50 protein-coding genes and 8 pseudogenes (2 of these 58 only partly in view) are annotated in these 56,181 nt (G+C 68.5%); 29 read left to right on the top strand and 29 right to left on the bottom strand.

Features of this window, described 5'->3' with window-relative positions; all coding sequences use genetic code 11:
* Together ACN28I_RS06200 and ACN28I_RS06195 are read right to left on the bottom strand one after the other, a co-directional pair.
* A protein-coding gene (locus ACN28I_RS06200) for a DUF3396 domain-containing protein (RefSeq protein ID WP_420941192.1) crosses the window boundary here: on the bottom strand, positions 1–236 show its beginning. Its footprint begins 676 nt before the window's first position; the window shows 236 of its 912 coding nt (coding positions 1–236); its start codon is at positions 234–236; the stop codon falls past the left edge of the window.
* 73 nt (positions 237–309) lie between these two features.
* Positions 310–609 carry a hypothetical protein gene (locus ACN28I_RS06195; protein WP_420941191.1) on the bottom strand — a complete coding sequence of 100 codons (300 nt, stop codon included), beginning with the start codon at positions 607–609 and terminating at the stop codon, positions 310–312.
* A 214-nt stretch (positions 610–823) separates the two neighbouring features.
* Between ACN28I_RS06195 and ACN28I_RS06190 the strand changes: the two genes are divergently transcribed.
* Positions 824–2,197 carry an SIR2 family protein gene (locus ACN28I_RS06190; protein ID WP_420941190.1) on the top strand — a complete coding sequence of 458 codons (1,374 nt, stop codon included), beginning with the start codon at positions 824–826 and terminating at the stop codon, positions 2,195–2,197.
* 110 nt (positions 2,198–2,307) lie between these two features.
* Here ACN28I_RS06190 and ACN28I_RS06185 read toward each other — a convergent pair whose 3' ends face one another.
* From ACN28I_RS06185 to ACN28I_RS06170, 4 genes are all read right to left on the bottom strand, one after another.
* Positions 2,308–3,486 carry a fatty acid desaturase family protein gene (locus ACN28I_RS06185; protein ID WP_420941189.1) on the bottom strand — a complete coding sequence of 393 codons (1,179 nt, stop codon included), beginning with the start codon at positions 3,484–3,486 and terminating at the stop codon, positions 2,308–2,310.
* A gap of 147 nt (positions 3,487–3,633) precedes the next feature.
* The gene (locus tag ACN28I_RS06180; protein ID WP_420941188.1) at positions 3,634–4,458 is read right to left on the bottom strand and encodes a hypothetical protein; all 825 of its coding nucleotides are present in this window, start codon (positions 4,456–4,458) and stop codon (positions 3,634–3,636) included.
* A gap of 165 nt (positions 4,459–4,623) precedes the next feature.
* A complete protein-coding gene (locus ACN28I_RS06175; RefSeq protein WP_420941187.1) occupies positions 4,624–5,142 on the bottom strand; it encodes a hypothetical protein in 519 nt (172 codons plus the stop codon).
* Between the two features lie 28 nt (positions 5,143–5,170).
* The gene (locus ACN28I_RS06170) at positions 5,171–5,524 is read right to left on the bottom strand and encodes a hypothetical protein (protein WP_420941186.1); all 354 of its coding nucleotides are present in this window, start codon (positions 5,522–5,524) and stop codon (positions 5,171–5,173) included.
* An 81-nt stretch (positions 5,525–5,605) separates the two neighbouring features.
* Here ACN28I_RS06170 and ACN28I_RS06165 point away from each other — a divergent pair, with 81 nt between their 5' ends.
* Positions 5,606–6,364 (top strand): S49 family peptidase, encoded by a 759-nt coding sequence (locus ACN28I_RS06165; RefSeq protein WP_420941185.1) that lies wholly within the window; start codon positions 5,606–5,608, stop codon positions 6,362–6,364.
* A gap of 81 nt (positions 6,365–6,445) precedes the next feature.
* Here ACN28I_RS06165 and ACN28I_RS06160 read toward each other — a convergent pair whose 3' ends face one another.
* Complete coding sequence (locus tag ACN28I_RS06160) at positions 6,446–6,724, bottom strand: hypothetical protein (protein ID WP_420941184.1); 279 nt, start codon at positions 6,722–6,724, stop codon at positions 6,446–6,448.
* Here ACN28I_RS06160 and ACN28I_RS06155 point away from each other — a divergent pair.
* The 3 genes and pseudogenes from ACN28I_RS06155 to ACN28I_RS06145 all read left to right on the top strand — a co-directional run.
* Positions 6,621–6,860 (top strand): annotated as a pseudogene (locus tag ACN28I_RS06155) (S49 family peptidase); the annotation flags it as partial. The gene ACN28I_RS06160 and the pseudogene ACN28I_RS06155 sit on opposite strands and share 104 nt — an antisense overlap.
* A 97-nt stretch (positions 6,861–6,957) precedes the next feature.
* Positions 6,958–7,311, top strand: coding sequence for a S49 family peptidase (locus tag ACN28I_RS06150; RefSeq protein WP_420948579.1), 354 nt, complete (start codon positions 6,958–6,960; stop codon positions 7,309–7,311).
* A pseudogene (locus tag ACN28I_RS06145) lies at positions 7,250–7,636 on the top strand (zf-TFIIB domain-containing protein); the annotation flags it as partial. The gene ACN28I_RS06150 and the pseudogene ACN28I_RS06145, both read left to right, overlap by 62 nt.
* Positions 7,637–7,809: 173 nt before the next feature.
* Here ACN28I_RS06145 and ACN28I_RS06140 read toward each other — a convergent pair.
* Positions 7,810–7,962 (bottom strand): hypothetical protein, encoded by a 153-nt coding sequence (locus ACN28I_RS06140; protein ID WP_420948874.1) that lies wholly within the window; start codon positions 7,960–7,962, stop codon positions 7,810–7,812.
* 299 nt (positions 7,963–8,261) lie between these two features.
* On the opposite strand from ACN28I_RS06140, the gene ACN28I_RS06135 reads away from it, so the two are divergent.
* The 14 genes and pseudogenes from ACN28I_RS06135 to queD form a co-directional block, all read left to right on the top strand.
* Positions 8,262–8,522, top strand: a complete 261-nt coding sequence (locus ACN28I_RS06135; protein WP_420948873.1) for a hypothetical protein — start codon at positions 8,262–8,264, stop codon at positions 8,520–8,522.
* 106 nt (positions 8,523–8,628) lie between these two features.
* Entirely contained in the window at positions 8,629–9,705 is a 1,077-nt protein-coding gene (gene apbC / locus ACN28I_RS06130; RefSeq protein WP_420941183.1) for an iron-sulfur cluster carrier protein ApbC, read from the top strand.
* A gap of 28 nt (positions 9,706–9,733) precedes the next feature.
* Positions 9,734–10,210, top strand: a complete 477-nt coding sequence (locus ACN28I_RS06125; protein WP_420941182.1) for a hypothetical protein — start codon at positions 9,734–9,736, stop codon at positions 10,208–10,210.
* 4 nt (positions 10,211–10,214) lie between these two features.
* The gene (locus ACN28I_RS06120) at positions 10,215–10,625 is read left to right on the top strand and encodes a hypothetical protein (protein WP_420941181.1); all 411 of its coding nucleotides are present in this window, start codon (positions 10,215–10,217) and stop codon (positions 10,623–10,625) included.
* A 67-nt stretch (positions 10,626–10,692) separates the two neighbouring features.
* Complete coding sequence (locus ACN28I_RS06115; RefSeq protein ID WP_420941180.1) at positions 10,693–11,541, top strand: 3-hydroxyacyl-CoA dehydrogenase family protein; 849 nt, start codon at positions 10,693–10,695, stop codon at positions 11,539–11,541.
* Positions 11,542–11,556: 15 nt separating this feature from the next.
* A pseudogene (locus tag ACN28I_RS06110) lies at positions 11,557–12,331 on the top strand (enoyl-CoA hydratase/isomerase family protein).
* 158 nt (positions 12,332–12,489) lie between these two features.
* Positions 12,490–13,632, top strand: a complete 1,143-nt coding sequence (locus tag ACN28I_RS06105; RefSeq protein WP_420941179.1) for an acyl-CoA dehydrogenase family protein — start codon at positions 12,490–12,492, stop codon at positions 13,630–13,632.
* A gap of 15 nt (positions 13,633–13,647) precedes the next feature.
* On the top strand, positions 13,648–14,133 hold the full coding sequence (locus ACN28I_RS06100; protein WP_420941178.1) for an AgmX/PglI C-terminal domain-containing protein: 486 nt from the start codon (positions 13,648–13,650) through the stop codon (positions 14,131–14,133).
* 11 nt (positions 14,134–14,144) lie between these two features.
* Positions 14,145–15,292 (top strand): annotated as a pseudogene (locus ACN28I_RS06095) (acyl-CoA dehydrogenase family protein).
* Between the two features lie 363 nt (positions 15,293–15,655).
* Positions 15,656–17,365 carry a 30S ribosomal protein S1 gene (locus ACN28I_RS06090; RefSeq protein WP_420941177.1) on the top strand — a complete coding sequence of 570 codons (1,710 nt, stop codon included), beginning with the start codon at positions 15,656–15,658 and terminating at the stop codon, positions 17,363–17,365.
* A 126-nt stretch (positions 17,366–17,491) separates the two neighbouring features.
* Positions 17,492–20,146 carry an InlB B-repeat-containing protein gene (locus ACN28I_RS06085; RefSeq protein WP_420941176.1) on the top strand — a complete coding sequence of 885 codons (2,655 nt, stop codon included), beginning with the start codon at positions 17,492–17,494 and terminating at the stop codon, positions 20,144–20,146.
* A gap of 160 nt (positions 20,147–20,306) precedes the next feature.
* On the top strand, positions 20,307–21,485 hold the full coding sequence (locus ACN28I_RS06080; RefSeq protein WP_420941175.1) for a thiolase family protein: 1,179 nt from the start codon (positions 20,307–20,309) through the stop codon (positions 21,483–21,485).
* Between the two features lie 186 nt (positions 21,486–21,671).
* Positions 21,672–22,961 (top strand): class I SAM-dependent RNA methyltransferase, encoded by a 1,290-nt coding sequence (locus tag ACN28I_RS06075; protein WP_420948578.1) that lies wholly within the window; start codon positions 21,672–21,674, stop codon positions 22,959–22,961.
* Between the two features lie 27 nt (positions 22,962–22,988).
* Positions 22,989–23,342: pseudogene (queD, locus tag ACN28I_RS06070) on the top strand (6-carboxytetrahydropterin synthase QueD); the annotation flags it as partial.
* A gap of 11 nt (positions 23,343–23,353) precedes the next feature.
* Here the strand turns inward: queD and ACN28I_RS06065 are convergent.
* Genes ACN28I_RS06065 through ACN28I_RS06055 form a run of 3 tightly spaced genes read right to left on the bottom strand, consistent with a single transcriptional unit; the run spans position 23,354 to position 25,694 of the window.
* Positions 23,354–24,139 carry an SDR family NAD(P)-dependent oxidoreductase gene (locus ACN28I_RS06065; protein WP_420941174.1) on the bottom strand — a complete coding sequence of 262 codons (786 nt, stop codon included), beginning with the start codon at positions 24,137–24,139 and terminating at the stop codon, positions 23,354–23,356.
* A complete protein-coding gene (locus ACN28I_RS06060) occupies positions 24,136–24,972 on the bottom strand; it encodes a dihydroneopterin aldolase (RefSeq protein WP_420941173.1) in 837 nt (278 codons plus the stop codon). The genes ACN28I_RS06065 and ACN28I_RS06060 overlap by 4 nt, the downstream gene beginning before the upstream one ends.
* Positions 24,969–25,694, bottom strand: a complete 726-nt coding sequence (locus ACN28I_RS06055) for an SDR family NAD(P)-dependent oxidoreductase (RefSeq protein ID WP_420941172.1) — start codon at positions 25,692–25,694, stop codon at positions 24,969–24,971. The genes ACN28I_RS06060 and ACN28I_RS06055 overlap by 4 nt, the downstream gene beginning before the upstream one ends.
* Positions 25,695–25,890: 196 nt before the next feature.
* Between ACN28I_RS06055 and ACN28I_RS06050 the strand changes: the two are divergent.
* The 6 genes and pseudogenes from ACN28I_RS06050 to ACN28I_RS06025 all read left to right on the top strand — a co-directional run bounded on the left by ACN28I_RS06050 (position 25,891) and on the right by ACN28I_RS06025 (position 31,362).
* Positions 25,891–27,289 (top strand): annotated as a pseudogene (locus ACN28I_RS06050) (VWA domain-containing protein).
* An 11-nt stretch (positions 27,290–27,300) separates the two neighbouring features.
* Entirely contained in the window at positions 27,301–27,807 is a 507-nt protein-coding gene (locus ACN28I_RS06045) for a hypothetical protein (protein WP_420941171.1), read from the top strand.
* A 93-nt stretch (positions 27,808–27,900) separates the two neighbouring features.
* Positions 27,901–29,283 carry a tRNA (N6-isopentenyl adenosine(37)-C2)-methylthiotransferase MiaB gene (gene miaB / locus ACN28I_RS06040; RefSeq protein WP_420941170.1) on the top strand — a complete coding sequence of 461 codons (1,383 nt, stop codon included), beginning with the start codon at positions 27,901–27,903 and terminating at the stop codon, positions 29,281–29,283.
* An 18-nt stretch (positions 29,284–29,301) separates the two neighbouring features.
* On the top strand, positions 29,302–29,817 hold the full coding sequence (locus tag ACN28I_RS06035; protein ID WP_420941169.1) for a gamma carbonic anhydrase family protein: 516 nt from the start codon (positions 29,302–29,304) through the stop codon (positions 29,815–29,817).
* A gap of 38 nt (positions 29,818–29,855) precedes the next feature.
* Positions 29,856–30,311: a Crp/Fnr family transcriptional regulator gene (locus ACN28I_RS06030; protein ID WP_420941168.1), complete on the top strand. Its 456-nt coding sequence runs from the start codon at positions 29,856–29,858 to the stop codon at positions 30,309–30,311.
* Positions 30,312–30,594: 283 nt separating this feature from the next.
* A complete protein-coding gene (locus ACN28I_RS06025; protein WP_420941167.1) occupies positions 30,595–31,362 on the top strand; it encodes a DedA family protein in 768 nt (255 codons plus the stop codon).
* 19 nt (positions 31,363–31,381) lie between these two features.
* Here ACN28I_RS06025 and ACN28I_RS06020 read toward each other — a convergent pair whose 3' ends face one another.
* Positions 31,382–33,451, bottom strand: coding sequence for an Hsp70 family protein (locus ACN28I_RS06020; RefSeq protein ID WP_420941166.1), 2,070 nt, complete (start codon positions 33,449–33,451; stop codon positions 31,382–31,384).
* A complete protein-coding gene (locus ACN28I_RS06015; RefSeq protein WP_420941165.1) occupies positions 33,430–33,849 on the bottom strand; it encodes a TIGR02266 family protein in 420 nt (139 codons plus the stop codon). The genes ACN28I_RS06020 and ACN28I_RS06015 overlap by 22 nt, the downstream gene beginning before the upstream one ends.
* Before the next feature lie 139 nt (positions 33,850–33,988).
* On the opposite strand from ACN28I_RS06015, the gene guaB reads away from it, so the two are divergent.
* Positions 33,989–35,446 carry an IMP dehydrogenase gene (gene guaB, locus ACN28I_RS06010; protein WP_420941164.1) on the top strand — a complete coding sequence of 486 codons (1,458 nt, stop codon included), beginning with the start codon at positions 33,989–33,991 and terminating at the stop codon, positions 35,444–35,446.
* Positions 35,447–35,479: 33 nt separating this feature from the next.
* On the opposite strand, the gene ACN28I_RS06005 is transcribed toward guaB, so the two are convergent.
* Positions 35,480–36,091: a hypothetical protein gene (locus ACN28I_RS06005; RefSeq protein ID WP_420941163.1), complete on the bottom strand. Its 612-nt coding sequence runs from the start codon at positions 36,089–36,091 to the stop codon at positions 35,480–35,482.
* 101 nt (positions 36,092–36,192) lie between these two features.
* Here ACN28I_RS06005 and guaA point away from each other — a divergent pair, with 101 nt between their 5' ends.
* Positions 36,193–37,746: a glutamine-hydrolyzing GMP synthase gene (gene guaA, locus ACN28I_RS06000; protein WP_420941162.1), complete on the top strand. Its 1,554-nt coding sequence runs from the start codon at positions 36,193–36,195 to the stop codon at positions 37,744–37,746.
* 101 nt (positions 37,747–37,847) lie between these two features.
* Here the strand turns inward: guaA and ACN28I_RS05995 are convergent.
* A pseudogene (locus ACN28I_RS05995) lies at positions 37,848–39,930 on the bottom strand (S46 family peptidase).
* Between the two features lie 444 nt (positions 39,931–40,374).
* Between ACN28I_RS05995 and ACN28I_RS05990 the strand changes: the two are divergent.
* Entirely contained in the window at positions 40,375–40,926 is a 552-nt protein-coding gene (locus ACN28I_RS05990) for a hypothetical protein (protein WP_420941161.1), read from the top strand.
* A gap of 1 nt (position 40,927) precedes the next feature.
* On the opposite strand, the gene ACN28I_RS05985 is transcribed toward ACN28I_RS05990, so the two are convergent.
* The 11 genes and pseudogenes from ACN28I_RS05985 to ACN28I_RS05935 form a co-directional block, all read right to left on the bottom strand.
* A complete protein-coding gene (locus tag ACN28I_RS05985) occupies positions 40,928–42,046 on the bottom strand; it encodes a serine/threonine-protein kinase (protein ID WP_420941160.1) in 1,119 nt (372 codons plus the stop codon).
* A gap of 140 nt (positions 42,047–42,186) precedes the next feature.
* Positions 42,187–43,071: a ribonuclease H-like domain-containing protein gene (locus ACN28I_RS05980; RefSeq protein WP_420941159.1), complete on the bottom strand. Its 885-nt coding sequence runs from the start codon at positions 43,069–43,071 to the stop codon at positions 42,187–42,189.
* On the bottom strand, positions 43,071–43,469 hold the full coding sequence (locus tag ACN28I_RS05975) for a (deoxy)nucleoside triphosphate pyrophosphohydrolase (protein ID WP_420941158.1): 399 nt from the start codon (positions 43,467–43,469) through the stop codon (positions 43,071–43,073). The genes ACN28I_RS05980 and ACN28I_RS05975 overlap by 1 nt, the downstream gene beginning before the upstream one ends.
* Positions 43,470–43,498: 29 nt before the next feature.
* A complete protein-coding gene (locus tag ACN28I_RS05970) occupies positions 43,499–44,629 on the bottom strand; it encodes a PQQ-binding-like beta-propeller repeat protein (RefSeq protein WP_420941157.1) in 1,131 nt (376 codons plus the stop codon).
* A gap of 40 nt (positions 44,630–44,669) precedes the next feature.
* Positions 44,670–45,476, bottom strand: coding sequence for a tetratricopeptide repeat protein (locus ACN28I_RS05965; RefSeq protein ID WP_420941156.1), 807 nt, complete (start codon positions 45,474–45,476; stop codon positions 44,670–44,672).
* 79 nt (positions 45,477–45,555) lie between these two features.
* Positions 45,556–47,020, bottom strand: a pseudogene (gene der / locus ACN28I_RS05960) (ribosome biogenesis GTPase Der).
* Between the two features lie 11 nt (positions 47,021–47,031).
* Complete coding sequence (gene era / locus ACN28I_RS05955) at positions 47,032–47,976, bottom strand: GTPase Era (protein ID WP_420941155.1); 945 nt, start codon at positions 47,974–47,976, stop codon at positions 47,032–47,034.
* 143 nt (positions 47,977–48,119) lie between these two features.
* The gene (locus tag ACN28I_RS05950; RefSeq protein WP_420941154.1) at positions 48,120–48,680 is read right to left on the bottom strand and encodes a peptidylprolyl isomerase; all 561 of its coding nucleotides are present in this window, start codon (positions 48,678–48,680) and stop codon (positions 48,120–48,122) included.
* 77 nt (positions 48,681–48,757) lie between these two features.
* The gene (gene rnc / locus ACN28I_RS05945) at positions 48,758–49,573 is read right to left on the bottom strand and encodes a ribonuclease III (protein WP_420941153.1); all 816 of its coding nucleotides are present in this window, start codon (positions 49,571–49,573) and stop codon (positions 48,758–48,760) included.
* 139 nt (positions 49,574–49,712) lie between these two features.
* Positions 49,713–50,858, bottom strand: coding sequence for an acyl-CoA dehydrogenase family protein (locus ACN28I_RS05940; protein ID WP_420941152.1), 1,146 nt, complete (start codon positions 50,856–50,858; stop codon positions 49,713–49,715).
* 35 nt (positions 50,859–50,893) lie between these two features.
* On the bottom strand, positions 50,894–52,423 hold the full coding sequence (locus ACN28I_RS05935) for an acyl-CoA carboxylase subunit beta (protein WP_420941151.1): 1,530 nt from the start codon (positions 52,421–52,423) through the stop codon (positions 50,894–50,896).
* Positions 52,424–52,667: 244 nt separating this feature from the next.
* On the opposite strand from ACN28I_RS05935, the gene ACN28I_RS05930 reads away from it, so the two are divergent.
* Positions 52,668–53,015, top strand: a complete 348-nt coding sequence (locus ACN28I_RS05930) for a YtxH domain-containing protein (protein WP_420941150.1) — start codon at positions 52,668–52,670, stop codon at positions 53,013–53,015.
* A 139-nt stretch (positions 53,016–53,154) separates the two neighbouring features.
* On the opposite strand, the gene ACN28I_RS05925 is transcribed toward ACN28I_RS05930, so the two are convergent.
* The 3 genes in view from ACN28I_RS05925 to ACN28I_RS05915 are tightly spaced (at most 60 nt apart) and all read right to left on the bottom strand, a layout consistent with a single transcriptional unit that may run on beyond the window.
* A complete protein-coding gene (locus ACN28I_RS05925; protein WP_420941149.1) occupies positions 53,155–54,411 on the bottom strand; it encodes a hypothetical protein in 1,257 nt (418 codons plus the stop codon).
* Between the two features lie 60 nt (positions 54,412–54,471).
* Positions 54,472–55,605: a dipeptidase gene (locus ACN28I_RS05920; protein WP_420941148.1), complete on the bottom strand. Its 1,134-nt coding sequence runs from the start codon at positions 55,603–55,605 to the stop codon at positions 54,472–54,474.
* A 17-nt stretch (positions 55,606–55,622) separates the two neighbouring features.
* Positions 55,623–56,181, bottom strand: the 3' portion of a protein-coding gene (locus tag ACN28I_RS05915) for a HEAT repeat domain-containing protein (protein WP_420941147.1). 527 nt of this gene lie beyond the right edge of the window; 559 of the gene's 1,086 nt are visible here — the last part of the coding sequence; its start codon lies beyond the right edge, outside the window; the stop codon is at positions 55,623–55,625.

Below are 56,181 nucleotides of genomic sequence, written 5' to 3'. Positions count from 1 at the left end.
TCCCAGCCCTGCGTGTCGAACTCCTGCCAATCCCCTTCGGAATCGGCGTACCAACTGAGTGTTGTTGGCCCCACCTCCTGGCGGTAGACATCCAGCGCCCGCATCACCGCTTGCACGACCTCCTGGTGGGGGCGCCGCATGTAGAAGGTGATGTTCACGCTCTCGCGGATGAGCAGCCAGGGTTCTCCCCCCTCGATGCGTGTGTAGCGACGGATGCGTGGATAGTGATCACCCATCACTGGACTCCGAGTTGGGGAGAGACGAAGACATGCGGGTCCGCGTCTCCCCCGAGGTCAGTGGCTGATGAGCCTAATGCGGTCCGGCCGCCTCGGGGGGCGCGGAGAGGGTGCGCACCACCAGCGAGCGGCACGCCGAGCACACGACGCCGCTGCTCTCCCAGTGCACCTGCTCCTCCATCTCCTGGGCGGACTCCTGCCCCTCCTCGAGCTGCTTCACGAGGGCGGCGAGCTCGTCTTCCGTGCTGCCTCCACCGGTGGGACCGAGAACATCCTGCTCACCTTGCAGGACGAGGGAGAAGCGGTAGTACACCTCGCTCGCGGCGATACCATTGCCGCATGCGGCGCACGTCTTCGGTCGAGGGCCGGACACGGCGCTGACACTACCTGGAAGAACGGTCGGGTCTCCAGCTTCGAAGGAGGGACCAAACAGTTCCTGAGTCCGATGGCCCTCTCGGTCCCATCTTTGCTTGACTTCGTGTCTATATGACACTAAGCTTGGGCGGTGTCGTAGGGAAACATCGGCGGGAGCCGAGTTGGCTACTGGTAGGTAAGTCCAGTCGTCCTGGGCCCAGGAGAGTGAAAGAATGCTGTCACAGGAAAAGAAATATTCTCGGAAGAGGATCCTCCGACGGATTGCCGACGCGAGCCTGTTCGGACACCTGGGCATGTTCGTGGGGACCGGATTCTCCATGGCGCTGACGGATGGGGTTGCTCCCAACTTCGAGAAGTTGCTCCGTCGGGCCGCAGAGGACTTGGAGCTTGAGTTCGATTTCGATGATCCTAAAGCTGTCCGAGGACTCTCTTACCCACAACTCGCGACCCGGCTAGTTGCCGAGTTGACGGAGAGCAAGTCGAATCGGGCGAAGGCGATGCGGGCGCTCAAGCGGAAGATCGCGAGCATCTGCAACCTCATGCCCGACGATTTGCTACGGGACCAATATGTCCCGGTACTCGCTCAGTTACGGCCGTCATGGGTAATCACGACTAACTACGACTTCATCTTGGAGTCGCTCTTGGAGCGTGCCGTTCCCCTGCTCCCTCACGAGGCAGTCACACCTCGCCGGGACTACGTGCCGGTCTACCACCTGCATGGGCACCGACTTGTTCCAGAGAGCATCGTGATTACAGAGGACGACTATGTAGAGTTGCTGGGACCGATGGAGTACCGGCAGAACAAGCTCTCTCTGTTGCTGACCGAGTCGACCACCCTAATGCTCGGCTACAGCGGCGGTGACATCAACGTCCGTTCTGCAATGAAGCTAGCCCGTGCCTACGCCGAGGATCGTGACCTGGAGCTCCAGCGTTATCAGGGGCTCGTTGTCCAGGCTCTCTACGTCACGGATCGAGCACCACGATCCGAACCGTACCGCGGACTCAACGCAGAGGTGATCATTGAGATCTCCGACATCCTGCAGTTCTTGGAGGAGGTGCGGGACGCCAAAGCGGCGCGGAAAGCAGAGTTCCGGAAAACGCGGAGGATCATCAACAAAGTTCTGGAGGATGATGACGGGGCCGAAAAGTTGGTGGGCGATGTCGCATTGCGAAAGGAGTTCGTCAAAGCACTGCGCGCTTTTCCTCGTTCGTATGAGGCTGGGCGCGTGGTCGAGTTCTTACGCCGTGCCCTCAACCCGCTCTGGAATCGGGCCAGGCAGCGTGGGAATTGGCACTACTACAATGCTTTTGTCGATTTCCTCCTCGACGTCCTTGAGGGGATCAATCTCCGCAAGTTGCATCCCATTTTGAGCGAGTACTTGTCGGAGAGCTTCTCGGATATCGCTTGGTACCTCGAACCCGGCAAACAGCCACCTTCAGTTAAGGGCAAGGCATGGGATGCGACGGATACTTGGCGCCAACGTCGTAGCTCTCTGTCCAGCGAATCCGTTGATGAACTTAAGCGCTACGCCCGGAACAACGGCAACTCGGCTATGGCCTTGCTGCTAAACGAGATCGAAACCTGAGCCGCAGTTCCTTGCGTACGGTGCCCATGCGATAAGCGCTCGTTTGACGGAGCATTGGGGACGCGATTCTCGCTTGGGCTGGTTGAGTAGGGTGTCAAACTAATTAGTACTTACCTGCCGCCCTGCGGCGACACCGTGCGCATCGAATTGCGTCCCACCATGATGTCCACCAGCTTCTTCACGCGGCGGAAGACGCCCTCCTGCACGTAGGGCACGCCGTGCTTCTCGCAGAGCGCCTTCACGCGGGGCTGCACCTGCTGGTACTTGCTCATGGGCAGGCTGGGCCAGATGTGGTGCTCGATCTGGTAGTTGAGCCAGCCGTGGAGGAAGTCGACCACGTCATTCCCGGTGGCGTAGTTCACCGAGCCGATCACCTGCCGCACGGAGAACTCCGCGTTGCTCCTGGCCCGGTCGTGGAACCGGTAGAGGTCATCGCCCGCGTGGTTGGGGGCGATCAGCACGAAGCTCTGGATGTTCGTGAGCAGCTCGGCGAGCACGCTGTTGGCGAACACGCAGGCCACGGCCCACGCGCCGAGCGGCGCGAAGAGGGCGGGCAGCAGCACGAAGCGCAGGCCCACGTAGGGCAGGATGCACGTCCCCCAGAACGCCCGGCCATCCGCGGTGAGCGGGTTGAAGGCCGTCACCAGGCGCGGGGTGTCCCCCTCATCCTTCACGCCCGCGCGCCGCCGCTCGGCCCGCCGCCACTCCAGGAAGGTGTTGGGCGCGTAGTACGTCAGCTTCCACGTGCAGGCGAAGAAGGCCACCACCGCGTACTTCGCCAGCAGGGGCATGGGGGAGCGCCGCAGGAACCCGGTGTTCTCCTCCACCAGGTCCGGATCCGCCGTCTCGCCCGTGCGCCCGTGGTGCAGGGCGTTGTGCTCGTGCCGCCACGCGTCGGGGTGGATCCAATCCGGCCAGTCCAGGAAGCGGCGCCACCCGGTGGCGAACGCGCGCCCGGTGCGGTGCTCGGGCATGCCGGGTACCCGGTCGTACCCCCGGTGCGTCACGTGGTGCGCCATCATCGTCCAGCGGGCCGTGTTGCCCTGGGCGATCAGCAGCGCCGAAATGGGATTGGGCGCCAGCCACGCCGTCGCATAGCCGAGCGCCGAACACACCCGGCCCCAGAGCTCGATCTTCCGGAAGTGCGCGTGGTCCTCGGGCCCGAGGGACGATTCCATCTCCGTGCGCAGGGCCTGCAGGTCGCGCGCGAAGGCCTCTTCATCGACGTTGAGGCCCGGAAAGGCGGAACGCGGAGACTCCTCCACGCGCATGGCGACTGCCGTATTCATGAGGTCTGCTGGCTCCTGGAGGGACGTGCCCGGTGGGCTGCCTAGCATCGCAGGGTACGGAGCCGAAGCAACAACCTCATGGGTCCGCCCGGCGTGCGGCCGGGGAGGCGAGCCGCTGGACGCGTGGCGGCGGGAGGCACTCCCGGCTCAGGGGGCTCCCTTGCCCGTGCGGAGCTGCTCGAGGGCCCGTGCGAGCTGCCCCGAGTAGTCCACCCCCGTGTCCTCGTCGACGAAGCGCTGGCCGGGCGCCTCGAAGTAGCCGGAGCGGGCGTAGGCCACCTTGAGGAGCCGGACCTGCTGTTCCGGATCCAGCTCGCCCCAGCTCCGGCCCGCGTCGAGCGCCGTGCGCCAGTCGGAGCCCTCCCCGAACCACTGACTCCAGAGCGTCTCGCACACGTAGTCGGTCCCACCCGTCTGGTACTGCCAGACGTGGCCCATCTCCTGGATGAGCAGGTGCATGGGCAGTTGGAGCGCGGCGGAGTCCGTCCGGGGGACGTAGAGGGTATGGCCGAGCGCGAAGGGGCGGCCGGGCAGCGAGAGCAGTCCGAGTCCGCCCACCTTCAGGCGTACCCGCTCGTAGTCGATGCTGTCCCCGTACACCTTGCGCAGCTCGGCGATCTGCTTCGGAGCGAGCCGTTCTCCCGCGGGCTCCGCGCCCACGAGCGTCTGGACTCCGCTCAGCATCCGGCCGCCCAGGCTCATCAGGACGTCCAGGGGTATCTGGACGGCGAGCTTCAACACCCCGCGCAGCAGCGCATCGCCGCCCGTGGAGAACTTCCCCGTGAGGAGCCCGGCGAGCCCACGCGCCAGGCACTTCACGGCCTCCCACAGGTTCCGCATCACCCCGAGGCCCGCGCTCACGACACCGGCGAGCAGGAAGGGCGGAATCCACCTCCCGGAGACGGCCTCGGGCGTGCTCGGAGCCAGGGCTCCAGGAGTGGATGAAGCGAGAAGAGCGGACCGGGTACCCATGGCGCCTCCAAGAGAGCGGCCAACCAAGGCTCGGCACGATCAGCAGCTCGCGCCAGGGAGGACACCCACCCCCGAGGGCCAGCGCGTGCGCTCCAGAGCACAATCCGGCCCGGCCTCGTCGAGCACCCGACAGGGAGGACGCCTCACCGGGCGGGGCGGGCCCGCCTACTCGCGCTTCAGGTACGCCGAGTGGCAGGAGACACACGTCTGCATGAGGAGGCCGTAGCTCTCGGCGAGCGCGGCGTCGTCCTTCTTCCCGGCGGCGGCGGCGAGGGCCTCGGCCCGCCTGCGCACCTCGCCCTGGAGGACGAAGAAGCGCTCGGGCAGGAAGGCGGCGGGCTCGTTCTCTCCACCGGCCTCGGGGCGCTCGATCCGGGGCTCGGAGGCGATGCGCTGGGCGGCGGCGCGCGCCAGATCGTAGCGCAGCAGCGTCACGCCGAACATCAGGTCGCGGGCGTCCTGCCCGTGACGATCCATCTTCTTGCGCAGCAGGGCGCGCGCGGACTCGGGGAGGTAGTCCGGGGCGGGCAGGCCGGGGTGGTCCTTCGCCCCGGCGGCCTTCGCCTTCGGCTTGGACGCACCCGCCTTGGGCTTCTCGGGCTCGGCGGCGGAGGCGTGCAGGAGGGCGCCCACGGACACGAAGCCCGCGAGCACCAGGGAGAGCTGGGACAGGACACGCTTCATGGGAGGCCCTCGCCGCGGGGGCTGACGACTACTGCTCGTCCTGGGAGGACTCACCGGCCCGGGCGCTGGACACGCCGAACACGTTGGAATCGGCGATCTCCTTGGTGGTGTTCCGGTACGCGCGCCAGGCGAAGGGCGCGGTCGCCAGCAGCGCGAAGAAGCCCAGGCCGATGGCCTTCCAGGGAATGGGCTCTTCCTTGATCTGGATGTCCTTGCCGTAGGAGTGGATGTTGTACTTCGGGCGGGCGCGGGCGGCGTCACGCTCCTCCTGGGTCATTTCTTCGCCCTGGAAGCTCTGGAGCTGCCGCCGCTGGGCGAGGGCGGCGCCGCCAGTGACGAGCACGAGGACGACCAGCAGACGCGAAAAGAAGGGGGGGCGCATGGCGGCGCAGCCTACCACGACCTTACAGGTGCGTAGAACAGGGCTTGCTTCCCCCCCGGCGGTCCATTAGGCGCCAGAGCCGTGCGCTTCCTCATCATCCCCCTGATCAACCTGCTGGTGCTGTTGAGGGTCCTGCTGGGCCTCCCGTTCCGCCTGCTGGGGGCGCGAAGCCGGCCCGCCTATGTGCGTTTCCGGCTGGCGGGGGATCCCCCCTACCGGGAGCGGTCCCGCCGCGCTCGCCTGCCCCTGGGCCTGGGAGGGCAGAGCCGCCCCGAGCCGGCCACGGTGACCTCGCTGGAGGGCTTCCGCAAGGCGCTGGAGCTGCTGGCCAAGGACGCGAAGGTGAAGGGCATCCTCCTGGTGCTGGAGGACCTGGAGGTGCCGCCGGCCAAGCGGGAGGTGCTGGTGAAGCTGCTCGGGGACTTCCGGGCGGCGGGCAAGCGGGTGGTGGCGTGGGCGGTGGGTGTGGACAACCTGGGCTACCAGGTGATGTGCGCGGCGGACGAGGTGCTGCTGTCCCCGGCGGGGCGGCTGGACATGGTGGGCTTCGCCGCGGAGGCCACCGCGATTGGCGAGGGGCTCGGCCGGCTCGGCATCAAGGCGCACTTCTTCCGGCGGGGCGCGTACAAGACGGCGCCGGAAGCTCTTCACGCACGCGCACGTGTCGGACATCCAGCGCCGAACGCTCGAGTCCTTCCTGGACGAGCGGTACGTGGACCTGGTGGAGAGCGTGGCCCGGGGGCGGCGGCGCACGCCGGAGGAGGTGAGGGCGTGGATCGACTCGGGCCCCTACAGCGCCAGGCGCGCGGCGGCGGGCGGCCTCATCGACGGGACGTGTGACGAGGCGGATCTGCCCGAGCGGCTCGGGGGCAAGAAGGAGGACGGAGACGAGGACGAGGAGGGCGTGGAGCCGATGCCGGGCTACCTGGCGCGGCTGCCGTGGCCGCCGGTGCGCTGGCGCCCGCTGCGTCCGAGGCCCCGGCTGGGCGTGGTGCCCATCTCGGGGATGATCGTCCCGGGCAAGGGAGCGCCGGGGCGGGCGGCGGGCTCGGACACGGTGGTGAAGGCGCTGCGCGCGGCGGGACGCACCCGGAGCGTGAAGGCGGTGGTGCTGTACGTGGCGAGCCCGGGAGGCTCGGCGGTGGCCTCGGAGATCATCCTGGAGGCGGTGCAGCGGGTGGCCAGGAAGAAGCCGGTCATCGCCTTCGTGGATCAGGTGGCGGCGAGCGGTGGCTACATGGCCGCGCTGGGAGCCAAGGAGATCTGGGCCACGCCGCACGCGGTGCTGGGCTCCATCGGCGTGTTCGCGGGGAAGTTCGACACCTCGGAGCTGATGGAGAAGCTCGGGGTGCACCGCACGCTCGTCACCCGGGGGGAGACGGCGGGCATCTTCTCGAGGCTCACGGGGCTTCACCGAGCACGAGCGGGCCTTGATGGAGGGCGAGATGGAGGAGACGTACCAGGCCTTCCTCGAGCACGTGGCGAAGGCGCGGGGCCGGACGAAGGAGGAGATCCACGCGCTGGGCGAGGGGCGGGTGTACAGCGGCACGCGGGCGCTGGGGGTGGGGCTGGTGGACAAGATGGGCGGCTTCGAGGAGGCGTGCCGTCACGCGATGGCGCTGGCGAAGGTGCCGGCGGAGCGTTTCGATCTGCAGACGTATGGGGGCGGGGATCGAGGCTTCTCGCTGCTGAAGCTGCTGCTGGGCAACGCGTCGGCGGGGGTTTATGCCTTGTGCCCAACGGCCTGGAGCCTGCTGGGGTTCAAGGGAGGGGAGCGTTTCGAGTAACCTCCCGGCCCGCATGGCGCGCCCCTGTCCCCTCTGTGAGAAAGAGCTGCTGCGGCCCTTGCGCGTCTCCCATGTGGAAATCGACACGTGCCCGCGCTGCCACGGTCTGTGGTTCGACCGGGGCGAGCTGGAGCGTTTCCCGGACAGGCCCCCGGCGCGGAGCTTCCTGGCCATGAAGGGTCAGACCTTCTCGCGGTGCCGGAGGTCGGGGCACCCGGTGGGCCCCGCGCAGGCGGTATGTCCCACGTGCCGGAGCGAGCCCGTGCGGTGTCCGGCCTGCACCGGGCGCCTGCGCCGGGTGGTGACGAGCGCCAGCCCCGTCGACGTGTGTCCCTCCTGCGAGGGAGTCTGGCTGGACGCGGGCGCCTTCGAGGCCCTGGCGGGCGTGACGGACACCCGGCCTCCCGTGACGCCCGCGGTGATGCCCACGGCCCGGTCCGCGGCGGCGGCGGGCATGGAGTGCTCGCGCTGCGGGGTGGGACTCCAGGTGACCGAGGCCTATGCGTACGATGGTGACGTGTATTGCGGCGCGTGCCGGCCGCCGGGCTCCGTCTCGGGGGCGGCGATGAAGAAGGGCACGCCAGGAGGCCCGTTGCGCCGGGTGTGGGGAGCGCTGTCCACGCTGTCGCTGGCCGTGTCCCTGGTGGCCACGGGCTGCGCGCACACCCCGGGCCCCTCGGAGGTGGCGGTGTCCTACGCCCGGGCGCTGGAGGAGAACCGGCTGGCGGACGCCTACGCGCTGACGAGCGCGCCACCGGAGGCCCGCGCCGGGTTCCTCGAGCACTACGCGGACGCCTCGGTCCGGCAGGCCCGGGTGAAGGAGGTGCGAGCGGCCCTTCCGGAAGCTCCAGGCGCGAGCCCCGGCCCTCACCCTGGTCCAGGCGAAGGAGGGCTGGCGGGTCGTCGAGGAGAAGCCGGAGGACGCGCCCCGGGCGGCGCTGAAGGCCTTCTTGGATGCAGTAGGGGCGGGCAACTGGAACAGGGCCTGGTCGCTGCTGAGCGATCCCCTGCGTGCCCGCTACACCCCCGAGCGCCTGCGCGAGGACTTCAAGCGCGAGCCCCTGTCGGCCGAGCGGGTACGCCGGGCGCGGCTCGCCCTGGAGAAGGACGTGCGGGTGACGGCCTCGGGGGCGGAGTTCCCGATCGGCAAGGGCCGGGCGGTGCGGCTGGTCCGGGAAGCAGGCGAGTACCGGGTGGCCGCGATCGAATGAGAAGAGATGCGGCCGGGGGGCCTGAGGATTAGACGAGGTTGACACGGGGGGGTCTGCTGGCTATTTCCGCGCGCCCCCCCGGATTCCAAAGGTTCAGGTACTCCAGATGAGCGTTACCGAGCGCGACATCCTCGCGGCGATGTCGAAGGTGATGGATCCCGAGCTGCACATCGACCTCGTGAAGGCCGGGATGGTGAAGGACGTCCGCGTGGACGGCGACAAGGCGAAGCTCAAGATCGAGCTGACCACGCCGGCCTGCCCGATGAAGGGGAAGATCCAGGCGGACGCCGAGGCGGCGCTCAAGCAGGTGCCCGGGCTGAAGACGTTCGACATCGAGTGGGGCGCGCAGGTGCGCTCGGCGCCGCAGGCCGGGGCGCAGGCGATCCTCCCTCAGGTGAAGAACGTGATCCTGGTGGGCGCCGGCAAGGGTGGCGTCGGCAAGAGCACGGTGTCGGTGAACCTGGCGGCGGCGCTGGCGCGCGAGGGCGCCAAGGTGGGCCTGCTGGACGCGGACTTCTATGGCCCCTCGGTGCCGCTGATGACGGGCATCACCGAGAAGCCGGTGAGCCCGGATGGCAAGTCGCTGCTGCCGCTGGAGAAGCACGGGCTGAAGGTGATGTCGATCGGCTTCCTGGTGGAGGCGGATCAGGCGCTCATCTGGCGCGGGCCCATGCTGCACGGGGCGCTGATGCAGCTCGTGCGCGACGTGCGCTGGGGCGAGCTGGACTACCTGGTGCTGGATCTGCCGCCGGGCACGGGCGACGTGGCGCTGACGCTGTCGCAGTCGGTGAAGGCCTCGGGCGCGGTGCTGGTGACGACGCCGCAGGACGTGGCGCTGGCGGACGTGGTGCGCGCCAAGCAGATGTTCGACAAGGTGCACATCCCGGTGCTGGGCATCGTGGAGAACATGAGCCAGTTCGTGTGCCCGCACTGCTCCAAGTCCACGCCCATCTTCAACCATGGCGGCGGCCGCAAGGCGGCGGAGATGTTCAGCATCCCGTTCCTGGGGGAGATTCCCCTGGAGCTGAAGATCCGCGAGGCGGGTGACGCGGGCGTGCCGGTGGTGATCAGCGCGCCGGAGAGCGCCGAGGCCCAGGCCTTCGTGGCGATGGCGCGCAACATCGCGGGCCGCGTGTCCACCGAGAACATGCGGGTGGCGGTGAAGCTGCCGGTGATACGCTAGTCACTCCCCGCGAACCCCGAGGACCCCTATGGCGCCCGGCAAGGCCCCCGAAGACGACCACGACGACTTCGACCCGTTGCTCGGAGACGAGCCGGAGCGGGAGGGTTCTCGCGCGGGCTTCGTGCCCGAGTTCATGCGCAAGGTGGCGGTGGCGGGACTGGGGGCCCTCTTCATGACGGAGGAGGGCATCCGCTCGCTGGCCGGCCAGTTGAAGCTGCCCAAGGAGGTGCTCGGCTACATCCTCGGGCAGGCGGAGAAGACGAAGGACGAGGTGGGCCGGGTCGTCTCCGAGGAGCTGCGGCGCTTCCTCCAGTCGGAGAAGCTGCGCGACGAGCTGCTCAAGGTGGTGTCGGGGATGACCATCGAGGTGAAGGCGCAGATCCGGCTGGTGCCTCACGAGGACGAGGAGGCGGGCGAGACGGGCGCGCCGGGCCGCACCAAGGTGACCGTCTCCGAGCTGCACACGCGCCGCGGCGGCAAGAAGGCCGCGACGAAGAAGGAGTAGGGACGTGGAGGGCGAGGGGCGGCGGAACTGGCGCAAACACCCGCTGCTCAAGCGGCTGCCGCTGCTGTTGCTCGTCGGGCTGGGCCTGTGGCTGTGGAAGGGCTCGAATCCGAGCGTGGCCGAGCGCGAGGTGGTGTGGCGGCTGGAGGGCCCGGGCTGGAGCGAGATCCGGGCGCTCGAGTTCCAGGTGAAGACCGCGGACGGCGAGCTGGTGAAGCGCGAGACGCGCTCCTTCCAGGCGGGACCCCCGGACAGGCTCAGCATGATGACGGAGCTGCCCTCGGGGACGTACGAGGTGTGGGTGTTCGCCCGAGGGGAGAGCGGACCGTCCCGGCCGCCGCGTGTGGAGCGGCTGACACTCGGGGCCGAGGACGTGCTCGTCGAGCGGGGACTGCGGGTCCCCGTGAGCCGTTGACCGGTGGGGGTGCCAGGGCTATAGCCCGCCCGGTTCCTCGTTTACCGAGCAAGGGGTCTCGAACGCCATGGCATCGGAGCACATCATCGTCGTCGGGGCAGGGCAGATGGGATCGGGCATCGCCCAGGTGGCGCTGCAGGCTGGCCTGCGGGTCACCCTGGTGGACGTCTCGAAGGAAGGTCTCGCCAAGGGTGCCGAGCGCATCAAGGCGGGCCTGAAGAAGCTGGTGGAGAAGGGCAAGCTGGACGCGGCCCGGCTCGAGGCGGCGAACACCAACCTCGCCACCGCCACCAGCGCCACCGAGGTGAAGGACGTGGACTTCGCCATCGAGGCGGTGACGGAGAACGAGGACCTCAAGCGCCGCATCTTCCTGGAGCTGGACGGCGTGGTGAAGCCGGGCGGGATTCTCGCCACCAACACCTCGTCCATCCCCATCACCCGCATCGCCGCGGCGACGAAGCGCCCCGAGAACGTCATCGGGATGCACTTCATGAATCCGGTGCCGGTGATGCAGCTGGTGGAGCTGATCCGGGGCGCGGCGACGTCGGACGCGACCTATCAGACGACCAAGGCGCTGGCCGAGAAGATGGGGAAGGCCACGGTGGTGTCCAAGGACTTCCCGGGCTTCATCGTGAACCGCATCCTGATTCCGATGCTGAACGAGGCCTGCTTCGCGCTGATGGAGGGCCTGGGGACGGCGGAGGACATCGACACGGCGATGAAGCTGGGCACCAACCAGCCCATGGGCCCGCTGCAGCTCGCGGACTTCATCGGCCTGGACACGGTGCTCTACATCGCCGAGGTGCTCCACAAGGGCCTGGGTGACGACAAGTACCGCCCGTGCCCGCTGCTGCGGCAGTACGTGGACGCCGGCTGGTACGGCAAGAAGAGCGGCCGCGGTTTCTACAAGTACTAGGACGAGGAGCCCCACATGGCCTACGAGAACATCCGGCTGGAGTCCGAGGGCGCGATCGCGATCCTCACCATCGATCGTCCCAAGCTCAACCCCCTCAACAGCAAGACGCTCCAGGAAGCTCGAGTCCGCGCTCCACTCGCTGCCCGCCACGGTCCGCGCGCTCATCATCACGGGCGGCGGCGACAAGGCCTTCGTGGCCGGTGCGGACATCGCGGAGATGGCGTCCATCGGCGCGGCGCAGGCGCGCGAGTTCGCCGCCCTCGGTCACCGTACCTTCCAGACGCTCGAGCAGCTCCCCATTCCGACGATCGCCGCGGTGAACGGCTTCGCGCTCGGCGGCGGGTGCGAGCTGGCCCTCGCGTGCGATCTCATCTACGCCTCGGAGAAGGCGAAGCTCGGCCTGCCCGAGGTGAGTCTCGGCGTCATCCCGGGTTTTGGCGGCACGCAGCGGCTCACCCGTTTGGTGGGCAAGATGCGCGCGAAGGAGCTCGTCTTCACGGGTGAGCACCTGGACGCGGCCAAGGCCAAGGAGATCGGCCTGGTGCTCGACGTCCTCCCGGCGGATCAGCTCCTGGCCCACTGCAAGGCGGTGGCGGGGAAGATGCTCAAGAACGGCCCGCTGGCCATCTCCCAGGCCAAGCGCGTCATCGAGTTCGGCGCGGACCAGGATCTCCGGGCGGCCAACGAGCTGGAGCGCCAGGGCTTCGCGGTGCTCTTCGGCTCGGAGGACCAGAAGGAGGGCATGAAGGCCTTCCTGGAGAAGCGTCCGGCGGGCTTCACCGGCAAGTAGTCCGGTAGCGGACGGCTCCCCGGGCTGCCTCGGGGGGCCTTCGGGCGGGCTAATGGGCTCGGCAACTGGCGCTTGCCTGCCCCTCTTGCAATCGCTGTTCCCGGGCGCGAAGCCCCGTATATGTACCCCCGCGCCCTTCTTTTCCGACCAGGAGTGCCATGAACTTCGAGCTGACCGACGTCCAGCGCGAGATCCAGCGGATGTGCCGCGAGTTCGCCTCGCGTGAGCTGACCCCGAACGCCCGCAAGTGGGACGAGACGCACCAGTGGCCCACCGACGCGGTGAAGAAGCTGGCCGAGCTGTCGCTGCTCGGCGTGGCGGTGCCGGAGCAGTACGGCGGCGCGGGGCTGGACAACGTCTGTTACGCGCTGGCCATGGAGGAGATCAGCCGCGGCTGCGCTTCCACCGGCGTCATCATGAGCGTGAACAACTCGCTCTATTGCGATCCGGTGATGAAGTTCGGCACCGAGGAGCAGAAGGCCGAGTTCCTCACGCCGTTCGCCCGGGGCGAGAAGCTGGGCTGCTTCGGCCTCACCGAGCCCGAGGCGGGCAGTGACGCGGCCTCGCAGAAGACCGTCGCGGTGCGCCGCGGTGACGAGTACGTCATCAACGGCTCGAAGAACTGGATCACCAACGGCCCCAAGGCCGACGCCATCGTGCTCTTCACGATGACGAACAAGGAGGCGGGCAACAAGGGCATTACCGCCTTCCTGGTGCCCACCCACACGCCGGGCTTCATCCGCGCCGAGCCGGACAAGAAGATGGGCATCAGCGCGGCGCACTCCTGCAGCATGTTCTTCGAGGACATGCGCGTGCCGGCCAGGAACATGCTGGGCAAGGAGGGCGACGGCTTCAAGGTGGCCATGAGCACGCTGGACGGCGGGCGCATCGGCATCGCCTCGCAGGCCCTGGGCATCGCCCGCGCGGCCTTCGAGGAGGCGGTGCGCTACTCGGGCGAGCGCAAGACGTTCGGCAAGTCCATCCGCGAGCACCAGGCCATCCAGTTCATGATCGCCGACATGGCCACGGAGATCGACGCGGCCCGGCTGCTCGTGCTGCGCGCGGCGCTGCTCAAGGACAAGGGCGTGCGCCACTCGGCCGAGAGTGCCATGGCCAAGCTGTACGCCAGCGAGATGGCCAGCCGCGTGGCCAACAAGGCCCTGCAGGTCCACGGCGGCATGGGTTACTCCAAGGAGATGGACGTGGAGCGCCACGTGCGCGACGCGCGCATCACCGAGATCTACGAGGGGACGAGCGAGATCCAGCGCATCGTCATCTCCGCCAACCTGCTGAAGGACTGAGGAGTCGAGCCACTCATGATGAACCGTTCCCTGTTGATGGTGGTGGTGCTCGGGTCGGGCCTGGCGTTCGCGCAGGGCTCGCCCGCGAAGAAGGGTGCGTCCGGCAAGGACACCGCACCCGAGGCGGCTGCCCCCGCACAGGAGAAGAAGAAGGCGGCGCCGGTGCGGCCTCCGCCTCCGGACGTCACCCGGATGCCCTTCACCCCGGACTCCATCCGCGAGGTGATGCAGTACCACTCGCGCGACGTCCAGGACTGCTACGAGGAGCTGCTCGCGATGAAGGGCAACAAGGTGGAGGAGGGCCGCATCATGACGACCTTCACCATCTCGCCCGATGGCTTCGTGCGCAACGCCAAGGTGGCCAAGAGCGGCACGACCATCAAGGACGCGCGGCTGCACGAGTGCGTGGTGAACGTGCTCTCCGGCATCACCTTCCCGCAGACTCCGGACAAGCGCGAGTACCCCATCGAGTATCCGTTCAACCTGAAGGCCATCAAGTAGGACCCGCTCCCGTGAACCTCGAGCTCACCGAGACGCAGACGCTCATCCGCGACACCGCCCGCAAGTTCGCCCGCGAGCGCGTGGCGCCCCAGGCGCGCAAGTTCGACAAGGAGGAGATCTTCCCCGTCGAGCTCTTCAAGGAGCTGGCCTCCCTGGGGCTCATGGGGGTGAACATCCCCGGCCAGTACGGCGGCGCCGAGGCGGGGACCGCCTCCTACGCCCTGGCGATGATGGAGATGGCGGCCGCGTGCGCCTCCACCTCGGTGGCCATGGCCGTCACCAACATGTGCGGCGAGCTCATCTACAAGTTCGGCACCGAGGCCCAGCGCGAGAAGTACGTCACGCGCATCACCTCAGGCGAGGCGGTGGTGGGCTCGTTCGCGCTCTCCGAGCCCCATGCCGGCTCGGATCCGCGCGCCATGCGCACCACCGCGGTGCGGCGCGGGGACAAGTGGGTCATCAACGGCAGCAAGCAGTGGATCACCTCCGGCGCCTACGCCGGGGTGATGGTGGTGTGGGCCCTCACGGGCGGGCAGGGGAACAAGGGCATCTCCGCGTTCATCGTGGAGGGCGGGACCCCGGGCCTCATCGTCGGCAAGCATGAGGACAAGATGGGTCTGCGGTCCTCCAACACCGTGAGCCTCACCTTCGAGGACATGGAGCTCCCCGCGGAGAACCTCCTGGGCAAGGAGGGCGATGGGTTCAAGCTGGCGATGATCGCGCTGGATGGCGGGCGCATCGGCATCGCCTCGCAGGCGTGCGGCGTGGCGCGGGCGGCGCTCGAGGCCTCCATCCGCTACGCGAAGGACCGCAAGGCCTTCGGCCAGCCCATCGGCGAGTTCCAGGGACTGCGCTTCATGCTGGCCAACATGGCCACGGAGGCTTCCAGGCGGCCGAGCTGCTGACGTTCCGGGCGGCCTACCTCAAGGATGAGGGCAAGCCGTTCACCCGCGAGGCCTCCATGGCGAAGCTGTACGCCAGCGAGATGTCCAACCGCGCGGTGGACAAGGCGGTGCAGATCCACGGCGGCTACGGCTACATCGACGAGTTCCCCGTGGAGCGCTACTTCCGCGACGCCCGCGTGCAGACCATCTACGAGGGCACCAGCGAGGTGCAGCGCCTGGTGATCGCCCGGGAGACGTTCAAACTGCTCGACTGAACGCCCGCCTCCCTGGCCGGGGTCCCACGGTCCGGGTGGACCCCGTACCGGGGGGTGGTGGCGCGGCTCCCCATGGGGTAGCACCTTTGTATCCGCGACAGACCCCCGGGACCTCCGGCGAGCCTGCCTGCAGGACGAGGGCTCTGGACGGATGGGGGTGCCCGTCCTCCCAGGGCCGCATTATCAGGACTGTGAACAAGTACCGCGTGCTCGCTTGACTGCCGGTGTAACCGGTGTCTAGGGTGCGCGCCTTCGAGTCAACTCCGTTGTGGAATTGGCTCGCGGGCCACTCGTAGCTCCCCGCGAGTGGCTGCCGTCAACCACCGGGGGCAGCTGTACCAGTTTCGAAGGACTCCCAATCTCATGCAGCAGAATGTGAACCAGCAGATCGGAGATGTTGGCGACGAGGATTTTGCCGCGATGTTCGAGGCCTCGCTCAAGGAGCGTGGCGGAGATGGCATCCTCAAGGAGGGCGAGATCGTCAAGGGCACCGTCGTTCAGGTGACCAAGGACTTCGCCATCGTCGACATCGGCTACAAGTCCGAGGGCCAGGTTCCGATCTCCGAGTTCACCAGCCCTCGCGGCGAGGTCTCCGTCAAGGCGGGCGACCCTGTCGAGGTCCTCCTGGAGAGCCGCGAGAACGATACCGGCATGGTCGTCCTCTCCAAGGAGAAGGCCGACAAGATGCGCATCTGGGACGAGATCAGCGCCGCGTGCGAGCGCGATGAGATCGTCAAGGGCACCATCGTGGGCCGCGTGAAGGGTGGCCTCTCCGTCGACATCGGCGTGAAGGCGTTCCTCCCCGGCAGCCAGGTGGATATCCGCCCGGTGCGCAACCTCGACCAGTACATCTCGAAGGAATTCGAGTTCAAGGTCATCAAGTTCAACAAGAAGCGCGGCAACATCGTGCTCTCCCGCCGCGTGCTGCTCGAGAAGCAGCGCGAGGAGATGAAGAAGGAGACCCTCAAGAACCTCAAGGAGGGTGCGGTCCTCAAGGGCGTGGTCAAGAACCTCACCGACTACGGCGCCTTCATCGACCTCGGCGGCATCGACGGCCTCCTGCACATCACCGACATGTCGTGGGGCCGCATCGGTCACCCCTCCGAGATGTTCAACGTGGGTGACGAGGTCCGGGTCGTCGTCCTCAAGTTCGACCCCACCCAGGAGCGCGTCAGCCTCGGTCTCAAGCAGATCCAGGAGGACCCGTGGCACCGCGCCGACGAGAAGTACCCGGTCGGCACGCGCGTCAAGGGCAAGACGGTCTCCATCACCGACTACGGCGCGTTCATCGAGATCGAGCAGGGCGTCGAGGGTCTGGTGCACGTGTCCGAGATGTCCTGGACCAAGCGCCTCAAGCACCCCAGCAAGATGCTGGAGGTCGGCCAGGAGGTCGAGGCCGTCGTTCTCGACATCGATCCGAAGGCCAAGCGCATCGCGCTGGGCATGAAGCAGATCGAGCAGAACCCCTGGACGCTGCTCGAGGACAAGTACCCGATCGGCTCGGTCATCAAGGGCCAGATCCGCAACGTCACCGACTTCGGCGTGTTCGTCGGCGTCGAGGAGGGCGTGGACGGCCTGGTGCACGTGTCCGACATCTCCTGGACGGTGCGCATCAAGCACCCGGGCGAGATGTTCAAGAAGGGCGACGAGGTCGAGGCGGTGGTGCTCAACATCGACGTCGAGAACGAGCGCTTCAGCCTGGGCATCAAGCAGCTCCAGCCGGATCCCTGGGACACGCTGTCCGAGCGGACCCCGGTGGGCAGCCGCGTGAAGGGCAAGGTCACCAAGGTGACGGACTTCGGCGCCTTCGTGGAGATCGAGCCCGGCATCGAGGGCCTCGTGCACGTCTCCGAGCTGAAGGAGGAGCGCGTCGAGAACCCGCGTGACGTGGTGGCCGAGGCCCAGGAGGTCGAGGTCAAGATCATCGACATCAACACGCAGGACCGGAAGGTCGCGCTGTCGATGAAGGCCCTGATCGGCGAGGGCGAGGACTACCGCGAGTACCTCCGCCGCCAGGCCGAGGGCTCCAAGGCGCGCCTCGGCGACGTGATGGCGAGCAAGCTGAAGAAGTAGTCAGCGGGTCCGCCCCTCACGCGAGGGACACACAAGGCGGCCGGGTTCCCCTCGGGGAGCCCGGCCGTCTGTTTTTCAGCCGCGGCGTGAATACTCCCCGTGGTCCGGCGTCGAGGTCCCCTGTTCATGACCTCACACCCGTCTCGTGCTTCGCGATTCGCCCAGGTCCTCGGGCTGTGGCTGCTGTTGGGGGCCTGCAAGCCCGCGGAGGAGCTCCGCGCTCCGAGCCTGGCGCGCCTCACCGCCAGCGGGACTCGCGCCCTCGCGGGACAGCCGCTGCGCTTCAGGTGTGTCGCGGATGATCCGCAGGGCCAGGCCCTCTCCTATCTCTTCATCCGGAGCGACGGGACCCAGCTCGACGAGTGGACCGAGCCCTCGAGAGGGGGCGTGGAACAGGAGCACGCCTTCGAGGAATTCCGCTTCAACCACTCCGTGCGCTGCCGGGCGCAGAACGCCTCGGGGCTGGTCGGGCCCGTCTCCGAGCCCATCTCCCTCATCATCGATCCGCGTCCCGTCACGTTGACCCTGGCGGTGGAAGGGGAGGGGACGGTGCGCAGCACCCAGGAGGGCATCGACTGCGGAGCCCGGTGCGACACGGTGCTCCTGGAGGGCACGCGGCTCGCGTTGGCTGCGCAGCCCGCGCCGGGTTGGGTCTTCGAGGGCTGGTCGGGGAGCTGCGGGGGCACGGAGCCGTGGACGGAGTTCCAGGTCCAGGTGGGGGCCACGTGCACGGTCCGGTTCATCCCCAATCCGCAGCGGTTCTCCCTCCAGGTGAAGATCCACGGCGCGGGGCGGGTGACGAGCACGCCCGCGGGACTGTCCTGCGACGCCGACTGCACGGCGACCCTGCCGGGGGGCCTCATGAGCATGCGGGCGGAACCGGCGGTGGGCTGGCGCTTCGTCCGGTGGGCTTTCTCCTGCATGGGCAGCCACGAGGATCCGGCGATCACCTGGGTCCAGCTCACCCGTGACGGCCTGGAATGCACGGCCCAGTTCGCTCCCACCGTTTCCCTGTCGGAAGGCTGGCACTTGTATTCGTCCGGCCCCACCAACGCGGTGTGGAGCCCGGATGGGACGCGCATCGCCGCGAGCCTGGGCTACGCCCGCACCGTCGCCATCTGGGAGGCGAGCAGTGGGAAGCTCCTGCGGTTCCTGCACCCGCAGCCCTTTCGAGTGCTGTCGGTGACCTGGAGCCCGGATGGCACCCAGCTCGCCACCGGTGACGAGCTCGGGTACGTGCGCTTCTGGAACACCGGCACGGGTGCGCCCGACGCCACGATCTACAAGGGCGAGGGCCGCTTGTGGTCCCTGGCCTGGAGCCCGGATGGGGAGCGGCTGGCCAGCGCCGGTGAGGAGGAGTGGAGCCTCTGGGACTTCTACACGCGCAAGTCCCGGTACTTCTCGTGGCTGGGGGTGGAGCTGTTGAACCAGGTCCAGTGGAGCCCGGACGGGAAGTGGTTGGCGCTCGAGCACTCGTACGGAGGCACCGAGCTGTTCGACGTGGACGGCACGCAGGTGGGCACCGTTCCGGGCAGGGGCTTCATCTGGAGTCCCCGGAGCGATGCCTACGCGAGCGCGTCCGGGTACAAGATCGATATCCGCCAGCGGGAAGACGGCATGCTCCTGCGCACGCTGGACACACGGCTCCCGCCGGATGGGAACTGGATCACCAGGCTGGCGTGGAGCGCGGATGGCCGCTACCTCGCGGCGGGTGCCATGACCCGGTTCGCCGTCCTGGACTCGGCCACCGGGGCCACCGTGGGCGGGCCGCTCGACGGCCAGATCCGAGGACTCGCCTTCCACCCGGAACGTCCGGAGCTGCTCCTCAATGACGGGGGGAGGCTCTCGGTGCTCCCTGCGGAAGGGCCGACGGCCGCGCGCACCCTGGAGCCCGTCGAGACGAGCCCCATCGACCTGGCCTGGAGCCCCGACGTCAGGACCCTGGCCACCGTCGGCCAGGACGGGCGCGTCTGGCTCTGGAGCTCCGCCGGGCAGTGGCTGCGCACGCTGTCCGGGAGCGGGAAGGTGACCTCGGTGGCGTGGGATCCGACGAGCACCTGGCTCGCGGTGGGCACCGCGGAGGGCACCGTGACGCGCTGGAACGCCCTGGACGGAGCGGAGGCGGGGGCCGCGTGGACGCTCGGCCAGGGCGTGAACAAGGTGGCCTGGAGCCAGGATGGGCTCTCCGTGGCGGCGGCCGGCCAGCGGGGCCGTCTGGCGGTCTGGGACACGGGCTCCGGCGAGGACCGGTTCTCGCAGGATGCCCACCCGGGTGCCCTCCTGGCGCTCGCCTGGAGCCCCGATGGCAAGCGCCTGCTGACCGGGGGCGGGGAGCGGACCGCCTCCCTCTGGGATGCCTTCACGGGCGAGCGCCTGTGGACCTCCCCTGATCAGGGGGACGCCGTCAGCGCGGTGGCCTGGAGCCCGGATGGGCAGTTGCTGGCCACGACCGGCGCCCCGCGCTCCGGCCAGCGCGGGACAGGGACCGTCCGCCTCTGGGACGCCACCACCCGGGCCAAGCTGGGAACGCTCCCGGGCAACTCCTACGCTCCGACGGGTACCGTCACCTCGCTGTCCTGGCATCACCTCGGGGACCTGCTCGCGGGGCTCCGCAGCGACGGCTTCCTCGAGGTCTGGAACATCCGTTCGCGAACCCTGATGGATGCGCAGGGGCTCCCCCTGAGGGGCGGACTCTCGGGCGTGACCTGGGCTCCCCGGGGTTACACCCTGGCGACGAGCACGGAGGCCGGACTCATGACGTGGCGCGTCAATTTCCAGTGATTCCGAGGATGTTTCGGAGCCAGAAGCCCATCTCTCGGGCCAGTGGACGCTCTGGTTCCGGGGCGGGCAAGGAGGCTTGACCCTCCTACAAGCCGTGGTGATAAGGGCCCTGCTGACGGTTATCCAAAGTCATTCTCCCAGCATCCCAAGGAGGCAGTTCATGGCTCGTGAAGTGGTCATCGTGGGCGCGGCGCGTACCCCCATCGGGGCCTTCCAGGGAGCCCTGGCCAAGTTGACGGCTCCGCAGCTCGGCGCGATCGCCATCAAGGCGGCGCTGGAGCGCTCGGGCGTCTCCCCGGATCAGGTGGGTGAGACCATCATGGGCTGCGTGCTGCAGGCCGGCGTGGGCCAGGCCCCGGCGCGCCAGGCGGCCATCTACGCCGGCATCCCCGAGAGCGTTCCCGCCGTCACCATCAACAAGGTGTGCGGCTCGGGCCTGAAGGCGGTCATCGCCGGCGCCCAGGCGATCGCGCTGGGTGATGCCGAGGTGGTGGTGGTCGGCGGCATGGAGTCCATGAGCAACGCGCCCTACGTCAGCCACTCGATGCGTGGCGGCGCCCGCATGGGCAACGTGGAGTTCAAGGACGCGATGATCCTCGACGGCCTGTGGGATCCCTACGGCAACGTCCACATGGGCAACTGCGCCGAGGAGTGCTCCATCACCCAGGGCATCAGCCGCGCCAACCAGGACGAGTACGCGCTCGAGTCCACCAGGCGCGCCATCGAGGCCCAGAAGGCCGGCCTGTTCACCCGCGAGATCGTCCCCGTCACCGTGCCCGGTGGCAAGGGCGGTGACGTGGTGGTGAGCGAGGACGAGGGCCCGAAGAACGCCCGGCCGGACAAGATCCCCACGCTCAAGCCCGTCTTCAAGAAGGACGGCACGGTGACGGCGGCCAACGCGTCCTCCATCAACGACGGCGCCGCGGCGCTGGTGCTGATGAGCGCCGAGCGCGCCAAGGCCGAGGGCCGCACCGTCCTGGGCCGCATCACCGGCTACGCCGGGGCCGCCCGCAAGCCGGTGGAGTTCACCATCGCCCCGGCCGACTCCATCAACAACCTCCTCAAGAAGACCGGCCACAAGACCACCGACGTGGACCTGTGGGAGATCAACGAGGCCTTCGCGGTGGTGGCCCTGGCCAACAACAAGCTGCTCGGCCTGGAGGGCTCGAAGGTGAACGTGCGCGGCGGCGCGGTGGTGCTCGGCCACCCGATCGGCGCCTCGGGCGCGCGTCTGCTGGTGACGCTGGTGCACACGCTGCAGGACACGAACAAGAAGCGCGGCGTGGCGTCGCTGTGCATCGGCGGCGGCGAAGGCATCGCGCTGATGGTGGAGCGCTAGTCCCCAGCGGGACGTGTACTCCCTCTCCCTGTTGGGAGAGGGGCGGGGTGGGGGTCTTTCGAGGACTCTCACCCCGTTGTCGTTCCCGCCGCGGTCCTGGCTCCCAGGTCCGTGGCGGAATACCCCGGCCAGTGCGGAGGTCGAATAAGGATGGCGCCCTGAAGGGTGCTTGTTCCCCGTTTCCCCATGCTGCCGGATACCCCCATTGAATTGACGATCGATCGCCTCGGGCAGCTCGGAGAGGGCGTGGGCTCCTACGAGGGCCGCACCGTCTTCGTGCCCGGTACCTTCCCCGGCGAGCGGGTGCGCGTGCGCCTGGAGCTGGAGGGCAAGGTGATGCGCGGGCACCTGCTCGGCGACGTACTGGCCCCGAGCCCCGACCGGAGGCGCTCGCCGTGTGGCCTGAGCGCGCGGTGTGGCGGGTGTGACTGGCTGGAGCTGACCGAATCCGCCCAGCGCGCCGCGAAGCAGGAGATCGTCCTCTCCGCCCTGGAGCACCTGGGCCGGTTGAAGCGGGACAGCTTCGCGGTGCGGCCCCTGCTGATAGCGCCGACGGAGTTCGGCTACCGGCGCCGGGCGGTGCTGCACTTCCTCAAGGAGGAGTTGGTCTTCTTCGGGCGGCGGAGCCATGACCGGGTGGTGGTGAGCGAGTGCGGCGCGCTGGTGCCGGTGCTCGCCGGACTGCCGGGGAAGCTCGGGCCCCTGCTCAAGCCGGTGTCGCGGGACGCGGAGGAGGTGCACCTGCTGGCCGAGGGGGACAAGGCGTCCTTCGCGGTGATGATGAAGGGCCAGGCGACGCCCCGGCACGTGGAGGCGTGTGAGAAGGCGGTGCGCGCGCTCCGGCTGGAGGGGGCGGTGCTGGTGTCGAAGGAGGGCTCGCCGCGCATCATCGGCAAGCCGGTGCTGCGCTCGGTGTCGCCGCTGCGGCCGGAGGTGCCGCTGTACCTGCGTCCGGACGCCTTTTCGCAGGCGCATGCCGAGGCCAACGTGGGTCTGGTGACCTCCGCGGTCTACGAGCTGGCCCCGCGCGAGACGGATGCGGTATTGGAGTTGTACTCGGGCAACGGCAACTTCACGTTCCCGTTGGCGGCGAGCGCGGCGTCGGTGCTGGGGGTGGAGTCCTCTCCGGCCTCGGTGGAGTTGGCGCAGCGCAGTGCACGGGAGGGTGGGGTGGCCAACGTCCGCTTCCACCAGGGGGATGCCCGGAAGGTGTGCGAGGGCCTCATCCGCGAGGGGAAGAGGTTCGACGTGGCGCTCGCGGATCCTCCGCGGACGGGGGCTCCGGGGCTCGCCCGGTGGCTCAAGGCGCTGGGGGTGAGGCGGGTGGTGTACGTGGCGTGTGACCCGGGCTCGCTGGCGCGCGACGCGGCGGGACTGGTAGAGGCGGGTTACAAGCCGCTCGCGCTCCAGGTGGTGGACATGTTCCCCCAGACGCACCACGTGGAGTCCGTGATGTCTTTCGAGCTGCCCACCTAGCTTCCCGGCGGCTCACAGGAGTCTGTTTTGGAGATCTTCAAGGAGTTCACCTTCGAGGCGGCCCATCGCCTCCCCAACGTGCCCCCGGGGCACAAGTGCGCCCGGCTGCACGGCCACTCCTACCGCGTGACCCTGCATGTGCAGGGCGGCGTGGGTGCGGACTCGGGTTGGGTGATGGACTTCGCCGACCTCACCGAGGCCTTCAAGCCGCTGCAGGCCCAGCTCGATCACTACTACCTCAATGAGATCGAAGGGCTGTCCAACCCCACCAGCGAGAATCTGGCGCGGTGGATCTGGCAGCGGGTGCGGCCGCGTCTGCCTCAGCTCTCCCAGGTGATGGTGCGCGAGACCTGCACCTCGGGCTGCATCTACCGCGGCGAGAACGACTGCGCTCACTCCCGCAGCAGAATGCCTCCGTCGATCACCAACTCGCTGCCGGTCGTCCACGGTGCCGCCAGCAGGTGCACCACCGCCTCGGCCACCTCCTCGGGCCTCCCGAGCCGTCCCAGCGGGTGCAGCGCCCCCAGCGCGGACAACTGGGCGGAGATCCTCCGCTCGAACTCCTCGGCCCCGGGAGGCGGCTCGCCAGGATTCAGGCGCGGGGCCCGCACCATCTCCGTGTCCACCACTCCCGGACAGACGGCGTTGGCCCGGATGCGCCGCGCGGCGCCCGCCAGCGCCAGTGAGCGCATCGCCGCCAGCATCCCGGCCTTGGCCGCGCTGTAGGCCGCGCTCGTGGGCAGTGGCCGCATCGCCAGCGTGGAGGAGATGAACACCATGCCTCCGCCGTCCTCCAGCACCGACAACGCCTCCTCGCCCAGGCGCAGCGGAGCCACCAGGTTGATCTCCAACTGGGCCCGCAACGCCTCCTCGGAGATGTGCCCGGGCGGCTGGTGCTCCACCACTCCCGCCGAGTGCACCAGTCCATCCAGCCCGCCCAGCGCTTCACGGGCCCTCGCCAGCAGCCCCGCGCGCTCGGAAGGGGAGGCGAGATCGCAGGGCAGGGCCACCGCCTGACCGGGCCAGGCCCGCGCCACCGCCTCCAGCCGATCCGCCCGGCGCGCACTGAGCGCCACCTGGCCTCCTGCCCGCAGCAGCGCCTCGGCCACCGCGAGGCCAATCCCGCTTCCCCCGCCCGTCACCAGCACCTTCCGCGTCCCCACGGGCCGAGTGCTCACCACCGCTCGCCCTCCGCTTCCGGGGTGCTCGCCGCCGCCGGGTAGTACGCCCGGCCCTCCACCGGCACCAACCCACCCGGAGGCTCGGGCACCTCCACCTCGTCATGGGGGATGAAGGCCGGACGGTCCACGCACAACACCGTCTGCTCGAGCGCCCTCGGATTGTCGTAGCGGTGCGGGAGGTGCTTCGGCCACCGGAAGCCCATGCCTGCCAGCACCGGCTTGCCCTGGAGCAGCAGCCCGTGGCCCAGCACCAGCTCGGCCTCGTTCATCACCCGGTGCTCATGGGTGGGGATGGTGCGGCCCGGAGCGATGCGCAGCCGGTAGATGCCCACGTGCTCGTCCTGGAAGAGGATGTCCACCCGCCCGAAGGGCTTCTCCTCCTTCTCGAACTGGTACTCGTCCGCGGCGCGGTGCACCTGCAGCGAGGCCAGTCCGGTACCGGCCAGGGCCTCCGGCTTCGACAGCCGCAGGGTGACGGCCCGCACCGGGGCTCGGGCCGAGTCCTCCGTCGGCGGGGCGAGGATGTAGCGGCAGAGGGCCTCGGCGGCCGTCTCGAGCATGCGGAAGTCGGCCGTCTCCAGCAGGAAGCGCAGCTCTCCGGCGAGCCGCCCGTAGTCCACCGTGTCTCGGAGGCTGCCCGCCATGGCGGCCTTCCGGGTGTCCAGGTAGAGCGCCACGTCGAGCTCCAGCGGCTGGGGCGTGCCGCGCTCGGCGGGGTAGACGCCGACGATGCACTGGACGGAGATCTGGCGCAGCTCGATGACATCCAGCGGGCGGCCCTGGGCATCACGCGGGAGGGCCGAGAAGCTGTCGGAGAGAGGGCGGTTCATAGCTGGGCGCTCCGGGCTCCATCCACGGCGATCACCTGTCCGGAGATATAGGGCGCCTCACGCGCCAGGAAGACCACGGTCCGGGCGATGTCCTCGGCCGAGCCCACCCGCCCGAGGGGGATGCGAGCAAGTATGGAGCGCTGGGCGGCCTCGTCGAAGTTCTCCGGGAAGACGACCGTGCCCGGAGAGATGGCGTTGACCCGCACCTTGGGCGCGAGCTCCACCGCGAGCGCCCGGGTGAGCGTGATGAGCCCGGCCTTGCTGGCGGAGTAGTGGGCGTAGTGGCTCTCCACCCGCTCGGCGCCAATGTCGGTGATGTTCACGACGAGCGGCTGGGGAGCGGCTCGCAGCGCCGGGAGCAGCGCCTGGGTGAGGAAGAAGGGCGCGTCCAGGTTGATTCCCATCATCCGGTGGTAGTGCTCCCGGGTGATGGCCTCGAAGGGCAGCCGCTCGTAGATGCCCGCGTTGTTGACGAGCACGTCGATGGCGGGGTGGGCCTGGCGCAGGGTGGCCGCCAGCGACTCCAGCTCCCGAGGGGCGCCCAGGTCGGCGCGGTACACGGTGGCGGTGCGTCCCAGGGCACGGGCCTGGGCGGCGACCTCCTCGGCTCCCTCGGTCGAACGGTGGACGTGCAGGGCCAGGTCGTAGCCCACCTCGGCGAGCGCCAGGGCGATGGCCTTGCCGATCCGGATACCGGCTCCGGTGACGACGGCTGTTGGCATGAAGGTCTCCCTCGGGTTTTCCGCGCGCCCGGGTATACAGGAGCACGGGGCCGCTCGCAGGGAGAACGAGGGCTCGCCCCAAGGTCCCGAGCCGGGTACGACAAGAGGATTGAGGGGCCTGTAACAGGTTGGGATGATGGGGAAACAGGGCGGGTCGGAGACTGGTAGAACGCTGGGGTAAGGGGTTTACGACCACATGGACGCACGCATCGTCGAGTTCGCCGAGGTCCTCCGCCAGAACGGGGTGCGTGTGAGCACGTCCGAGGTGTCGGACGCCGCGCGGGCCACCGCCGAGGTGGGCCTCGAGGACAAGGCCATCTTCCGCTCGGTGCTGCGGACCACGATGGTGAAGCGCCAGCAGGACGTGGACGTCTTCAACCGGGCCTTCGACTTCTTCTTCTCGGGGGCGGCCAAGACGTTCGAGGCGATCGACAAGTCCCTGGCCCAGCAGATCCAGGAGCAGGGGCTCATCGAGGGCGACAACCTGACGATGCTCCTGTTCCAGATGAACCAGCTCTTCCCCGAGCTGTCCCCGCTGGCCCAGGCGGCGCTCATGGGGGACCGGGCGCGGCTGGCGCAGATCTTCCGCTCGGCGACGCTGCAGCTCGACTTGTCGCAGATGCAGAAGCTCGATGCAGACGGGCTTCTTCTCGCGGCGGCTGATGGTGGCGGCGGGGATGGATCGGGCGCGCTCGGAGCTGAAGGCGCTCGAGGACGAGCTGCGCAAGCGGGGCCTGCCGGCGGAGGGCGTGGAGATCGTCTCGCGCCACGTGGCCGAGGCGATGCGCAAGGTGGAGGACGCGGCGCGGCGCGAGGTGAAGCGCCAGGCCGAGGCGCGCATCCGCAAGCCCACGGGCGGGGTGGTGGACAAGCCGCTGCACCAGCTCAGCCAGGCCGAGGTGAACCAGATGGAGTCCGCGGTGAAGACGCTGGCCGAGAAGCTCAAGGCCCGGCTGATCCGCAAGGCGCGCTCGAAGCGGAAGGGGACGCTGAACGTGCGCCGCACGCTGCGCCGCAACCTGCCGTGGGGGGGTATTCCCATGGTGCCCCAGTTCCGCGCCCGCCGCCCCGAGCGCCCCGAGGTCGTCGTCCTCTGTGACGTCTCGGACTCGGTGCGCAACGCGTCGCGGATGATGCTGCTGTTCACCTATACGCTGCAGTCGCTCTTCGTGCGCGTGCGCTCGTTCGTCTTCGTGTCGGACGTGGGCGACGTGACGCAGTACTTCAAGGAGCAGGAGGTGGACAAGGCGATCGACCTGGCCACCATGGGGCAGGCGGTGTCGCTCACCGCCAACTCCAACTACGGCCGCGCGCTGGCCATGTTCACGAGGGATCAGCTCGGCAGCATCACCCGCCGCACCACGGTGATGATCATCGGGGACGGCCGCAACAACTACAACGCGAACAACGCCTGGGCCCTCAAGGACCTGAAGCAGAAGTGCAAGCGTCTGCTGTGGATCTGCCCCGAGGACCGTCCCAACTGGGGCTTCGGGGACAGCGAGATGCTCACCTATTCGAAGGAGTGCCACCAGACGGTGGTGGTGAACTCCGTGGCCGATCTGTCCCGCATCGCCGAGCAGCTCGTCCCCGCCTGAAAGAGACACCCATGTCCCGTTCCATGTTCGATGATCTCGATGAGTCGCAGGCCAGCGCCATGGGGGCCGCGGACTCCCGCACGCTGCGGTTCGCCGCCCACGCCCTCACCGAGGCCGATCTGCAGGGCCTCCTCCGCTACCAGGAGGCCTTCCTCGCCCATGTGGAGCAGGCCCCGAGGGGGGAGTCCCAGGCGCTCACCACCGCGCACGAGCTCGGCCTGAAGGCCTCCGGGCTGGCGGTGAAGGTGGTGGAACTGGGCAACTCGATGCTGCGCGCCTATGGCGGCCAGCGCTGGACGGCGCGCCGGCTGCGCACCCGGCTGGCCGAGCTGGAGCAGCAGAGTGATGCCACCGCGGCCGAAAAGGCCGGCCGGGCCCGGGACGAGCTGCACCGCATCGAGGACCTGGAGCCCCTGGCCCGGCGCTACGGGCAGGAGGTGATCGATCTGCTCAACCAGCACGAGGACCGCCTGGTGGAGCTCCATACCCGGATGCAGAAGGCCCTCACCCGGGCATAGGGGGGCTCGCCCTCCCGCCCGCCAGGGCATTGGAACCGTTGCAATCCGCCGGGGCTCGTCGGATAAGAGCCCGTTCTCCGTACGGAAAGACCCATGAAGCGCTACTTCATCCACACCTTCGGCTGCCAGATGAACGTCAACGACTCGCTCCGCATGAGCGAGGTACTCGGCAAGCTGGAATACCGGCCCACGCCGGTGCCGGAGGAGGCAGATCTCATCATCCTCAACACCTGCTCCATCCGGGAGAAGGCCGAGGACAAGATGTTGTCGGCCCTGGGCCGCTACCGCACGGTGAAGCTGGCCCGCGGCACGCTGCTGGGCGTGGGCGGGTGCGTGGCGCAGCAGGAGAAGGACAAGCTCCTCAAGAAGGTGCCCTACCTGGACTTCGTCTTCGGCCCGGACTCCATCGCCAAGCTGCCGGACATCATCGGCCGCGTGCAGGGCGAGCGCCAGCGCGTGGTGGAGACGGCCTGGGTGGACTCGGAGGAGTACGTCTTCCCGCGCGCCGACCCCGAGACGAGCCGCGGCAAGGTGACCGAGTTCGTCACGGTGATGAAGGGCTGCGACAACGTCTGCTCCTTCTGCGTGGTGCCGCATACCCGGGGCCGCGAGGTCAGCCGGGCCTTCCCGGAGGTGCTCGCCGAGGTGGCGGACCTGGCGAAGGTGGGCGTGCGCGAGGTGACGCTGATCGGCCAGAACGTGAACTCGTACCAGGGCGGCGTGAGCTTCGCGCAGTTGCTGCTGCGCACGGCGGAGGTGCCGGGCATCGAGCGCGTGCGCTTCACCACGAGCCACCCGCACGACCTGTCGGACGAGCTGATCGAGGCCTTCCGGACGCAGCCGAAGATCATGCCGCACTTCCACCTGCCGGTGCAGAGCGGCTCGAATCCAGTGCTGAAGCGGATGCGGCGCGACTACACGGTGGTGCAGTACCTGGAGCGGCTGGAGAAGCTGCGCGCGGCGCGTCCGGGCATCGCGGTGACGACGGACATCATCGTGGGCTTCCCGGGTGAGACGGAGGAGGACTTCGCCCTCACGCTCGAGCTGACGGAGAAGGTGCGCTACGAGAACCAGTTCTCGTTCATCTACAGCCCCCGGCCGAAGACGGGCGCGGCGCTGAAGGAGGACGAGTGGGGTCCGGTGCCGCACGAGGTGAAGATCGAGCGGCTGGAGCGGCTGCAGAAGCTCCAGCGGCGCATCAGCGGGGAGCACACGGCGTCGCAGGTGGGGCTGGAGGTGGAGGTGATGGTGGAGGGCCACTCGCGCTACAACCCGGCGAAGCGCTTCGGCCGGACGCCGGAGAACCGCACGGTGAACTTCGACGGTGACGCGCCGGCGGGGGCGTTCGTGAAGGTGCTGGTGGAGAGCGCCACGCCGAACCAGCTCTCGGGCAAGCAGACGGTGGTGCTGAGCCAGCCGGTGGTAGTGCCGCCCGCGGACCTCCCGGGTCCCGAAGTCACGTGCGTCGTGGCCTGAGCCCCTTCCGGAGAACCCATGGCCCTGCGTCGTTTCCGTGATCAGACCCCGCGCGTCCACCCGAGCTGCTTCGTCGAGGACTCGGCGCAGGTGATCGGGGATGTGGAGCTGGGGGAGGACTCCTCGGTGTGGTTCAACTCGGTGCTGCGGGGGGATGTGAATCCCATCCGCATCGGCCGGAGGACCAACATCCAGGATCTCTCGATGATCCACGTCACCAGTGAGCGGTACTCGACGTCCATCGGGGACGACGTGACGGTGGGGCACCACGTGGTGCTGCACGGGTGCACGGTGGGGAACCGGGTGCTGGTGGGGATGGGCGCCATCGTCATGGATGGCGTGGAGATCGGCGACGACAGCATCATCGGCGCCGGCACGCTGCTCACCCCGGGGACGAAGATTCCACCGGGCTCGCTGGTGGTGGGCTCGCCGGGGAAGGTGAAGCGGACCCTCACCGACGAGGAGCGGGGTTTCCTGCTCGAGTCCGCGAAGCACTACGTCCGTACGGCCGCCGACCACCGCGCCAGCCGTTAACGTGACGCCCGCCAGCGTGCGTGTTAGGACCACCTCGCATGGAGGTTGCAGCCGCACTCAAAGCTTCACCGCTCTTCAAGGATTTCACCGACGTCGGCATCCAGATCTTCGCCGCCATCGGGGTCGCGCGGGCTTTTCCCAAGGGATCGGCCCTGTTCCTGGAGAACCGTCCGGGCGAGTCCCTCTTCATTGTTGGGGACGGCACGGTGCGGCTGAGTGCGAAGAACACCTCGGGCGAGGACGTGACGCTCGGGGATGTGGTGGCCGGAGAGCCCCTGGGCGAACTGACGCTCATCCAGAAGGGCGAGCGGCTGTGCACCGCCGTGGCGATGACGGACGTGACGGCGGTGGAGATCCGTCACGCGGACTTCCAGAAGCTCACCATCCAGAAGCCGCAGGCCTGCATGAAGCTGCTGATGGGCATCGTGAGCCACTTTGGCCAGAAGGTCCGAGACAACCGGGAAGCCATGAAGTCGCTCGTGGGAAAGACTTGAGAAACACCCCCCCTTGCGCGCCGTGCTACCTTCCTCGCGCATGAAGCGAGGGATTTTCGAGACACCCACACGCCCATACCTGGCCCGTTGAGGAGCAACCGGGCGTACGGACGCAGGCCCAGGTATCCGCACTCCGAGCAGCGGACGAGCCTGGGGATTATGAGTCGGCCCATGGGGGCTCGGAGTTTTGACGACGCGTACCCGGTTGATGCGGGGGCGCTGGAGGCCTGGGCTCGGATGACGATGCCTGCCTGGTCTCCCCGGATTTGACAGAGAGACGAGCGTGCAAGAATTCCTCACCAACCTGCTGGGCAGTACCCAAGGCTTCTTCGCCTATGCCGCTGTATTCGGCATCCTGGTGGCCTGTGGGCTCGGCGTGCCGCTGCCCGAGGACATCTCGCTCATCCTGGGTGGTTTTCTCGCCCACAAGGGCGCGGCCAGCCTGTCGATGATGATGCTGGTCGGCTTCCTGGGCATCATCGTGGGTGACAGCCTCATCTTCTACGCCGGCCGCCGGTTCGGCTCGAAGGTGGGCCGTTCTACGACTCCCACCGGCTTCCTGGGCAAGTTCATCACCCCCGAGAAGCGTGCGCGAGTGGAGGGGCTGTTCGCCCTGCACGGGCAGAAGATCGTGATGATTGCGCGCTTCATGCCCGGGGTGCGAGCGGTGACGTACTTCAGCGCCGGTTCCGCGGGCATGTCCTACTGGCGTTTCGTCTTCTGGGACGGCCTGGCGGCGCTGCTGTCCGCGCCGTTCTTCGTGTGGCTCGGCTTCCACTTCGGCGACAAGCTGGACTACGCGATCGACCGGATGAAGGAGGGGCAGATCGTGGTGCTCGGCGCCCTGGTGGTGGTGGGGCTCGGGGTGTTCCTGTGGCGCAAGCGGCTGGCGGCCCTGCGTGGGGCGGCGCTGGATGCGGCGGTGAAAGCCTCGCCGGTGCCCGCGCACCTGCTGACGGGTGCGGCGGCGGATATCCAGCCGGCCCCGGCGCCCGTCTTCGAGATGACGGAGAAGCCCTCCGGTACGGATCGTCTGCCGGTCCGCGACTGAAACAGTTCCCCTCTCCGGCTCACGCGCGTCCGAGGATGCGCTTCAACCACCCGACCAGTCCACCCGGGGCCACGTCGCGAGCGTTCGCGGCGATGGCCAGGGCCACGTGCGGCGCCGCGGTGGGCTTCTGCACGGGGCCTCCGACGGCGGGCATGCCCGGCAGGGACTGCTTGCGCTGCAGGGGAGGGGGCTCGGGCTGAGTCGGGTGATTGGGCCCGAGCTTCGCCTTCACCTGCTCCGGGTTGTCGCGGGTGGAGAAGACGCTCATCACCTCGATGCCGACGGTCTGCTCGCGGGCGGTCACGGTGAGGATGCACTCGTTGTTCACCGCGAAGGTGACGGACACCTTCACCGAGCCGCGAGGGCCCGGGGGCAGCCCGGAGATCTTCAGCGTTCCGAGGTACTCGTTCTCCACGGCGCGCTCGGAGTCCCCCTGCAGGATGATGAGATCGATCTCCTCCTGATCCTCTCGGCTGGTGGAGATCTGATAGCCCTTGGTGGCGGGCAGGGGCGCATTGCGCTCGAGCACGGGCTTGAAGCGGCCGCCGGGCAGACCCACGCCGATGGCCATGGGCAGCACGTCGATGAGCTGCACGCCCTCGCTCTCGGCCAGGCTGTGGGCGAGCAGGGCCGCGCCGAGCGCCACGGCCTCGTCCGGGTGCACGTTCTTGGTGGGGGTCTTGCCGAAGAACCAGTTGATCTTCTCGTGGACGAGGGGCGAGCGGCTCTGGCCGCCCACGAGGATGACCTCGTCGATGTCCTTGGGGGTGAGCCCCTTGGCGTCGAGCACGTCGGCGCAGACCTGGAGGGTGCGGTTGACGAGCTCCTCGGTGAGCGCGACGAGCTTCTCGCGGGTGAGGGAGACGTCGAGGTCCACGGGCTTGCCGTCGACCATGGTGAGGAAGGCGACGTGGACGCGGACCTGGGAGCGCTCGGAGAGGGAGCACTTGGCGCGCTCGGCGGCGTCCTGGATGCGCTGCATGGCGACGCGGTCCAACTGGATGGAGAGGCCGGTCTGCTGCCGGAACTGCTCCATCAGGTACTCGACGATGGCGGTGTCGAAGTCGATGCCACCCAGGAAGGTGTCGCCGCCGGTGGAGACGACCTCGTAGAGGGTGTCCTTGAGCTCGAGCACGGAGGCATCGAAGGTACCGCCGCCCAAGTCATAGACGAGCACGCGCTGGGTGAGCTTGCGGCCGAAGCCGTAGGCGAGCGCGGCGGCGGTGGGCTCGTTGAGGATGCGCTCGATGTGGAGCCCGGCGAGCCGTCCGGCCTCGCGCACGGCCTGGCGCTGGTTGTCGTTGTAGTAGGCGGGGACGGTGACGACGGCGCGCGAGACGGGCTGGCCGAGCTGGTTCTGGGCGACCTCCTTCACCTCGCGAAGGATGAGGGAGGAGATCTGCTGGAGGCTGTAGATGCGATCCCCGAGCCGCACCGCCGCCTCGCCGTTGTCGCCGGGGGCGATCTCATAGGCGAAGCGGTCCTTGATGTCCTGGACGATGGGAGACTCGTAGGGGCGGCCGATGAGACGCTTGGCGCCGTAGACGGTCTGCCGGGGGTTGGTGAGCATCTGCCCCTTGGCGGGGTGGCCCACCACGAGCTTGCCGCGGGTGTTGAGGGCGAGGATGGAGGGGACGGTGTTGTGCCCCTCGCGGCTGTGCAGGACGGCCGGCTTGCTCTGGCGCACGAAGGCGGCGCAGGAGTTGGTGGTGCCCAGGTCGATGCCGATGATGGGCCCGGTGCGCTTGGGCTCCTCGGTGGGGGCCTCGAAGGCGGGGGCGGTGGGGACCATCGGCGTGGCCGGCGGGGCGAGCGTCTGGGTGGGCTCGGGAGGCGGCGCGGGACGGCTCGAGGCCAACGGGGGAGGCCGGGGCGCCACCTGAACGGCCGGGCTCTCCACGGGGGTGAGCGCGGGCGGTGCGGAGGGCACGGCTCCGGGCTGAGGCGTGTGCGCGGGCGCCGCCGGGGTGAACGCGGCGATGGTCCCGGGCCACGGGGTGTGGGCGGGGATCAGCATCTCCTGCCCGGGATCGGGAGGGAGCGCGGGAGCGACCGCGGGCGCATCCGTCAGCGCCGGAGGCGGCTGCATCCCCGGGGGGATGGTCTCATCCGCGGGCCCCACCCCGGCCGGGAGGGGGGAAGGGGCGACTGGGCGTGCGGCAGAGGAGCGATCGCGGAGTCGAGGAACTGCTGGGTGGCGGGGTCCACGGAGAGGAAGCGGAACCCCATGCCGGAGATGCCCTGGCCCGCCTGCCCGGTGACGAAGTGGATGACGGCCGTGGCGTGGATGATGCGGGAGCCGTCGGCCAGCTTGAGATCCAGGGTGACCGTGGAACCGGGAGGCTTCACCGTCTTCGCGCGCAGATAGATGCCGCCGCGGGTGACGTTGGCGCCGTATCTGGCCACGAACTCCTCGGGGGTCGCGAAGGGCAACTTGACGACCAACCCGATGGCTTCTCCCTTGGCGGTGCTGTGTGGCTGTGTCACGAGCGAAGCCTAACATCAAACGCCTGCATGCCAGGGAGACGGGCGGTGAAAAGGCGGTTTTGATCGTTGCGCCCCTGTCTTTCACCCCTTATGGAAGCGGCTTCACCGCGGGCATGACCCGCTGCTCCCGGGAGCCCCCATGCTGACCTCCGAAGTCCGGCTCGCGCTGACTTTCGATGACGTGCTTCTCCAGCCGGCCGAGAGCGCCATCCTTCCCAAGGACGCCGATCTCTCCACCCGGTTGACCCGCACCCTGCGGCTCAACATTCCGCTCTTGTCCGCGGCGATGGACACCGTGACCGAGGCCCGTACCGCCATCGCGATGGCGCAGGAGGGCGGCATCGGTGTCATCCACAAGAACATGACCCCCGAGCAGCAGGCGCTCGAGGTGATGAAGGTGAAGAAGTTCGAGAGCGGGATGGTGGTGGACCCCATCACCGTGGAGCCGCAGGTGCCGCTGGCCCGGGCCATCGAGCTGATGCGCCAGTACAACATCTCCGGCATTCCGGTGGTGCAGGGCCGCAAGCTGGTGGGCATCGTCACCAGCCGCGACGTGCGCTTCGTCACGGACCTGGGGCAGAAGGTGGAGGCGGTGATGACGCGCAAGCTCGTCACCGGCCGCGAGGGCATCAGCCAGACGGACGCCCAGCAGCTCCTGCACGAGCACCGCATCGAGAAGCTGCTCATCGTCGACGATCAGTTCGAGCTCCGGGGCCTCATCACCATCAAGGACATGGAGAAGCGGCGGACGCGGCCCAACGCGGCCAAGGACGCCAAGGGCCGGCTGCTGTGCGCCGCAGCGGTGGGCGCCTCGGCGGACCGTGAGGCCCGCATCGACGCGCTGGTGAAGGCGGGCGTGGACGTCATCGTCATCGACACGGCCCACGGGCATTCCAAGGGCGTCATCGACGCGGTGCGCGACACGCGGAAGAACTTCCGCGGCTTCGAGCTGATCGCCGGCAACGTGGCCACGGCGGCGGCGACCCGGGCGCTCATCGAGGCGGGCGTGGACGCGGTGAAGGTGGGCATCGGCCCCGGCTCCATCTGCACCACGCGCGTGGTGGCCGGCGTGGGCGTGCCGCAGCTCACCGCGATCGACGACTGCGCGCGCGAGGCGGACAAGCACGGCGTGCCCATCATCGCCGACGGTGGCATCAAGTACTCCGGCGACATCGTCAAGGCGCTGGCCGCCGGGGCGAGCACGGTGATGATCGGCTCGCTCTTCGCGGGCACCGAGGAGGCGCCGGGCGAGGTCATCCTGTACCAGGGCCGCAGCTACAAGAGCTACCGCGGCATGGGCTCCATGGGCGCGATGAAGCAGGGCGCCAAGGACCGCTACTTCCAGTCGGACGTGGAGGCGGTGAAGCTGGTGCCCGAGGGCATTGAAGGCCGCGTGCCGTACAAGGGCAGCCTGGGCATGAACATCCACCAGATGCTGGGTGGACTGCGCAGCGGCATGGGCTACGTGGGCTGCGGCACCATCGAGGAGCTGCGGACCAAGGCTGAGTTCGTGCGGATCACCTCGGCCGGGCTCAAGGAGAGCCACGTGCACGACGTGATCATCACCGAGGAGGCGCCCAACTACCGGGTGGAGTAGGGCGCCCGGGCCGGCCGGAGGGCCGCGAGCCGGCTACTTGCCGCGCTTGCGGCTGGGGGCGGCGGCGGGCTCCTCCGCGGTGGCGGCGGGAGCCACCTTCTTCTCCGCGTTGAGCACCCGCGACAGGAGCTGCTCCTTGTCGTCCGGGTTGATCGTTTCGATGGCCTGGCGCAGGGTGTTGAAGTCCAGCCGGGCCACGGTGACAGTGTTGCCGCCCTTGACCTCCTGCACGGTGGGCACGTCCACCAGCTCGCGCACGTAGGTCTCGAACTCCACCTTCACATCCGCGGTCTGCTGGATGCAGTTCTCGCGGGCGGCCACCAGCTTCTGGCTGCCCTCGGTGTAGTTCAGGTCCGGGTTGCGGTTCATCGCCTCCTCGAAGGTGGCGTTGCGCTTCATCAACGAGGTGTAGAGGTCGATGTAGCTCATCACCCGGTCGGTCTCCGGCCGGTTGACGTTGCGGGCCTGGTTGAGGGCATCCCCCGTGTCGTCGCAGTGGACCTTGCCCAGCGCGGCCGCATCCGGGGTGTCCCCGGCCGAGGAACGGGAGGGCGACTCGCGCTCCAGACGCTCCTCCGAGGAGATCTCCTTCACGCAACCGGTGGCGGACAGCAGCAGGACGGTTGCAACGGCGGGCAGGCGCATCCAGGACCTCTTCGAGTTCGAGCGGGACTTAATGGTTGATTTCCGAAAGTTTGTAGCGATAAGGCCCGCATCCGTCAACGCGCGCCCCCCATGGAGAGTGTGTGGATATTCACGCTGAGAAGATCCTGATCCTCGATTTCGGGAGCCAGTACACGCAGCTCATCGCCCGCCGGGTGCGGGAGCTGGGCGTGTATTGTGAGATTCACCGTCCGGATCTCCCCGCGGAGGACATTCGACGGTTCGCTCCGCGCGGCATCATCCTCTCCGGAGGGCCGGCCTCGGTGGAGACGGAGGGCTCGCCGCGGTGCGATCCCTACGTCTTCAGCTCGGAGCTGCCGGTGCTGGGCATCTGCTACGGCCTGCAGCTCATCTCCAAGCTGCTGGGGGGCCGGGTGGACCGCTCCGCGCACCGCGAGTACGGCTCGGCCGAGCTGGAGGTGGTGTCGGCGCGCGGGCCCCTGGCGGGTTTCAAGCTGGGCGAGCGGGTGAAGGTGTTGATGAGCCACGGGGACCGGGTGGACATGCTTCCGCCGGACTTCGAGGCCATTGGCCGCAGCGGCAACTCGCCGTACGCGGCGGCGGCGCACAAGAGCAAGCCCATCTACGGCCTGCAGTTCCACCCCGAGGTGGTGCACACGCCGATGGGCAAGGAAATGTTGCGCGCCTTCCTGTTCACCGACTGCAAGGTGAGCGGGAGCTGGACGATGAAGGGCTTCATCCAGGAGGCGGAGGAGGCCATCCGCCGCCAGGTGGGCGAGCACGGCCGGGTCATCTGCGGGCTGTCGGGTGGCGTGGACAGCTCGGTGGCGGCGCTGTTGCTGCACCGGGCGCTGGGCGCGCGGCTGCAGTGCATCTTCGTGGACAACGGCCTGTTGCGGCAGGGCGAGCGCGAGCAGGTGGAGGCGCTCTTCGTGGATCGCTTCCACGTGCCGCTGAAGACGGTGGATGCGAGGGCGCGCTTCCTGTCGGAGCTGGCCGGCGTGACGGATCCGGAGAAGAAGCGGAAGATCATCGGCCGCGAGTTCATCACGGTGTTCGAGGCGGCCGCGCGGGACGTGCAGGGTGCCGAGTTCCTGGCGCAGGGCACGCTGTACCCGGACGTGATCGAGTCCGTGTCGTACAAGGGCCCGTCGGTCACCATCAAGAGCCACCACAACGTGGGCGGGCTGCCGGAGAAGATGAACCTCAAGCTGGTGGAGCCGCTGCGCGAGCTCTTCAAGGACGAGGTCCGCGCGCTGGGCCGCGAGCTGGGGTTGCCGGACGAGATGGTGTCGAGGCAGCCGTTCCCGGGGCCGGGCCTGGCCATCCGGGTGCTGGGGGAGATCACCGAGGAGCGGCTGGAGCTGGTGCGCCGCGCGGATGCGATCGTCCAGCAGGAGGTGCGGGACGCGGGGCTGTACAAGGAGCTGTGGCAGGCGTTCGCGGTGTTGCTGCCGGTGCAGAGCGTGGGCGTGATGGGGGACGAGCGCACCTACGAGTCCACGTGCGTGCTGCGCGCGGTGACGAGCGTGGACGGCATGACGGCGGACTGGGCGCGGCTGCCGTACCCGGTGCTCGAGCGCATCTCCACGCGCATCACCAACGAGGTGCGCGGCATCAACCGCGTCGTCTACGACATCTCCTCCAAGCCGCCCGCCACCATCGAGTGGGAGTAGCCGCGGGGGCAGGGTGAGTGAGGAAAAACAAAGGGGCTGCCCGGATCCACCCGGGCAGCCCCTTCGTCTTTCAGCGGGATTTCAGCGGAGCGCGGGCCGGACTACCTGCCGGGGCTGGCCTTCACGGTGGGCTTGCCGGGGCGCAGCTCCTTGAGGACGCGCTCGGCCTTGTAGACCGTCTTGAGCGCCTCGATGATGGCCTCGCTGTGGACGGCGACGGTGCGGTTGACGCTCTCGTCGAAGCCGTAGTCACCGCCGAGCGACTGGATGTTGCCGTCGAACACCAGGCCGACGACCTCCGCGTTCTTGTTGATGACGGGCGAGCCCGAGTTGCCGCCGATGATGTCGTTGGTGGTGACGAAGTTCATCGGGGTGTTGGCCGGAAGCTGCTTCTGCGAGGCGAGCCAGGACTGGGGCAGCGCGAACGGCTCCTCACCGGTGTGGCGGTCGAAGGTGCCGCTCATGACGGTGATGGGGTTCACCTTCTTGCCGTCCTCGGTGTAGCCCTTCACGGAGCCGAAGGACAGGCGCAGCGTGCCCGTGGCATCCGGGTAGATGCCGGTGCCGTAGACCTCGAACTTCGCCTGGGCCACCAGCTCGCTGTTCTTGCGGGTGACGGCCTCGACCTGCTCCTCGTACGTCTTGCGGATGGCGCGGCCGTCCGGGTCCACCAGGGCCGCCAGTTGGATCATCGGATCCTTGGAAGCCTCGATGGCCTGCTTGCCGCCCTTGTAGAGCTGCTCGCGGACCGCGAGGTCGGTCAGCTGCGAGCCCTTGATGAGGCGGGCGGCCAGCGACGCGGGGGACTCCTTGCCGAGCACCTTCTTCACGAACGGGTGATCCGGGCCCAGCTCCTCACGGATCTTCGTGAACGAGAACGTGAGCTGGGCGATCTCCAGCTCGGGGTACACGGGCGCCTTGCTCATCACCTGCATCTCGAGCGAGCGCAGGTTGGCCTCGTTGAAGCCGCGCAGCCGCTCGGTGTCCGGCTTGGCGCGCTCGTCGGCGGCGCGCACCAGGGTGCGGGCCACCTGGAAGAGCTGCGAGCTGAAGCCGCCCTCGATGTTCTCGTAGTCCTTGCGGATGTTGCGGTAGGTGTTCTGGGCGCGGGCGATCTCGTCCCAGGCGGCGCCGTACTTCGCCTTCATCTTCGGATCCGCGTCGACCTTGGCGCGCAGCTCCTGCTCGGCGGCGACCTTCTGGGCGAAGAAGGCCTTGTCGACGAGCTGCTCGTGCTTGCCCTTGATGGACTTGAGGCCGTTCTCCACGCCGAAGAGCAGATTGGTGGAGATGCGCTTCTGCTCGGGGCCGCGGTTCTGGAACTCGGAGACCAGGCCGCGGATCTCCGACAACTTGAAGAGCTGCTTGGGCAGGCCGGTGTCGCGCAGGTACTCGAGCTGCGCCACCGTCAGGCCGCGCGAGGTCCTTCCGGGGTGGCCGGAGACGAAGGTGAGATCGCCTTCCTTGGCGCCCTTGTCGGACCACTTGAAGTAGTTGGGGCTCTTCGCGGGCTTGCCGTCCTTGCCGTAGGCGCGCACGAAGGTGACGTCCAGGTCGTACCGGGGGAACTCGAAGTTGTCCGGATCGCCGCCGAAGAAGGCGATGGCGTGCTCGGGGGCGAACACCAGCCGCACGTCCTGGAAGCGCTGGTACTTGTAGAGGTTGTACTTGCCGCCCTGGTAGAGCGTCACCACGTCACAGCGCACGTCCGTGGCGCCGGCGGTGCAGGCCTTCTCCAGCTTGGACATCTCGGCCTTGAGGGTATCGGCGTACGCCTTGCCGGTGAGGCCCTGGGTGGCGGTGTTGAGCTGGGCGGTGACGTCGGTGATCTCGACGAGCTGGCTGACCTCGAGGGCCGGGCACTGGAGCCTCCTCGGCCTGGGTCTTCGCGTAGAAGCCGTTGGCGATGAGGTCCTTCTCGGCGGTGGAGAGCTGCTGGATGCAGCCACGGGCGCAGTGGTGGTTCGTCATCACCAGGCCGTCCGGGGAGACGAAGCTGGACGAGCAGCCGCCGCCGAACTTGGCCGAGGCCAGACGGACCTTGTCGAGCCACTGCTGGTTGGGCTCGAAGCCGTACTTCTCCTTGACCTTGGAGGCAGGGAAGTTGTTGTACGTCCACATGCCCTCGTCGGCGAGCGCGGGAGCGGCGCCGAGGAGCGATGCCACGATGAGAAGACGCTTCATGGAGTTGAAGTTCCTTTCCGGGAAGCCGGAAGAGATGCGGGCGGGGTTGTCCTGGGAACAGCCGGTCCCGGTCAAGCGGGGAGAAAATTCCCGGGCCCAGCAACCCATGAGCGGAACTTTGATTTCCGAATTGCGGGGGAGCACGTCGATTGACGCGGCTCGTCGCGATCGGAACCAGGCCTGGGGGGACGGGGAAGGCATGCGGCCACAGCCGTGGGGCCTGGGCTGGAGGACCCCCTGGGAAGCCCGTGGGCTTAGTTTACATAACGCATCTTATCAGACCCAATGTCAGAGGGAAACGGGGTGGCGCCGGCCGTCCCCGGGCCCGTCTCCCAGCCCCCTGGGAATACCCCTCCGCTCCCCCGGAACGGCGTTGCCCAGCAGCCGGAGCCTGGCTTTCGCACTTCTCGGTCCGGGCGTTGAGACATAGGGTCTGCGAGCCCTATGCGACTCCTCCGTTTGAGCTTCGCCGTCTGCGCGGCCGCGCTCGCCGTGGCCGGATGCCCCAAGCCCTCCGCTCCTACCGATGACGCGGGCGTCACCGCCGCCGGTGAATCCGACACGGCCGCTGAAGCCGACGCGGGTCCGGGCCCCGCGTCGTTCTCGCTCCAGTCCACGCTCCCGGATGCCGGCGTAGAGGCCATTCCCCTCGTGGGCGAAGAAGAAGGCCGTCCGGTCATCGATCCCACCTCGACGCTCGAGCTGCGCAGCACGCTGGCGCTCCGCAACTACCGCGTCCGGCTGTTCGACGAGGCCGATCGCGCCATGATCTCGGACGACTCCGCCGAGGAATCCCCCAACGGGCTGCTGTACCGGATCTCCCTGCCCACGCCCCTCAAGAGCGGCCACAAATACACCCTGGTCATCGACGCGCAGACCGGCACGTCGATGACGGATTCCCAGGGCCGCGAGGTCCCCGACATGCGGATTCCCTTCCAGGTCTCCGGCGAAAAGGAAAAGCCGCAGCCCCCCCCGAAAAAACAGCGCCGGCGCTGACTCAGTGCTCGTTGCGCCGCGGCGCCGTGTCCGGGAATACCTCCGGCTCCAGGACGTCCGCGGACTCGCGCAGCAACTCGGCCTCCTTCACGGCCACGAGCACCTCCCGCGCCGCCTCCGGCCGCCCGTACGAGCGCCCCTGGACCACGAGGAACTCCCGGAGCGCATCCCGCAGCTCCAGGCCGGACTGGTAGCGCTCGGCCGGCTCCCGCCGCAGCGCCCGGTGCACCACGGCCCGCAGGGGCTCGGAAAGCCCCTGCGTGGCCCGCTCCACGTCCTCCGGTCCGAACCGCTGGATGCGCGCCGCCATCTGCGCGATGGGCACCCAGCTGGGCTCCTCGCAGTGCGCCTCGGCCAGCGCGGCGGACACCGGCCCGGACGCCTGCGCCGCCTGCTCCACGTCTTCCAAATCGAACAGGTGCTTGCCCGTGAGCAGCTCCAGCATCACCAGCCCCAGCGAGAACAGATCCGAGCGGTGATCCACCTTCTCCAGGCGCATGCGCTCCGGAGACGCATAGGCGATGTCCCCGCGCAGCACGTTGGCCGTGGTGGCCTCGCGCCCGGGGAGCAACGAGTACGCCACGCCGAAGTCCACCAGCTTCACCTCGCCGTTGCTGCCCACCCGGATGTTCTCCGGGTTGACGTCCCGGTGGATGATCCCCAGGGGCCGCCCGTGCTCGTCCGTCCGCGTATGGGCATGGTGAAGCGCGTCCGCGACCTCGGATGCCACGTGGCACACGAAGGCCTCGGACATGGGCCGCTGCCGCATGGCCGTGACGCTCAATACCGTCTCCAGCGAACGGCCCTCCACGTACTCCATCACCACGTACGGCAGGCCCCCGTGCAGCACCAACTGGTACACCTTGGCGATGCCCGGATGATCCAGCCGGTACGCGAGCTGGACCTCTTCCTTCAACCGCTGCTTCTGCTTCTCACTGACCGGCCGCGACAGCCGCTTGATGATCACGGAGCCCGCGGGCCCCTTCGCATAACGGCGCCGGGCGAGCATCAACTCGCCATTGCTGCGCCGTCCCAGCTTGCGGACGAGCTCGTAACGGGTCCCATCCACGGAGAACAGCAGCCGGGGGTGGTTCGAGGACTCGGGCCTGTCGATGGACACTCGGGCTCTCCTTCGCGACGCCAACGCCGCGCCAGTGAAATACCGGAGGTAGGGCCCAGACGCCGAACCTCCAGCGTCAGCCACCCTACCAGCCCGGGCTGACACGGCCACCCGACCTCTCCCCTCGGGTCCGAGGGGCGTCAGTCCTGGTGCAGATCCCGATCCTGGGCGCGCACCCGCTCGAGCACCCGCAGATCCCTCTCCGTGGGCCCCAGCTCCATGATGAGCCGGCTCACGTCGTAGAGGACCTCGCCCCGCTCGAACACCGGCACCCGCGGCTCGGCGTCCAGATTCAAGTCGTCCAGGGCCCGGTTGTACGCCTTGTCCATCAGGCTCCGGAGCTGGAACGAGTCATAGAGGTTGTACTCGACCAGGAAGCGCAGGGCCTCCACGTCTCCGCGCGCCAGGTACGCGCGCCACAGCAGCACCGCGTCCCACCCGTTCACGCCCTTCATGTGCGGCGGCCGCCCCAGCCCCAGCTTGTCCTCGATCTCCTTCAGCCCGCCACCCATCCCCAGCCGCCGGCACACGAAGCGCAAATCAATGTGCGCGTCCGGCGTCGGGAAGCGCTTGCCGAAGTACTCGCGCAGCACCGGCACGTCGAAGCACGAGCCGTTGAACGTCACCCACAGCCGCCGCTCCGCCATGGCCTCCGGCAGCTCGTCCATGTTGCGGCCCTGGATGAAGACGCGCAGGCCCGCGTCATCGAACAGCGCGACCACCGTGGGCGCCTGCTCCTGCTTTCCGTCCGTCTCGATGTCGAAGTAGACCGCGTCGCGCGCGAACTCGGGGTACAGCCGCCAGTGCTCCCGCGGCGGCACCATGGCGGCCAGGCCCTTCAGGTCGCGCCGCTCCAGGGCCTCTCGCGCCAGCGCCAGCCTCCGGCGGGCTCCCTCGTCCAACTTCTGGCCGAGCACCGATCCGTTCCCCGGAAAGTCGTCCCAGGTGTGGATGCCCCGGGCCCACAAGTCCTTCTCCTTCCAGGGACCCACCCCCGGAATGAGCTGGAACGTGCGTTTCAGCATCAGCCCAGCGGTCCCAGCCTGCCCGCTACCAGGTCCTCCAGGGGCGGAATGTCCGCCTCGCAGAACGGCAGCGCCTGCATCTGTGCCGGCGTCAGGAAGGCCAGGGCGTTGGCTCCCAACGTCTTCGGCTCCCCCGACGTCAGCCGGGCCGCGTACAGCACCAGCTCCACCGTCAGGTCCGAATACTCGTGTCTCCCCGCCCATAGCCGCCTCCCCACTTGGAGCTGCACATCCAGCTCCTCCCGGCACTCCCGAGCCAGCGCCTCCGGCTCGGACTCTCCGGGCTCCACCTTGCCGCCCGGAAACTCCCAGAGGAGCCCCCGGCTCCCGCCCGGCAGCCGCTGCTGCACCAGGAACCGCGACTCATCCCCAGGCTGGGGAATCAGGGCGGCCACCACACGGACCGTCCTCTTCGCGGCCCCCTGCGTCAACCGCTCCTCCCATCCAACCGGAGGGAGTACAGGTAGCCGTTGTTGGACAGCACGTACAGCTTGCCGCCCACCACTCGCGGAGGCGCCGAGATTCCCTCTCCCGGGTTCCACGCCAGGCGCGACTCGCCCGTGCGCGGGTCCACGAAGAGCAACGAGCGCTGTGCAGGTACCAGGAGCATCCCCTTGACCAACACCGGCTCCAGCCCGGCCCGTTCCTGGAGGGTTTGCGACCAGAGGAGCTTTCCGCTGTCGCCCAGGTAGGCATCCAGGCGGTCATCCCCCACGGCCACCAGCACGTTGCCGTGCATCAGCAGCGAGGTGATGCCCTGGGACACCGAGTTCCACACCACGTCGCCCGTCTCGGCGTCGAGTGAGTACAGGCCGCCCGCGTACGAGGCCGCGTACACATGGCCGGCCTCGTCCAGCACCGGCGTGGTGTCCACGTCCACGAACTGCGTGACCCCGGCCGGCGCCAGCGCCTTCTCCCAGCGCACGCCACCGTCCGCCAGGTCCAGCGACACCAGCGTGCCGTCGGAGAAGCCCACCCAGGCCGTCTGCCCACGCACCACCGGCGTGGACGCCCGGTGGATGGTGAAGCCCGCGGGAGGATCCCTCCGGTACAGCCACGCCAGCTCGCCCGTGGCCCGCTTCACCGCGAACAGGGTGTCGCTCTGCGAGGCCACCAGCACCAGGTCGCCCGCGACCACCGGCGCCGTCGCCAGCGGCTCGCCCGCGCCGTACTTCCACTTGAGCGTGCCCGTCTTCGCGTCCAGCGCGTGCAGCACGCCGTCGGTGCCCGGCACGTAGGCGATGCCGTCGTCCACCGTCGCACCCGCGTAGAAGCGGTTGCCCACCGTGTAACGCCAGACCTCCGTCCCCTCCGGGTCGAAGCTCCGGACCAGGCCATCCCGGGTGAGCGTGAGGACGCGCTCGTTCTTCGCGTCATACGCCGGCTGCGCGTGCTCACGCGGGGCGTACTCGAGCAGCGTGGGGCTGACGAGTTGCCTCCACCAGTCCACAGTGAAGAAGTGGCGGGGAGGCTGCACCGGTGCGGTGGTGACGGGGTTGCCGTACACCGGGACCGTGGTGCAGCCACCGAGCAGACCCGCCGCCGCGAGCCCACCCACCCAACGCTTCCACCCGCTCGCGGTGCGCATAATCAGGCGATCACCCCGCGTCCGGCGTCAGGGTGGCCGCGGGCACCGTCTTCGGCTCGGGGATCTTCACGCCCTGAGCCCCCAGCACCGCCAGCCGCTCGGTGGCCAGCCGCCCCGCGGCCGCGTTCGCCTGGGAGGCCTTCAGGTCCGCCAGAAGCTGCGCCGCCTCGTCCTTCTTGCCCTGGGCCACGAGGATGCGCGCCTGGTGGTACTGCCCCATGCCCACCATGAACTCGCCGGCCTCGGCCTGCCCCATCTGCTTGAAGGCCTCGAGCGCCTGGTCGAGCTGCCCCTTGGCCTCGTGCGCATAGCCCAGGCCCTCGTAGGCCGAGGTCAGCAGCGGAGAGCCCTTCGGGGCCTCCTTCGTGTACTCCCCGAAGGTGGCCACGGCCTCGTCGTGCCTGCCCAGACGGTACTGCGCCTTGCCCAGCGGCAGCGCCGCCGTCAGCGCGGCGTCCGTGCCCTTGTGCTCCGCCCGGAACTTCGTGAGTTCCGTCACGGTCGTCTCGTCCCGCTCCTGCTCGGACTTGAAGGGAGGCAGCTCCCCCGCGGCCGGCTGCAGCGCCACGCCCTCCACCACCGGACGCTCCAGCGTCTCCAGCGTCTGGCCGAGCTGCTTGGCCGCGGCCTCCTCGCTGCGGTTGGAGAAGTACTGCACCAGCGCGGCGATCATACCGCCCACGACGAGCACGGCCGCCACGGTGCTGATGATCTGGCTGCGCTTCATCAGCCAGTCACTCGCCTCGGCGCCGTACAGCTGGAAGGCATCGGGAGCGCTGAGCTCCTGCTTCGTCATCTTCTCGGACTTCTCAGCCACGGTGGGTCGCACCTCTGTACAGGGTCGAAGGGCGCGCAATCTACGGAGCGCGCACCCGCAGTGTCAACGCGGACAGCCCTCAATGCTTCGACTTCCCGGCCAACTTGGGACGCTTGCGCGCCGCGCGCTTGGCCTGGCCCGGGCGATCCCGGAACAGCAACCGGATGGGAACCCGGAGATCAAACGTCCCGCGGAGCTGGTTGGTGATGTACCGCTTGTACATGTCCGGTACACCGTCCGGACGGTTGCAGGTGATGGCGAACGTGGGAGGAGCCGTCCCCACCTGGGCCATGTAGTACAACCGGAGCGGCCCGCGTCCCACGATGGGCGCCGGGTGGTTGTCCGACATGTGCTCCAGCAGCCGGTTGAGCTGCGGCGTGGGCGCCCGGTAGCGGAACTGGACCGCCAGCTCCACCGCCAGCTCCAGCACCTTCTCCACCTTGGAGCCCGTCAGCGCCGAGGTGAACACGATGGGCGCATAATGCACGAACTTCAGCGCGTGCTTGAGATCCTCGCGGAAGAGCTTCCTGCTTGCGCTTGTCCGTGCTGATCAGATCCCACTTGTTCACCACGATGACCAGCGCGCGGCCCTTCTCCTCGGCGATGCCGGCCAGCTTCGCGTCCTGATCCACCGCCGGCTCCGTGGCGTCCATCAACAACACCGCCACGTCGCTGCGCTCCAGGGACTTCAGCGCCGCCACCACCGAGAACTTCTCCACCCGGTGCGCGATCGTCTTCTTGCGCCGGATGCCCGCGGTGTCCGTGAGGATGACCTTGCGGTCCTTGTACGTCAGCTCCGAGTCGATCGGATCCCGCGTGGTGCCCGGCACCTCGCTGGCCACCACCCGCTTCTCCTTCAGCAGCGCGTTGACCAGGGTGCTCTTGCCCACGTTGGGCCGGCCGATGATGGCCACCCGGATGGGACGCTCCTCGGTCCCCTCCTCGGTGGGCGCCTCCTCACCTTCCGCGCCCTCCTCCCCTGCCTCCGCGGCTTCCTCGGCCCTGGCGGCCTGCTCGCGGGCCTCGAGTTCCTCCGGTGACGGCGGGGGCAGCTTGCCCATCACCGTCTCCATCATGGAGCCCACACCCAGGCCGTGCTCGGCCGAGATGGGGAACACCTCCCCCAGTCCCAGCTTGAAGAACTCGCCGGCCAGCGACTGCATGGTGCCCGATTCGGTGTCCAGCTTGTTGGCGGCCACCACCACCGGCTTGCCACTCTGGCGCAGGTAGGTGGCCACATCCTGGTCCGCCGAGGTCAGGCCCACCCGGGCGTCCGTCACGAAGATGATGGCATCACACTCCTCCACCGCCAGCTGCGCCTGCTCGCGCACCTGCTGCAGCAGGGAGTCCTTCTCCCCGGGCACGAATCCGCCCGTGTCGATGATGGTGATGTCCCGGCCGTCGTGCTCCACGTCCCAGTAATGCCGGTCGCGGGTGACTCCGGGTTGGTCCTCCACCAGGGCGATGCGACGCCTGGCGAGGCGATTGAAGAGCGTGGACTTGCCCACGTTGGGGCGACCCACGATAGCGACCAGAGGCTTCATGCGCGTACTTCCTACTCGTAACCCAGCTTCTTGAGGCCGTCGGGACGCTCGCTCCAGCGAGGCTCCACCCGGACCCGTAGCGAGAGGTACACGTGCGCCCCCAGCAACCGCTGGATGGCCTTGCGCGCGTCCGTCCCGATCGTCTTCAGCATCTGCCCCTGCTTCCCGATGATGATGGCCTTCTGGCTGTCACGCTCCACGTAGATGGAGGCGGCAATCCGGATGAGGCCCGCCAGCTTGCCGGGGGGCGTTCCTGGCGGTGGCTCGCGCTCGGACTCGTCGAAGAAGTCCACCAGCACCGCCGTGGAGTACGGAATCTCCTGCCGGCAGTGACGCAGCACCTGCTCACGGATGTACTCGGCCACCAGCGTCTTCTCCGCCTGGTCCGTCAGCACATCCTCGGGAAAGAGTGGATCGCCCTCGGGCATGTGCTGGAGCACCGCCTGGAAGAGGTTTTCCACACCGTCGTCATCCTTCGCGGAGATGGGCACCACCTCGGCGAAGGGGAACTCCTTTCGGTACAGTTCGATGAGCGGCAGCAGCACCGGCTTGAGCACGGTGTCGATCTTGTTGATGACCAGGAAGGTGGGCTTGCCCGCCTTCTGCAGCCGCTCGAGGATGAACCGGTTGCCCGGGCTCACCTCGGGTTTCTCCGCGATTCCCCCGGGCTCGACGACGAAGAGGACCAGGTCCACGTCGTCCACGGCCTGCAGGGCCACGTCCACCATGAAACGGTTGAGCTCGCCCTTGGCCTGATGGATGCCGGGCGTGTCGAGAAAGGCCACCTGCCCCTCCGGCCGCGTCACCACCCCCAGAATCCGATTCCGGGTGGTCTGCGGCTTGGGAGAAACGATGGCGAGCTTCTCGCCTGTCAGTTGATTGAGCAGCGTGCTCTTGCCCACGTTCGGACGGCCAATGAGCGCGGCGAACCCGCTGCGGTGTGTCTGAGGAGGCATCTAAAGCTTCGAAGGTCGAAGGTGATCAGGGAACCCCCTCTGGAGGGGGCACCCCAAGAACTACTCGGAACGACATGGAACATCTGACCCGCCGTGAAATGAACCAACCCGGCGGGCAACCGCCTCCAGGGCGGCTGGGGCGCCTAGGCGGGCGCGGAGGTGGTGATGGTCAGCCTGGTGATGCGCACGTCCGTCCGCGGCCGATCGTTCGGGCCCTTGGGAATCTCGTTGGCGACGCGGTCGGCCACGTCCTGGCCCTTCACGACCTCGCCGAAGATGGTGTGCTTGTTGTTCAGCCACGTGGTCGGCGCCACCGTGATGAAGAACTGGCTGCCACCGGTGTTCGGGCGGCCCGTGTTGGCCATGGCCAGCTTGCCCTTCTTGTCGAAGAGGTGGCCGTTGTTGAACTCGTCCTTGATGTTGTAGCCCGGCCCGCCCACGCCCTGGCCGAGCGGATCCCCACCCTGGACCATGAAGTTGGGGATGCAGCGGTGGAAGATCGTCCCGTCGAAGTAGGGCTTGCCCGTCATGCGCTCACGCGTCCCCGGGTGCACCCACTCCTTCTCGCCCGTCGCCAGCCCCACGAAGTTCTCCACCGTCTCCGGCGCGGCCTTCGAGAAGAGCTTCACGACAATCTGACCCTCGGTGGTGTCGAAGGTGGCGTAGAGATCATTGCCCGCACGCACCTCATCCAGCATTCCCATGGCTGCCTCCCAGATTGAAACCCACTAGCGGATGGGCGCGGGACCTTATGCTCCGCCCCCTGGGCGGCCAAGCAGTTTCAGGCCGGGGTGTCGTCCTTCGGACCCGGAACGGGTGCCGGCGCCTGCTCGGAAGCCCCCGGAGTCCCTGGATTCGCCGTCCCGGCGGCCCCCTGCCCCGGCTTCTCCCCCCGGTCCAACAGCACCAGGGCCCCGTGGGCGGCCGTCTGCTCGGCGTCCTTCTTGCTGCGGCCCGTGGCGCGCGCGTACACGTCCGAGCCCAGCATCACCTCCACCTCGAAGATCTTCTCGTGGTCCGGGCCCACCTCGGAGACGATCTGGTAGCGGGGCGTCAGCTTGAGCCGATCCTGCGCCGCCTCCTGCAGCTTCGTCTTGTAGTCCTGGCGGCTGAGCGCCTGCGCCACCCCCTCCAGCGCCTCCGCGAAGTGCCGGTCCACCAGCCCCATCACCGGCTCCAGCCCCGAGCCCAGGTACACGGCGGCGAATACCGCCTCCAGCGCGTTGGCCAGCAGCGAGCTCTTCTCCCGGCCGCCGCTCAGCTCCTCGCCCCGCCCCAACTGCAGCAGCTCGCCCAGCCCCAGCCGCCGGGCGATGCGCGAGAGGCCCTCCTCGTTGACGATGCGGGCGCGCAGCGGCGTGAGCTCCCCCTCCTTCATCTGGGGGAAACGCTCCATCAGCCGGTGGCCCACCGCCAGGTTGAGCACCGCGTCCCCGAGGAACTCCAGCCGCTCGTTGTCCTGGAAGCCCTCGCCCCGGTGCTCGTTGATCCAACTCTTGTGTGTCAGCGCGGTGAGCCCCAGCTCGGGACGGGAAAACGCCGTCCCCAGCCGATCCTCCAGGGCCTTCACTCGCTCAGCGGGTTGCAGGGTCGCCACGTCCTCATCCAGTTCGAAACCTTCCGCTGCGAAACGGTAGGGTCTCCCCTCCCCTTCGAGCAGCACCCACGGCAACAGGACAAGGGGGCGCCTTCCTGGCCCACCCCTCGTCCCGTCTCCCACCGGCCGGGCCGGGTTCCTACGCCTTCTTGAAGACCTCGCGGGCGATGATGGAGCGCTGGATCTCGCTCGTGCCCTCGCCGATCTCACACAGCTTGGCATCGCGCAGGTAGCGCTCCACGGGGAACTCGCGGGTGTAGCCGTAGCCGCCGTGGATCTGCACCGCCTTGTTGCAGGCCCGCGTGGCCACCTCGGAGGCGAACAGCTTGGCCATGGAGGCCTCCTGGCTGTACGGCTGGCCCGCATCGGCCAGGTACGCCGCCCGGTGCACCAGCAGCCTCGCCGCGTCCGTCTCCGTCTTCATGTCCGCGAACATCCAGCGCAGTCCCTGGAACTCGGAGATGGGCTGGCCAAACGCCGTGCGCTCCCGGGCGTAACGCACCGACTCCTCCAGCGCGCCCCGGGCCAGGCCCACCGCCAACGCGCCGATGGTGATGCGGCCCTTGTCGAGGATCTTCATCGTGTCGATGAAGCCGTGGTCCACCTCGCCCAGCCGATGCGAGTCCGGAACCTCCACGTTCTCCAGCACCAGCTCCGCCGTGTCCGAGGAGCGCATGCCCAGCTTGCCGTGGATGGGGCGCTGGCTGAAGCCCGGCATCCCCTTCTCGAGGATGAAGGCGGTGATGCCCTTCTGCTTCTTCGCCGGCGTGGTGACGGCCAGCACCACGAAGACACTGCCCACCGTGCCCTGGGTGATGAACATCTTGGAGCCGTTGAGCACCCAGTTGTCACCCTTGCGCACGGCCGTGGTCTTCATGCCCGCGGAGTCCGAGCCGCTTCCCGGCTCCGTCAGGCCCCAGGCGCCGAGGTACTCGCCGGAGGCCAGCTTGGGCAGGTACTTGCGCCGCTGCGCCTCGTTGCCGAACACGCGCAGGTGGCTGGTACCCAGTCCGTTGTGCGAGGCCACCGTGAGGGCCAGCGAGCCGTCGTAGCGGGCGATCTCCTCGACCGCCACCGCCACCGCGAGCGAGTCCATGGCGGCGCCGCCGTACTCCTCGGTCACCAGCATGCCCAACACGCCCAGCTCGCCCAGCTCCTTCACCACCTCCATCGGGAACTTCTCGTCCTTGTCCCACTCGCGCGCGTAGGGCTTGACCCTGCGCTCGCAGAAGTCACGAAGGGAGGACTGGAGGGCTCGATGGCTTTCGGGAAGTTCGAAGTCCATGTCGGGATGTATAGCAGAGGGTGGAGGGGGGACCGTCAAACCGGGTAGACGCCGTGCTTCTTCGTGTCCCGGGGCTGGAAGCGCCGGGAATACAACTCATAACGCTGGAGCAACTCGTTGCGCAGCCGGTCCCCGGGGACGATCTCGTCCACCACCAGCTCGCTCGCCAGCTTGTAGATGTCCACATCCTGACGGTAATCGTCCCGGAGCTGCTGGACGTAGGCGGCCCGCTCGGCCTCGGGCTTCTCCTGGATCTTGTTGAAGTAGACGGCGTTCACCGCCGCCTCGGGGCCCATCACGGCGATCATCGCCTGGGGCAGCGCCAGGGTGGCGTCCGGTGCGAAGCCCGGCCCGCTCATGGCGTACAGGCCCGCGCCGTACGCCTTGCGCACCACCACGCAGATCCTCGGCACGCTGGCCTCGGACACCGCGGAGATCATCTTCGCGCCCGCCCGGATGATGCCCGCGCGCTCCACCTTCGTGCCGATCATGAAGCCCGGCACGTCCGCCAGGTACAGCAGCGGAATGTTGAAGGCGTCGCACAGCCAGATGAAGCGCGCCGCCTTGTCCGCCGAGTCCACGAAGAGCACGCCGCCCTTGTACTTGGGCTGGTTGGCCACGATTCCCACCGGCCGGCCGTCGATGCGCGCCAGGCCGGTGATCAGCTCCTGGGCGAAGAGCTTCTTCACCTCGAACCAGCTCCCCTCGTCGATCAGCTCGGCGATGAGCGCGTGCATGTCGAAGGGCTTGTTCTGGTCCGCGGGGATGATCTCATCCACCCGCTTGCCACTGGCCTTGGGCGCCTTGGGCTCGGCCCGGGGCGGGGCCTGGGTGAAGTTCTCCGGGAAGTAGGAGATGTACTTCTTGGCCGCTTCAATCGCCTCCTGCTCCGTCTTCACCAGCACGTCGCCCACGCCGGACACCGAGCAGTGCATCTTCGCGCCGCCCATCTCCTCGAGCGTCACCTTCTCGCCAATGACCATCTCGGCCATGCGCGGGCTGCCCAGGTACATGGAGGCGTTGCCGTCCACCATGATGACGATGTCGCAGAAGGCCGGGATGTACGCGCCGCCCGCCGCCGAGGGCCCGAAGAGCAGGCACACCTGCGGCACCTCGCCGGACATGTGCACCTCGTTGTAGAAGATGCGGCCCGCGCCCCGCCGGCCCGGGAACATCTCCACCTGGTCGGTGATGCGCGCTCCCGCCGAGTCCACCAGGTACAGCAGCGGGCACTTCAGCCCCTTGGCCGTCTCCTGGATGCGGAGGATCTTCTCCACCGTCCGCGCCCCCCAGCTCCCCGCCTTCACCGTGGAGTCGTTGGCCATGATCGCCACCGGGCGCCCCGCCACCTTCCCCACCCCGATGATCACGCCGTCCGAGGGCAGCTCCGCGTCCAGGTTGTTGGCGAGCTTGGCGTCCTCGACGAACGTGCCCTCGTCCACCAGCAGCCGGATGCGCTCACGGGCGAACAGCTTCCCCGTCTCCCGGTTCTTCGCGTGGTACTTCTCGGCTCCGCCCTTCTCGACCTGGGCGATCTTCTCGAGCAGTTTCTGATCGAATGACATGGCGCCGGGGGGCATAGCAGAAAGGTGCTCGCCTGGCTGCCCTCTCCGTTCACTCCCCAGCTTGGGCACGGCGCGTCATGGCCCCACTCTGACCGCCAGCCGACGCCTACCCCCTCCCTGGCCGCCAGGACGTTGCCCAGGGGGTTCCCCCCTCGCTCGCCCTCCCTACTTTCACGGCTCGCAGGGGTGGGTGCCGTGGGGGTGACCACCTCTCGGATTGGCTGTGGCCAAGGAGGAGGACGGAATGTTGTTCGCGAAGAAGGCCAAGTGGGCGGTGAAGAGCGATATCTACCGGAAGCTGATCGCCCGGAAGGTCATGAACGACCTGCCCAAGTTCGCCAAGAACCAGTGGGATGACTTCGACGCCGATGACGTGCTGCGCTACGTGGGTCTCACCACCTACAAGCCCGCCCGCAGCTCGTTCGCCGGTATCGGTGCGTTCGTCATCGGCTGCGCTGTCGGTGGCATCGCCGCGCTCATGCTCGCGCCCAAGACGGGCACCGAGCTGCGCACCGATGTGAAGGACAAGGCCATGGGCTACCTCGGCAAGCAGGGCATCAACGTGGGCCAGGAGAAGACCGCCAGCGCCTAGTGGTTGCCTGGTTGTCCAGCAGGGACAGAGGGGAGCGCGAGGTTGTGCTCCCCTGCGTGGGGATAGAGGCTCCGGAGGCGCCGCATCGTGCGCTTCCAGGGGCCTTTGTTCATTCAAGCTCCTGAAACTCCCGGGGTTTTCAGTACACGCGCAGGAGTTGGGTCCGGATGTCGAAGTGCGGCCGGCGGAAGTCCGGGACGATCACCTCGCCCCGCGTCTCCTCGAAGTTGCCCGACAGGAGCCCCAGCGGCATCAGCGCCGAGAAGTAGGCCGCGTCCTCCGCGTTGAGCTCGCCGAGCTTCGAGAACCGGAGGGTGCGCGAGAAGCTCACGTTCCCGTCGATGCTCCAGACGCTGCGCACGTTCCCCTTGGATCTCAGGGCGAAGTGCTCCGTCGCGGGCCCGAGCGCCTCCAGCGACTTGGGGACACGCTCGATGACGTACGCGTCGAAGAGGGGATTGCCGGAGCTGTCGATCAGCTTCACCCCCAGCACCTGACCCGTGCGCGACTGCTCCAGCTCGAGCGTCGCGTGCAGCGCGCCGTTGGCCTTGTTGTACGTCTCGAACATGTCCACGGCCGAGGGTCTCGAGCGGGCGCGCGCTCCCGCCGTCCCCGAGCGCGCCACGTCCTCCAGCCGATCCGTCCCCGAGGGCTCGCCCACTGCGTCCGGGCTGCCCGTAGCGCCATAGCTCCCGGCGCTCCGGGCCAGCTCGCGAAAGCCCTGGATGCGCCCCGGGGTGGCCTTGAAGAAGTGCTTGAACACGCCCTCGTACGCGAAAAGCGGCGCGCCGGTGAGCCCCTTCTCCAGCGCCTTGTCCATCTCGCCGAAGTACGTGTCGACGAGGCCATTCTGTACGCGCAGGCTCGCCATGCCGTCGTCGAGGAAGCCCTGGACGCGGCCCTGGACCCGCGCCCCCTCCTGGGCGCGGAGCTGCTCTTGGGAGGGCCCATCCCCCGGCCTCCACGTGTGTCCGGTGGGGGCTCCCGGGGTGGCTCCTATGGACGGGCCCACGGCGATGCCTCCGGGTCCCGGGAACAGCCGCACCTGGCGCGGCACATCCGGCACCTCGGGCTCCGTCACCGCGGGAGGCGTGGCGGCCGGAGGCGGCGCGGCGGCCGTGGCGCTCGGAGGCGGCGGAGCGGGAGGCGGTGCGGCGCGTGGAGGCCTCGGCGTGCCACGCGGCGCCCGGGGCGGCTCCACGGCTGGTGGCTCGGGCGGGGGCGGCTCCACGCGCGGGGGCGGCGTGCGCTCGACCACCTCGAACTGGATCGGCTCCTGACGGGCGTTCTGGAGGGAGGGAGCGCGCTTCGGCGGCGCCAGGTACAGCACGAGCCCCAGGCCCAGGTGCAGGGCCAACGAGAGGATCAGGGCCTGGAGCAGGCGGGAGCGCCGCATCGAATCCCCACGCTGGCAGAGATGCGCCCTCCACACAAAGGATGGCTGCCCCCTCCCCTCTCAGCCCAGCGTGTCGCGCAACAACCGCACGAAGTTGCCGCCGAGGATCTTCTCGATGTCGGCCGGCTTGTACCCCCGGCGCTCCAGTCCCTCGGCGAGCCGCAACAGCCGGTCCGGCCCCTTCAACTCGGCCACGTGCAGGTGCTGGGGCAGTTGCTCCGAGCCGGGCAGGCCCTTGTTGCGCTCGACGAAGCGCTTGAAGCCCTCGATGTCCCGCTGCGGATCCCTCCCGCCGGTGCGCAGCACGTTCCCATCGCTGCCGAATCCCACGTGCTCCACCCCGGCCACCTTCACCGCGTGGTCCACGTGCGCCAGCAGCTCGTCGAGCCCCACCGTGGGCTTGTCCGTCAGCCACACCGACATGTTGAAGACGCCGAACACGCCGCCCTTGTCCGCCAGGGCCTTCATCAACTCGTCCGGCTTGTTGCGCCCGCTGGCGTACACCGCGCGGCAGCCCGCGTGCGTGATGGCGCAGGGCTTCTTCGAGCGCTCGATGGCCTCGGCGGTGGTGCGATCTCCACAGTGCGACAGGTCCACGAGCATCCCCAGCTCGTTCATCCGCTCCACCACGCGCTGGCCCAGGAGGCTCAACCCCGCGTTGCCCGGCTCGCGGTAGGAGTCCCCCAGGGCGTTGCGCTCGTTGTGGGCGAGTTGCAGCACCCGCAGGCCCTGGGCGTGGAACAGCTCCAGGTTCTCCAGGTTCTGGTCGTTCACCGAGTACATGGCCGCGTCGAGGATCTGCGCGTCCTGGCAGGCCAGCACGATGCCCAGCTTGCGCTCGGCCTTGGCGCGCTGCAGGTCCGCGGCACGCAACACCGGGAGCAGCTTGCTTCCGGGCCGGCGGAACACCGGCTGCCACTCCGCGATCGTCTGGAGCGCGCTCTGGAAATTGCGCGGGTACATCTGCATGTCGACGATGGCCGCGGTCATCCCCGCCTCGATGGCCTCGTCCGGATTCAGCATGGGGCTGTCGTTGGTGAGCCCGTCGATGACCACGGCCCGCCGGTACACGTCCGCCACCTTCGCGGCCGGGGCGGCGGCCCACGCGGGTACCGCCGTGGTGGAGAGCAGCGCCGCGAGGCCCTGGAGGACACCGCGGCGGGAGGGACGGGCTGCGATGGAGGACGGAGTCATGATGGAGCGCAGCTTACTCAAGGCCGTGGACCCCGCGCCTGCTCGAACCAGCGGCGCCAGGCCGCTCCGTCATCGCCGAAGTCCTGCCCCGCCAACTGCGCGAGCACCTTGCGCGCGGGCGCGTGGTCGAGGTCCGACCGCATGCCCGCCATCTCCACCAGCACCTCGCCCGCCTTGTCGAGGATCTGCTGCCGGTGGACGGTGCCCTCGGCCTCCATGATGTGCACCAGCGTCCAGCCCGCCTTGTTGCGATCCGTCGCCAGCGGGTACCAGAGCGCCTCGAGCACCGGCTCGATCGGGACGAGGCCGGGCTTCTTCGACTTCTCCTGCGCCGACCCGAGCCGCCGCAGCGCCTCGTTGCGCACGCCCTGGTCCGGATCCCTCACCGACGGGAGCAGCGCCTCCACCAACTGCTCGGGCGAGGACAGGTACGTCAGGAGCATGAGCGCGTGCATGCGCTTGCCGCTGTCCTTGTCCTCGCGCAGCACTCGCACCAGCGCGTCGGCGTTGCGCGGCACTCCGTCGAGGAAGCGCTGCTCCAGGGGCGCGAGCTCGGGGTGATCGAAGCCTCCGTAG

The organism is Archangium gephyra, assembly GCF_049060025.1.
Taxonomy (GTDB): Bacteria; Myxococcota; Myxococcia; order Myxococcales; family Myxococcaceae; genus Archangium; species Archangium gephyra_A.
The sequence above is the reverse complement of the archived record's forward strand: the minus strand, read 5'-3'. Positions and strand labels throughout refer to the sequence as shown.

Excerpts from the sequence above, each read along its gene's own strand:
- ACN28I_RS06190 (WP_420941190.1), top strand. The coding sequence starts at position 824 with ATGCTGTCACAGGAAAAGAAATATTCTCGGAAGAGGATCCTCCGACGG.
- ACN28I_RS06185 (WP_420941189.1), bottom strand. The coding sequence starts at position 3,486 with ATGAATACGGCAGTCGCCATGCGCGTGGAGGAGTCTCCGCGTTCCGCC.
- ACN28I_RS06180 (WP_420941188.1), bottom strand. The coding sequence starts at position 4,458 with ATGGGTACCCGGTCCGCTCTTCTCGCTTCATCCACTCCTGGAGCCCTG.
- ACN28I_RS06175 (WP_420941187.1), bottom strand. The coding sequence starts at position 5,142 with ATGAAGCGTGTCCTGTCCCAGCTCTCCCTGGTGCTCGCGGGCTTCGTG.
- ACN28I_RS06170 (WP_420941186.1), bottom strand. The coding sequence starts at position 5,524 with ATGCGCCCCCCCTTCTTTTCGCGTCTGCTGGTCGTCCTCGTGCTCGTC.
- ACN28I_RS06160 (WP_420941184.1), bottom strand. The coding sequence starts at position 6,724 with ATGACCGGCTTCTTCCTGGCCACCCGCTGCACCGCCTCCAGGATGATC.
- ACN28I_RS06150 (WP_420948579.1), top strand. The coding sequence starts at position 6,958 with ATGGAGGGCGAGATGGAGGAGACGTACCAGGCCTTCCTCGAGCACGTG.
- apbC (WP_420941183.1), top strand. The coding sequence starts at position 8,629 with ATGAGCGTTACCGAGCGCGACATCCTCGCGGCGATGTCGAAGGTGATG.
- ACN28I_RS06125 (WP_420941182.1), top strand. The coding sequence starts at position 9,734 with ATGGCGCCCGGCAAGGCCCCCGAAGACGACCACGACGACTTCGACCCG.
- ACN28I_RS06115 (WP_420941180.1), top strand. The coding sequence starts at position 10,693 with ATGGCATCGGAGCACATCATCGTCGTCGGGGCAGGGCAGATGGGATCG.
- ACN28I_RS06105 (WP_420941179.1), top strand. The coding sequence starts at position 12,490 with ATGAACTTCGAGCTGACCGACGTCCAGCGCGAGATCCAGCGGATGTGC.
- ACN28I_RS06100 (WP_420941178.1), top strand. The coding sequence starts at position 13,648 with ATGATGAACCGTTCCCTGTTGATGGTGGTGGTGCTCGGGTCGGGCCTG.
- ACN28I_RS06090 (WP_420941177.1), top strand. The coding sequence starts at position 15,656 with ATGCAGCAGAATGTGAACCAGCAGATCGGAGATGTTGGCGACGAGGAT.
- ACN28I_RS06085 (WP_420941176.1), top strand. The coding sequence starts at position 17,492 with ATGACCTCACACCCGTCTCGTGCTTCGCGATTCGCCCAGGTCCTCGGG.
- ACN28I_RS06080 (WP_420941175.1), top strand. The coding sequence starts at position 20,307 with ATGGCTCGTGAAGTGGTCATCGTGGGCGCGGCGCGTACCCCCATCGGG.
- ACN28I_RS06075 (WP_420948578.1), top strand. The coding sequence starts at position 21,672 with ATGCTGCCGGATACCCCCATTGAATTGACGATCGATCGCCTCGGGCAG.
- ACN28I_RS06060 (WP_420941173.1), bottom strand. The coding sequence starts at position 24,972 with ATGAACCGCCCTCTCTCCGACAGCTTCTCGGCCCTCCCGCGTGATGCC.
- ACN28I_RS06055 (WP_420941172.1), bottom strand. The coding sequence starts at position 25,694 with ATGCCAACAGCCGTCGTCACCGGAGCCGGTATCCGGATCGGCAAGGCC.
- ACN28I_RS06045 (WP_420941171.1), top strand. The coding sequence starts at position 27,301 with ATGTCCCGTTCCATGTTCGATGATCTCGATGAGTCGCAGGCCAGCGCC.
- miaB (WP_420941170.1), top strand. The coding sequence starts at position 27,901 with ATGAAGCGCTACTTCATCCACACCTTCGGCTGCCAGATGAACGTCAAC.
- ACN28I_RS06035 (WP_420941169.1), top strand. The coding sequence starts at position 29,302 with ATGGCCCTGCGTCGTTTCCGTGATCAGACCCCGCGCGTCCACCCGAGC.
- ACN28I_RS06030 (WP_420941168.1), top strand. The coding sequence starts at position 29,856 with ATGGAGGTTGCAGCCGCACTCAAAGCTTCACCGCTCTTCAAGGATTTC.
- ACN28I_RS06020 (WP_420941166.1), bottom strand. The coding sequence starts at position 33,451 with ATGCAGCCGCCTCCGGCGCTGACGGATGCGCCCGCGGTCGCTCCCGCG.
- guaB (WP_420941164.1), top strand. The coding sequence starts at position 33,989 with ATGCTGACCTCCGAAGTCCGGCTCGCGCTGACTTTCGATGACGTGCTT.
- ACN28I_RS06005 (WP_420941163.1), bottom strand. The coding sequence starts at position 36,091 with ATGCGCCTGCCCGCCGTTGCAACCGTCCTGCTGCTGTCCGCCACCGGT.
- ACN28I_RS05990 (WP_420941161.1), top strand. The coding sequence starts at position 40,375 with ATGCGACTCCTCCGTTTGAGCTTCGCCGTCTGCGCGGCCGCGCTCGCC.
- ACN28I_RS05980 (WP_420941159.1), bottom strand. The coding sequence starts at position 43,071 with ATGCTGAAACGCACGTTCCAGCTCATTCCGGGGGTGGGTCCCTGGAAG.
- era (WP_420941155.1), bottom strand. The coding sequence starts at position 47,976 with ATGCCTCCTCAGACACACCGCAGCGGGTTCGCCGCGCTCATTGGCCGT.
- ACN28I_RS05950 (WP_420941154.1), bottom strand. The coding sequence starts at position 48,680 with ATGGGAATGCTGGATGAGGTGCGTGCGGGCAATGATCTCTACGCCACC.
- ACN28I_RS05940 (WP_420941152.1), bottom strand. The coding sequence starts at position 50,858 with ATGGACTTCGAACTTCCCGAAAGCCATCGAGCCCTCCAGTCCTCCCTT.
- ACN28I_RS05935 (WP_420941151.1), bottom strand. The coding sequence starts at position 52,423 with ATGTCATTCGATCAGAAACTGCTCGAGAAGATCGCCCAGGTCGAGAAG.
- ACN28I_RS05930 (WP_420941150.1), top strand. The coding sequence starts at position 52,668 with ATGTTGTTCGCGAAGAAGGCCAAGTGGGCGGTGAAGAGCGATATCTAC.
- ACN28I_RS05925 (WP_420941149.1), bottom strand. The coding sequence starts at position 54,411 with ATGCGGCGCTCCCGCCTGCTCCAGGCCCTGATCCTCTCGTTGGCCCTG.
- ACN28I_RS05920 (WP_420941148.1), bottom strand. The coding sequence starts at position 55,605 with ATGACTCCGTCCTCCATCGCAGCCCGTCCCTCCCGCCGCGGTGTCCTC.